Annotated in this window: 55 protein-coding genes and 1 pseudogene; 20 read left to right on the top strand and 36 right to left on the bottom strand. The window is 41.9% G+C overall.

The features are described 5' to 3' along the window. From CKY02_RS16180 to CKY02_RS16170, 3 genes are all read right to left on the bottom strand, one after another. The coding region (locus tag CKY02_RS16180; protein ID WP_112896092.1) for an IS630 family transposase at positions 1-586 on the bottom strand (586 nt) is incomplete at its 3' end. A 244-nt stretch (positions 587-830) separates the two neighbouring features. Further along, a complete protein-coding gene (locus CKY02_RS25815) occupies positions 831-1,004 on the bottom strand; it encodes a type II toxin-antitoxin system RelE/ParE family toxin (RefSeq protein ID WP_240002068.1) in 174 nt (57 codons plus the stop codon). Between the two features lie 125 nt (positions 1,005-1,129). After that, entirely contained in the window at positions 1,130-1,360 is a 231-nt protein-coding gene (locus tag CKY02_RS16170) for a type II toxin-antitoxin system RelB/DinJ family antitoxin (protein WP_240002067.1), read from the bottom strand. Between CKY02_RS16170 and trmL the strand changes: the two genes are divergently transcribed. From trmL to CKY02_RS16155, 3 genes are all read left to right on the top strand, one after another. After that, complete coding sequence (trmL, locus tag CKY02_RS16165; RefSeq protein ID WP_112896091.1) at positions 1,350-1,838, top strand: tRNA (uridine(34)/cytosine(34)/5-carboxymethylaminomethyluridine(34)-2'-O)-methyltransferase TrmL; 489 nt, start codon at positions 1,350-1,352, stop codon at positions 1,836-1,838. The genes CKY02_RS16170 and trmL overlap by 11 nt on opposite strands. 265 nt (positions 1,839-2,103) lie before the next feature. Continuing rightward, positions 2,104-2,292 (top strand): hypothetical protein, encoded by a 189-nt coding sequence (locus CKY02_RS16160; protein ID WP_146747462.1) that lies wholly within the window; start codon positions 2,104-2,106, stop codon positions 2,290-2,292. Between the two features lie 162 nt (positions 2,293-2,454). Beyond that, the gene (locus tag CKY02_RS16155) at positions 2,455-3,153 is read left to right on the top strand and encodes a class I SAM-dependent methyltransferase (protein ID WP_112896089.1); all 699 of its coding nucleotides are present in this window, start codon (positions 2,455-2,457) and stop codon (positions 3,151-3,153) included. A 99-nt stretch (positions 3,154-3,252) separates the two neighbouring features. Here CKY02_RS16155 and cysE read toward each other — a convergent pair whose 3' ends face one another. The 5 genes from cysE to CKY02_RS24775 all read right to left on the bottom strand — a co-directional run bounded on the left by cysE (position 3,253) and on the right by CKY02_RS24775 (position 6,502). Continuing rightward, entirely contained in the window at positions 3,253-4,074 is an 822-nt protein-coding gene (cysE, locus tag CKY02_RS16150) for a serine O-acetyltransferase (RefSeq protein WP_112896088.1), read from the bottom strand. A 44-nt stretch (positions 4,075-4,118) separates the two neighbouring features. Beyond that, on the bottom strand, positions 4,119-5,141 hold the full coding sequence (gene gpsA / locus CKY02_RS16145; RefSeq protein WP_112896087.1) for an NAD(P)H-dependent glycerol-3-phosphate dehydrogenase: 1,023 nt from the start codon (positions 5,139-5,141) through the stop codon (positions 4,119-4,121). Then, positions 5,141-5,617, bottom strand: coding sequence for a protein-export chaperone SecB (gene secB / locus CKY02_RS16140; protein ID WP_112896086.1), 477 nt, complete (start codon positions 5,615-5,617; stop codon positions 5,141-5,143). Before secB ends, gpsA begins: the two co-directional genes overlap by 1 nt. A gap of 69 nt (positions 5,618-5,686) precedes the next feature. After that, the gene (locus CKY02_RS16135) at positions 5,687-6,124 is read right to left on the bottom strand and encodes a rhodanese-like domain-containing protein (RefSeq protein WP_112896085.1); all 438 of its coding nucleotides are present in this window, start codon (positions 6,122-6,124) and stop codon (positions 5,687-5,689) included. A 231-nt stretch (positions 6,125-6,355) separates the two neighbouring features. After that, positions 6,356-6,502, bottom strand: coding sequence for a hypothetical protein (locus CKY02_RS24775; RefSeq protein WP_167405320.1), 147 nt, complete (start codon positions 6,500-6,502; stop codon positions 6,356-6,358). A gap of 42 nt (positions 6,503-6,544) precedes the next feature. Between CKY02_RS24775 and envC the strand changes: the two genes are divergently transcribed. Then, positions 6,545-7,852, top strand: a complete 1,308-nt coding sequence (envC, locus tag CKY02_RS16130; RefSeq protein ID WP_112896084.1) for a murein hydrolase activator EnvC — start codon at positions 6,545-6,547, stop codon at positions 7,850-7,852. Positions 7,853-7,856: 4 nt separating this feature from the next. After that, positions 7,857-8,768: a divergent polysaccharide deacetylase family protein gene (locus CKY02_RS16125; protein ID WP_240002066.1), complete on the top strand. Its 912-nt coding sequence runs from the start codon at positions 7,857-7,859 to the stop codon at positions 8,766-8,768. Between the two features lie 42 nt (positions 8,769-8,810). Here CKY02_RS16125 and CKY02_RS16120 read toward each other — a convergent pair whose 3' ends face one another. The 4 genes from CKY02_RS16120 to kbl all read right to left on the bottom strand — a co-directional run bounded on the left by CKY02_RS16120 (position 8,811) and on the right by kbl (position 11,787). Continuing rightward, complete coding sequence (locus CKY02_RS16120; RefSeq protein ID WP_112896082.1) at positions 8,811-9,164, bottom strand: type II toxin-antitoxin system ChpB family toxin; 354 nt, start codon at positions 9,162-9,164, stop codon at positions 8,811-8,813. Further along, positions 9,158-9,409 carry an AbrB/MazE/SpoVT family DNA-binding domain-containing protein gene (locus CKY02_RS16115; protein ID WP_112896081.1) on the bottom strand — a complete coding sequence of 84 codons (252 nt, stop codon included), beginning with the start codon at positions 9,407-9,409 and terminating at the stop codon, positions 9,158-9,160. The genes CKY02_RS16120 and CKY02_RS16115 overlap by 7 nt, the downstream gene beginning before the upstream one ends. Before the next feature lie 146 nt (positions 9,410-9,555). Next, positions 9,556-10,581, bottom strand: coding sequence for an L-threonine 3-dehydrogenase (tdh, locus tag CKY02_RS16110; RefSeq protein ID WP_112896080.1), 1,026 nt, complete (start codon positions 10,579-10,581; stop codon positions 9,556-9,558). Positions 10,582-10,590: 9 nt separating this feature from the next. Beyond that, positions 10,591-11,787 (bottom strand): glycine C-acetyltransferase, encoded by a 1,197-nt coding sequence (gene kbl, locus CKY02_RS16105; protein ID WP_112896079.1) that lies wholly within the window; start codon positions 11,785-11,787, stop codon positions 10,591-10,593. A 234-nt stretch (positions 11,788-12,021) separates the two neighbouring features. On the opposite strand from kbl, the gene rfaD reads away from it, so the two are divergent. The 3 genes from rfaD to rfaC are packed head-to-tail and all read left to right on the top strand — an operon-like array spanning position 12,022 to position 14,988. After that, positions 12,022-12,960 carry an ADP-glyceromanno-heptose 6-epimerase gene (gene rfaD, locus CKY02_RS16100; RefSeq protein WP_112896078.1) on the top strand — a complete coding sequence of 313 codons (939 nt, stop codon included), beginning with the start codon at positions 12,022-12,024 and terminating at the stop codon, positions 12,958-12,960. A gap of 10 nt (positions 12,961-12,970) precedes the next feature. Then, complete coding sequence (rfaF, locus tag CKY02_RS16095) at positions 12,971-14,020, top strand: ADP-heptose--LPS heptosyltransferase RfaF (protein WP_112896077.1); 1,050 nt, start codon at positions 12,971-12,973, stop codon at positions 14,018-14,020. Beyond that, entirely contained in the window at positions 14,020-14,988 is a 969-nt protein-coding gene (gene rfaC, locus CKY02_RS16090; RefSeq protein WP_112896076.1) for a lipopolysaccharide heptosyltransferase RfaC, read from the top strand. Before rfaF ends, rfaC begins: the two co-directional genes overlap by 1 nt. On the opposite strand, the gene CKY02_RS26365 is transcribed toward rfaC, so the two are convergent. The 5 genes from CKY02_RS26365 to rfaQ form a co-directional block, all read right to left on the bottom strand. Further along, positions 14,985-15,116 (bottom strand): hypothetical protein, encoded by a 132-nt coding sequence (locus tag CKY02_RS26365; protein WP_274382178.1) that lies wholly within the window; start codon positions 15,114-15,116, stop codon positions 14,985-14,987. The two genes, rfaC and CKY02_RS26365, sit on opposite strands and share 4 nt — an antisense overlap. A 90-nt stretch (positions 15,117-15,206) precedes the next feature. Then, positions 15,207-16,166, bottom strand: coding sequence for a polysaccharide deacetylase family protein (locus CKY02_RS16085; RefSeq protein ID WP_112896075.1), 960 nt, complete (start codon positions 16,164-16,166; stop codon positions 15,207-15,209). Between the two features lie 275 nt (positions 16,167-16,441). Further along, positions 16,442-17,542, bottom strand: coding sequence for a glycosyltransferase (locus tag CKY02_RS16080; RefSeq protein WP_112896074.1), 1,101 nt, complete (start codon positions 17,540-17,542; stop codon positions 16,442-16,444). Further along, the gene (locus CKY02_RS16075) at positions 17,539-18,672 is read right to left on the bottom strand and encodes a glycosyltransferase family 4 protein (protein ID WP_112877818.1); all 1,134 of its coding nucleotides are present in this window, start codon (positions 18,670-18,672) and stop codon (positions 17,539-17,541) included. The genes CKY02_RS16080 and CKY02_RS16075 overlap by 4 nt, the downstream gene beginning before the upstream one ends. Next, positions 18,669-19,733: a putative lipopolysaccharide heptosyltransferase III gene (rfaQ, locus tag CKY02_RS16070; protein WP_112896073.1), complete on the bottom strand. Its 1,065-nt coding sequence runs from the start codon at positions 19,731-19,733 to the stop codon at positions 18,669-18,671. The genes CKY02_RS16075 and rfaQ overlap by 4 nt, the downstream gene beginning before the upstream one ends. Before the next feature lie 229 nt (positions 19,734-19,962). Here rfaQ and waaA point away from each other — a divergent pair, with 229 nt between their 5' ends. The 3 genes from waaA to coaD are packed head-to-tail and all read left to right on the top strand — an operon-like array spanning position 19,963 to position 22,496. Beyond that, positions 19,963-21,240, top strand: a complete 1,278-nt coding sequence (gene waaA / locus CKY02_RS16065) for a lipid IV(A) 3-deoxy-D-manno-octulosonic acid transferase (protein ID WP_112896072.1) — start codon at positions 19,963-19,965, stop codon at positions 21,238-21,240. Further along, entirely contained in the window at positions 21,241-22,014 is a 774-nt protein-coding gene (locus CKY02_RS16060) for a glycosyltransferase family 2 protein (protein WP_112896071.1), read from the top strand. Then, positions 22,014-22,496, top strand: a complete 483-nt coding sequence (gene coaD, locus CKY02_RS16055; RefSeq protein ID WP_112877822.1) for a pantetheine-phosphate adenylyltransferase — start codon at positions 22,014-22,016, stop codon at positions 22,494-22,496. The genes CKY02_RS16060 and coaD overlap by 1 nt, the downstream gene beginning before the upstream one ends. A 75-nt stretch (positions 22,497-22,571) precedes the next feature. On the opposite strand, the gene mutM is transcribed toward coaD, so the two are convergent. Further along, positions 22,572-23,381: a bifunctional DNA-formamidopyrimidine glycosylase/DNA-(apurinic or apyrimidinic site) lyase gene (gene mutM / locus CKY02_RS16050; protein ID WP_112896070.1), complete on the bottom strand. Its 810-nt coding sequence runs from the start codon at positions 23,379-23,381 to the stop codon at positions 22,572-22,574. A gap of 119 nt (positions 23,382-23,500) precedes the next feature. On the opposite strand from mutM, the gene rfaL reads away from it, so the two are divergent. Further along, positions 23,501-24,718 carry an O-antigen ligase RfaL gene (rfaL, locus tag CKY02_RS16045; protein WP_112896093.1) on the top strand — a complete coding sequence of 406 codons (1,218 nt, stop codon included), beginning with the start codon at positions 23,501-23,503 and terminating at the stop codon, positions 24,716-24,718. Positions 24,719-24,751: 33 nt separating this feature from the next. Here rfaL and CKY02_RS16040 read toward each other — a convergent pair whose 3' ends face one another. From CKY02_RS16040 to radC, 7 genes are all read right to left on the bottom strand, one after another. Beyond that, positions 24,752-25,927 carry a glycosyltransferase family 4 protein gene (locus CKY02_RS16040; protein ID WP_112896069.1) on the bottom strand — a complete coding sequence of 392 codons (1,176 nt, stop codon included), beginning with the start codon at positions 25,925-25,927 and terminating at the stop codon, positions 24,752-24,754. Continuing rightward, positions 25,908-27,026: a glycosyltransferase family 4 protein gene (locus tag CKY02_RS16035; RefSeq protein ID WP_112896068.1), complete on the bottom strand. Its 1,119-nt coding sequence runs from the start codon at positions 27,024-27,026 to the stop codon at positions 25,908-25,910. Before CKY02_RS16035 ends, CKY02_RS16040 begins: the two co-directional genes overlap by 20 nt. Further along, positions 27,007-28,029 (bottom strand): glycosyltransferase family 9 protein, encoded by a 1,023-nt coding sequence (locus tag CKY02_RS16030; RefSeq protein WP_112896067.1) that lies wholly within the window; start codon positions 28,027-28,029, stop codon positions 27,007-27,009. Before CKY02_RS16030 ends, CKY02_RS16035 begins: the two co-directional genes overlap by 20 nt. 188 nt (positions 28,030-28,217) lie before the next feature. After that, positions 28,218-29,339 carry a glycosyltransferase family 4 protein gene (locus CKY02_RS16025; RefSeq protein ID WP_112896066.1) on the bottom strand — a complete coding sequence of 374 codons (1,122 nt, stop codon included), beginning with the start codon at positions 29,337-29,339 and terminating at the stop codon, positions 28,218-28,220. A 172-nt stretch (positions 29,340-29,511) separates the two neighbouring features. Further along, a complete protein-coding gene (gene rpmG / locus CKY02_RS16020) occupies positions 29,512-29,679 on the bottom strand; it encodes a 50S ribosomal protein L33 (protein WP_010847629.1) in 168 nt (55 codons plus the stop codon). Between the two features lie 11 nt (positions 29,680-29,690). Beyond that, positions 29,691-29,927: a 50S ribosomal protein L28 gene (rpmB, locus tag CKY02_RS16015; protein ID WP_011148921.1), complete on the bottom strand. Its 237-nt coding sequence runs from the start codon at positions 29,925-29,927 to the stop codon at positions 29,691-29,693. A gap of 239 nt (positions 29,928-30,166) precedes the next feature. Next, a complete protein-coding gene (gene radC, locus CKY02_RS16005; protein ID WP_112877829.1) occupies positions 30,167-30,859 on the bottom strand; it encodes a RadC family protein in 693 nt (230 codons plus the stop codon). Between the two features lie 196 nt (positions 30,860-31,055). Here radC and coaBC point away from each other — a divergent pair, with 196 nt between their 5' ends. The 3 genes from coaBC (at position 31,056) to slmA (ending at position 33,422) form a co-directional block, all read left to right on the top strand. After that, entirely contained in the window at positions 31,056-32,273 is a 1,218-nt protein-coding gene (gene coaBC / locus CKY02_RS16000; RefSeq protein ID WP_112896065.1) for a bifunctional phosphopantothenoylcysteine decarboxylase/phosphopantothenate--cysteine ligase CoaBC, read from the top strand. Further along, positions 32,251-32,709: a dUTP diphosphatase gene (dut, locus tag CKY02_RS15995; RefSeq protein WP_112877831.1), complete on the top strand. Its 459-nt coding sequence runs from the start codon at positions 32,251-32,253 to the stop codon at positions 32,707-32,709. Before coaBC ends, dut begins: the two co-directional genes overlap by 23 nt. Positions 32,710-32,822: 113 nt before the next feature. After that, positions 32,823-33,422 carry a nucleoid occlusion factor SlmA gene (gene slmA / locus CKY02_RS15990; RefSeq protein ID WP_112877832.1) on the top strand — a complete coding sequence of 200 codons (600 nt, stop codon included), beginning with the start codon at positions 32,823-32,825 and terminating at the stop codon, positions 33,420-33,422. Positions 33,423-33,481: 59 nt separating this feature from the next. Here slmA and pyrE read toward each other — a convergent pair whose 3' ends face one another. Together pyrE and rph are read right to left on the bottom strand one after the other, a co-directional pair. Beyond that, positions 33,482-34,123, bottom strand: a complete 642-nt coding sequence (gene pyrE / locus CKY02_RS15985) for an orotate phosphoribosyltransferase (RefSeq protein ID WP_112877833.1) — start codon at positions 34,121-34,123, stop codon at positions 33,482-33,484. 84 nt (positions 34,124-34,207) lie between these two features. Next, a complete protein-coding gene (rph, locus tag CKY02_RS15980; RefSeq protein WP_112877834.1) occupies positions 34,208-34,921 on the bottom strand; it encodes a ribonuclease PH in 714 nt (237 codons plus the stop codon). A gap of 126 nt (positions 34,922-35,047) precedes the next feature. On the opposite strand from rph, the gene CKY02_RS15975 reads away from it, so the two are divergent. Beyond that, positions 35,048-35,911 (top strand): YicC/YloC family endoribonuclease, encoded by an 864-nt coding sequence (locus CKY02_RS15975; protein WP_112896064.1) that lies wholly within the window; start codon positions 35,048-35,050, stop codon positions 35,909-35,911. Between the two features lie 424 nt (positions 35,912-36,335). Here the strand turns inward: CKY02_RS15975 and CKY02_RS15965 are convergent, their stop codons facing one another. The 6 genes and pseudogenes from CKY02_RS15965 to CKY02_RS26360 form a co-directional block, all read right to left on the bottom strand. After that, a complete protein-coding gene (locus CKY02_RS15965; protein ID WP_112896063.1) occupies positions 36,336-37,076 on the bottom strand; it encodes a hypothetical protein in 741 nt (246 codons plus the stop codon). Next, positions 37,073-40,054, bottom strand: a complete 2,982-nt coding sequence (locus tag CKY02_RS15960; protein ID WP_112896062.1) for an N-6 DNA methylase — start codon at positions 40,052-40,054, stop codon at positions 37,073-37,075. Before CKY02_RS15960 ends, CKY02_RS15965 begins: the two co-directional genes overlap by 4 nt. A gap of 379 nt (positions 40,055-40,433) precedes the next feature. Then, positions 40,434-41,171, bottom strand: a pseudogene (locus tag CKY02_RS15955) (Fic family protein); the annotation flags it as partial. A gap of 196 nt (positions 41,172-41,367) precedes the next feature. Then, positions 41,368-42,585, bottom strand: coding sequence for an MFS transporter (locus CKY02_RS15950; protein WP_112896061.1), 1,218 nt, complete (start codon positions 42,583-42,585; stop codon positions 41,368-41,370). A 47-nt stretch (positions 42,586-42,632) separates the two neighbouring features. Next, positions 42,633-43,553: a carbohydrate kinase family protein gene (locus tag CKY02_RS15945; RefSeq protein ID WP_112877840.1), complete on the bottom strand. Its 921-nt coding sequence runs from the start codon at positions 43,551-43,553 to the stop codon at positions 42,633-42,635. A gap of 204 nt (positions 43,554-43,757) precedes the next feature. Beyond that, positions 43,758-43,880: a hypothetical protein gene (locus CKY02_RS26360; RefSeq protein ID WP_274382179.1), complete on the bottom strand. Its 123-nt coding sequence runs from the start codon at positions 43,878-43,880 to the stop codon at positions 43,758-43,760. Between the two features lie 547 nt (positions 43,881-44,427). Between CKY02_RS26360 and CKY02_RS15940 the strand changes: the two genes are divergently transcribed. Continuing rightward, positions 44,428-45,195: a GNAT family N-acetyltransferase gene (locus tag CKY02_RS15940; protein ID WP_112896060.1), complete on the top strand. Its 768-nt coding sequence runs from the start codon at positions 44,428-44,430 to the stop codon at positions 45,193-45,195. Between the two features lie 107 nt (positions 45,196-45,302). Here the strand turns inward: CKY02_RS15940 and fdhD are convergent, their stop codons facing one another. Then, entirely contained in the window at positions 45,303-46,133 is an 831-nt protein-coding gene (fdhD, locus tag CKY02_RS15935; protein WP_112896059.1) for a formate dehydrogenase accessory sulfurtransferase FdhD, read from the bottom strand. Between the two features lie 181 nt (positions 46,134-46,314). Between fdhD and fdnG the strand changes: the two genes are divergently transcribed. The 3 genes from fdnG to fdoI are packed head-to-tail and all read left to right on the top strand — an operon-like array spanning position 46,315 to position 50,940. Beyond that, the gene (fdnG, locus tag CKY02_RS15930; RefSeq protein ID WP_112896058.1) at positions 46,315-49,362 is read left to right on the top strand and encodes a formate dehydrogenase-N subunit alpha; all 3,048 of its coding nucleotides are present in this window, start codon (positions 46,315-46,317) and stop codon (positions 49,360-49,362) included. A 10-nt stretch (positions 49,363-49,372) separates the two neighbouring features. Then, complete coding sequence (gene fdxH / locus CKY02_RS15925) at positions 49,373-50,302, top strand: formate dehydrogenase subunit beta (RefSeq protein ID WP_112896057.1); 930 nt, start codon at positions 49,373-49,375, stop codon at positions 50,300-50,302. Beyond that, complete coding sequence (gene fdoI / locus CKY02_RS15920) at positions 50,299-50,940, top strand: formate dehydrogenase cytochrome b556 subunit (RefSeq protein ID WP_112896056.1); 642 nt, start codon at positions 50,299-50,301, stop codon at positions 50,938-50,940. The genes fdxH and fdoI overlap by 4 nt, the downstream gene beginning before the upstream one ends. A 280-nt stretch (positions 50,941-51,220) precedes the next feature. Here the strand turns inward: fdoI and CKY02_RS15915 are convergent, their stop codons facing one another. Together CKY02_RS15915 and CKY02_RS24770 are read right to left on the bottom strand one after the other, a co-directional pair. Beyond that, complete coding sequence (locus tag CKY02_RS15915; RefSeq protein WP_338015683.1) at positions 51,221-52,216, bottom strand: methyltransferase; 996 nt, start codon at positions 52,214-52,216, stop codon at positions 51,221-51,223. Beyond that, positions 52,213-52,353 carry a hypothetical protein gene (locus tag CKY02_RS24770; protein ID WP_162120502.1) on the bottom strand — a complete coding sequence of 47 codons (141 nt, stop codon included), beginning with the start codon at positions 52,351-52,353 and terminating at the stop codon, positions 52,213-52,215. Before CKY02_RS24770 ends, CKY02_RS15915 begins: the two co-directional genes overlap by 4 nt. Positions 52,354-53,052 lie beyond the last annotated feature (699 nt).

Raw genomic sequence — 53,052 nt, 5'->3', positions numbered from 1 at the left:
TTCCTGTTGTTTTGACTGTTTTTTTCTCGCCTTTTCGCATCCAGCCATAACCGAGTTTAGTGCCTTGAGTCGGGTGAACCGCGTCAAGAAAGAGGATGGGTTCGTCTTTCGCTGTGACTTTAAGATTTTCATAATATTCAATAAATTGTCGCTGTTTTTCTGCCTCGAATTTATGAGGGACACCACAAGGTTTTTTATAAGAAAAACCCTGACGGTGTAGCCATTTATTCATGCCTGGAATGCTAAAGGTAATATCCCAGAGCTGAGCAACATAGGCCACGATTTCATGGGTGTGATGGAAAAGATGTTGAGATAAGTGGTTGATTAAAAAATCAGTTTGTTCTCGAGAAAGTAAACTATCAGACCCGCCATTATCAGATTTAAGTTTCCCCTGATTGAGGTAATCACCGATATGGCGGTCAACGGTGGTCTGATGGAGTCGCAATGCCTGGGCTATCATGACAGAACTCCACCCTTCAGAAGCCAGAAGGATAGCTTTTATTCTGTCTCGTACTTGACCATCACGAGTGGTGTCGTGAAGACGTTCAAGTTTGATTTTTTGTTCTGATGTAATAAATATTTTCATAGCGAGGATAATGATCTCCATTTCGGATAAAATCAAGCATCTTCAATGATTACGGGTATATACCCTATGGATTTCAAGATGGATCGCGACGGCAAGGGAGTGAATCCCCGGGAGCATAGGTAACTATGTGACCGGGGTGAGCGAGTGCAGCCAACAAAGAGGCAACTTGAAAGATGACGGGTATAGTTTAAATTCAGTATTTGTGCGCTGATAAATAAGCAAAATATCTGGCGCTCCGTGGCATTCAAGGTAACCAATAATATTGGCCTGCTAATGAATGTTCACGGTAACGCTCTGCTAAAGGCTCACCAGTCTGTAAAAGCTCAATGGTTTTCAAGATAACCGATTGGGCTTTTTTATTATTAGCATAACGTTTTGCATCTTTTTTTAAACGACTCTGGTAAACAATCTTTAGCATTATTTACCCGTCATTCCGCCGCCATATCCGTAATGCACTGATTTTAAATAGTCTGTATAAAATTCATGCATTTGTTGATTCTCAATTAAAACAATAAATTACGAATGCGGTGCGGAATGTCGGATTTACCATCCAAGATCACGCTTTAGCTCATCTATCGTATTCACTCGGTGAACACCTACGCCATTTTCCAGATTCCGAATAGCCTGTAATGTCTCCTGATTAAGTTGCAGCAACTCAACGGGTAATTCTGGCTCAATAGCCAGACGATTAATCAGAGATGAAATCCCCCTGCATCCCCTCCCGATTTCTGCTAATCTGTGCCCCTTGTTTCTGGGGGGCTTTATGCTAAACATCGTCTTATTTGAACCTGAAATCCCACCTAATACCGGTAATATTATTCGCCTTTGTGCCAATACCGGTTTCCAATTGCATTTGATTCAACCCCTAGGTTTTACCTGGGATGATAAAAGGCTACGTCGAGCCGGGCTGGATTATCATGAGTTTGCCAATGTTAAACAACATCATGATTATTTGGCTTTTTTAGAGAATGAAGGATTAACAGGAGAGTCTTCTGCTCGTTTGTTTGCTCTCACAACGAAAGGAATACCAGCACATAGTGCGGTAAGTTATCAAGCAGGAGATTATTTAATGTTCGGGCCGGAAACCAGAGGGCTACCGCCTTACGTACTGGATAATATGCCGCCACAACAAAAAATCCGTATCCCAATGCTGGCAAACAGCCGCAGTATGAATCTTTCCAATTCAGTCGCTGTTGTCGTTTTCGAAGCCTGGCGACAATTAGATTATCAGGGCGCTATCATAAAAAATTAGTGTGTCATTTAATAAGCGTGACTAATATCGCTACACTTTCTTACAATAGCCCAACGTGTTATTTATTTATCGTATCGCGGCAATTTTTTCTTCTTTATGTGGGTCTGGTAAAGAATAGTTTTCTACTCTACACCAGATTCACGATGAGCTAAGCACCCATTTTTGTCATGTTCTCGGATGAAGTGTGGTACGTAAAATAATTAACTACGAGGGTTATCAGCTCAGGAATGTAGCAATCTGTAATCACAGGAGCATATTAAATGAGATGAATAAGCGCTATTTAAACCCAGCAGGTAAACTTTCTAGTCGGCCAATACTATATCCGCCAAAAGCATGGGTAGAGGAAGGTAGGAAGATATTAGACGTAACTTTTATCCTGGGTTTTTCTGAACAAGTTTTTGCGCTAAATCATCGTTTATTATGGAGCGTAGGTGCTATGATTAGTATAGAATAACCCTATTGGGGGATTTTTTCTCTTTAAAAATTGATTCAGATAACTTAATCGGGGTTGATTCCCTCAAACGATCTACTATTTGATAAAACTATTTAGATCATAATAATTTAATAAAGTTAGCATTAAAACAACTCATTTTCATTGATATATATTGGTTACACTATGAAAACAAAAATTTCAAAAGAATTTCTCCATGATGTCATAGAATGGGACATATACAATTGGAGCCATGCATTAAAATATTGGCAAGATAATTCTAGCTTAGAATTAAAATCAGCTAATACTCTAGAAATAGGCAGTGAAAATGGTGGGTTATCGTTGTGGGCTGCATTAAATGGTGCAAATGTCCTATGTACCGATCTAAATGGCCCTACACCAAAGACACTGGAGAAACATAAGCGTTATAATATAGAAGATAACATTCAATATGAAAAATTGAGTGCATCGGATATTAAATATAAGAACCATTTTGATATTGTTATGTTTAAATCAGTATTAGGTGCTGTCGGTTATAATTTCAATAAAACAGCACAAAAAGAGGCTATTAATCAAATCTTCCATTCATTAAAAGAAGGGGGTGAACTTTGGTTTGCAGAAAATCTGGTTGCATCACCATTGCATAAATTTCTCAGGAAAAATTATGTTAATTGGGGAAATACCTGGGGCTATGTTACCGCCAAGGAAATGACAGATTATCTATCAGTATTTTCAAATGTTAATTATACAACATTAGGCTTCCTTGCTACGCTTGGTAGGAATGAATTTCAAAGAAAATTTTTAGGGGTGTTAGATAATAAAGTTCTAAATAAAGTCATTCCTAAGCATTGGCACTATATTATAATAGGTGTAGCAAAAAAATAATTTATAGAAGATTTCACAAGTTAAGAATGCCAGATCATATTTCCACATTCAGCATGTGAAAATATGATAGCGATCACTAATTATCCAGATTTCGATAAATTAAATCCCATCCCCATACTCAAAGCCATGATTGATACCATTAAAATGTTGGTTCATATCCAATGATGGCTTTTCGCTTTCAGGTTTACCAACAATACGGGCAGGCACCCCGGCGGCTGTTGTATGTGGTGGAACAGAGCGAAGGACAACTGAACCGGCGCCAATTTTCGCCCCACGGCCAATTTCGATATTACCCAATATTTTCGAACCTGCGCCAATCATCACTCCTTCCCTGACTTTCGGATGACGATCACCCCCTGTTTTACCCGTACCACCAAGAGTGACGGATTGCAGGATAGAAACGTCATTTTCCACTACTGCCGTTTCACCAATCACAATGCCTGTAGCGTGGTCAAGCATAATGCCACAACCAATCTTTGCCGCCGGATGAATATCAACGCCAAAAGACATCGAGATTTGGTTTTGCAGATAAATAGCCAATGCCTTACGCCCCTCTCCCCAGATCCAATGGGCAATACGATAGGCTTGTAAGGCATGAAACCCTTTAAGGTAAAGCAAGGGAGTTGAATATTTATCTACAGCGGGATCACGTAAACGTACCGCTATGATGTCGCGGGCAGCAGAGACAATCATCTTTTGATCTGAGTTATAAGCCTCTTCTACGATCTCTCTAACCGCAATAGCCGGCATAATCGGCGTAGCCAGCTTATTAGCCAGCATATAACTTAAAGCACTACCAAGATTTTCATGCTTGAGCAATGTTGCATGAAAAAAACTGGCCAACATCGGTTCACATTCAGCCAGTGCTCTCGCTTCTGTTTTTATGTTCTTCCAAACTTCGTCCAATTCTTCTAGCGACATATTTTTTACTCTCACATTTAGAACCTATCTCATTAGATTTTTATTTAAGAGCGTACATTATCGCTCTCATCCTTTCTGGCTCTTCCTAATAATGCCTGAGCAGCTTCTTTCACATTTTTATTGCAATAGAGTATCTGATAGATTTGTTCTGCAATCGGCATTTCTACATTGGCACGATTAGCCAATGCACGTACTTCTTTGGTATTGCGATAACCTTCAACAACCTGTCCAATCTGATCCTGGGCTTCTTCGACGCTAATTCCCTGCCCCAACATCATGCCAAAACGACGGTTACGTGATTGGTTATCAGTACAAGTTAAGACCAAATCGCCCAATCCCGCCATGCCCATAAAGGTCGAAGGATCAGCACCAAGCGCCGCCCCAAGACGACTCATTTCTGCCAATCCACGCGTAATCAATGCGGTACGAGCATTAGCACCAAAACCCATACCATCAGATATTCCCGCACCAATGGCAATCACGTTTTTTACAGCACCACCGAGTTGAACACCAATAAAATCAGGATTTTTATAAACCCGGAAGCTTTTGCCACAATGGAATAATTGCTGAAGCTCATCGCTAAAAGCAGATTCCGTCGCGGAAATAGCAATCGCAGTGGGCAAACCAGCCGCTAACTCTTTAGCAAATGTTGGCCCAGAGAGCACCGCTAGCGGTATTTCATTGCCTAATATCTCACGGGCCACATCCTGCAATAACCGACCGGTATCCGCTTCCAAGCCTTTAGTTGCCCATACGATACGTGAATCAGGCTGTAGATGTGGTTTTATCTGCTTTAACACTTCACCAAACACATGGCTAGGTACCACAACAAGAATATCGCGACTCGCTGTTAGTGCTTTTATTAGGTCCGTTTCAAGCAATAAACTATCAGGAAAGGAAACATCCGGCAGAAATTTCTGATTACAACGCACCTGTTGCAATGCCCCAACATGCTCTGGATTATGCCCCCAAAGTACAACATTATGACCATTACGAGCCAGCGTAATGGCTAATGAGGTGCCGTATGAGCCGGCACCAATCACTGTCATAGAAACAGTATTATTCATTAAGCTTCCTGTTCAGTTTGTTCACCACCCTGAGACTGTTCTGCCTGCTGTTGCAGGTAGTTCATGAATAGGGCGTCAAAGTTTACCGGAGCCAGATTCAGCTGTGGGAAGGTACCACGGCTAACCAGGCTAGTGATGCATTCACGAGCATATGGGAACAGGATATTCGGACAATATGCCCCCAAGCAGTGAGCTAGCTGAGTTCCTTCAATACCGTCAATAGAGAAAATACCCCCTTGCTGTACTTCACACAGGAATGCCGTCTCTTCTCCCAAAGTTGCTGTTACAGTCACACGCAGAACAACTTCATAAACCCCTTGAGCCAACTCACTGGAAGCGGTATCCAGATCCAGTTTTACTTCCGGCTGCCATTCCTGTTGAAACACTTGCGGTGCGTTCGGTGCTTCAAAAGAGATATCTTTGGTGTAGATACGTTGGATCTGAAAAGCCATTTCTGTATTGCTTTGTTCTGACATAATAATTGTTACCTTTAGATGTCCTTATTAAATTTTTCATGTGAATGTCACCATTCACGCCCAAAATGATTACTTTTTACCACGCGCCAATGGCAAGTTTTCGCCTGTCCAACCAACCAAACCTTCTTTCAAGGAACATACGCGTTCAAAACCAGCACGAATAAGATTTTCTGCCGGAGTACGAGATTCAGTGCCATTCGCAGAAACAACAATTACAGGCTGCTTTTTATGTTTTTCCAACTCAGCAAAATTGTTGTCTTTAATTTCAGAGGGAGTCAGGTTTACTGCACCAATAATATGCCCTTTGCGGAAATCTTCACGGGAACGTAAATCCACGACGATGGCTTCTTCTTTATTGATCAGATTAATAGCTTGAGCACGAGTTATCTCTTTGGTTTTAGAGAAGAAACCTCTCGTTGTCGTCACAATAACGGCAACCAGCAGCGCAATCCAGATGAGGCTTAAGGTCATATGCTGGTTAATAAATTGCATGATTTCTTGCAGCATGGGGGCAACAACTCCCGTTGGTTAATAACAAATATCTAAGGTTCCAGAGTATACCTTTGTGTTGCGTCAATTACAGCCAAATAGCATAAGCTCAATGCAAATTTTGCGGAGAGTTTCGAGAAAAAATAAAAATATCCTGAAAATGAAGCACCTTAAGTACATTACCAGCATATGTTCTGTCACACTAAATGTATGTATGCGGGAATTTCAACGATAAATAGGCTAATATGTTTATAGAACTATGTGACCGGGGTGAGTGAGTGCAGCCAACAAAGAGGCAACTTGAAAGATAACGGGTATATTCGATTTCGATGTTAAGACAGCATTATCTAAAGTGTAAAAAATCAGCGTAGCATCTGGTAACTCTTTGTTCATCATGAAATAATCTAGTGCATACAGTAGCAAGGTATATTTACAGAAATGGCTGACAACAAGGAAATGCATAGCCGTAATTATCGGCGCAATCAGAACTCACGGCGGAATGATATCTGTGCCTTATTGTTCTATGCTTTCCTGTTGGTTATTTTCAGCTTTAATACCTTTGCGAATCAAATTATCGCCAATAAAAATCAGCTGAAAGATCTCCAACAAAACATCGCGGAGAAAGAGAAAAGTGTGCAACAACAGCAGCAAAAACGGAGTTCTTTGCTAAATCAGTTGAAAGATCAGGAAAATACCATTTCCAAAATTGGTCAATCTCTACACAACACTCAAACTCAACTCAGTAAGCTGAATAAAGAGATTGCCGTTCTAGTCTCCAATATCAAAAAACTGGAAAAACAACAAAAAGCGCAACGAGATATGCTGGCACGCCAATTGGATGCTGCATTTCGTCAAGGGCAACATCAAGGGCTTGAACTCATGTTCAGAGGAGAAGAGGGAAAGAGAGGTGAGCGCATACTCGCTTACTATAGCTACCTTAATCAAGCCCGTCAGGACACCATTGTTAAACTTGAGCAAACAGCCGTTGATTTAACTGAACAGAAAAAGCTTGAGCAGCAGAAACAGGAAGAGCAGAAGCAAGTGCTGACTGAACAGCAGCAGCAGAAACAGCAGATGGAAGTGGCCCGCAACGCTCGGCAAAAAACTTTGTCTGAACTGGAATCTTCCTTAAAGAAAGACCAAAAAAATCTCGCTGAACTAAAACAAAATGAAACCCGTCTGCGAGATAAAATTGCCAAGGCAGAACAGGAAGCGAAAGCACGTGCTGAACGAGAAGCCAAAGAAGCCGCCCGTGTCCGTGCCCAGATTGCCGCAAAACAGAAGCAAGCACAGCAAAAAGGTTCAAGCTATAAACCGACTGAAGATGAACGCGCATTGATGGCGCGTACCGGTGGCCTTGGTCGTCCGGCTGGTCAGGCAATCTGGCCTGTCCACGGTAAGGTGATACATCAGTTTGGTGAAGCGCTGCAAGGCGAATTACGCTGGAAAGGCATGGTGATTTCAGCCACAGAAGGTACGGAAGTCAGAGCGATATCCGATGGTCGGGTTTTACTGGCTGATTGGCTACAAGGCTATGGGCTGGTTGTCGTTATAGAGCATGGTAAAGGTGATATGAGCCTCTATGGCTATAATCAGAGTGCCCTAGTCAGGGTCGGCCAGCAAGTTCGGGCTGGACAACCTATTGCATTGGTCGGTAGCAGTGGCGGTCAGCAGCAACCCGCACTCTATTTTGAAATTCGCCGTCAAGGAAGAGCGGTAAACCCACAACCATGGCTTGGGAGATAATCAGGTGAGACAACGCAAACTCGCAAAACTCATTGGTATTACCGCCCTGCTTCTCTTGAGCCTACAAGCCAGTGCAGCCCGTCTGGCAATTGTTATCGACGACTTCGGTTACCGTCCTCATAACGAAAACAAAATATTGCAAATGCCTGTTGCGGTTTCTATCGCCATTCTGCCGGATTCATCGCATGGCAGGGAGATGGCCGAAAAAGCCTATAAACAAGGGCGGGAGATCTTAATCCACCTACCAATGGCACCTTTAAGTAAGCAATTGCTAGAGCCGGATACTCTCCAACCAACCATGAGCAGTGAAGATATTGACCGCATCATCCAGCGTGCAATACAAAAAGTTCCTTATGCTGTAGGGATCAATAACCATATGGGTAGTGCTATGACTTCGAGCTTGCCGGGAATGCAGAAAGTGATGCATTCACTGTCTGGTTATAACCTCTATTTTCTCGACAGCGTGACGATTAGCAATACTCAAGCAACAAAGGCTGCACAAGGCACGCCTGTTCGTGTTATCCGCCGTAATGTTTTCCTAGATGATGTGCAATCAGAAGCGGAAACTCGCCATCAGTTAAACCGTGCGATTTCCATTGCCCGTAAGAATGGTTCCGCTATTGCTATCGGTCATCCTCATTCAACAACCATTCGTGCATTACAGCAGATGCTGCCAACGCTTCCCGCTGATATTGAGTTAGTCAGTCCAAGTAGGTTGTTAAGTGGCAAACCTGTTGGTGATAATCAGCATAAATGGGGCAAGCTGTGTGAAATAAAAGAGGCACCCATTACAGTTACCAGCCAAGATTATCTGGCAGTTATTGGCGATACTCTGGTTGATAATCCTATTGTGAACACGATGGGCCAATATATCCAGAAACTGACCGGAGATAAGTCTCAGGATAAAACAGAATAGAAATTCATTTTAAGAAATGGCTAATTATCTTATTATTTCTATTTATTCGATGATAGCTTGCAATATTGCTAATGCCTCATCAACTACAACCTGATCAACTTTCTCTATGAACTTTCCATCTCGCCCAACAATATCAACCATCCTTATTTGGTTCAATAATACAACACCCTGTGTCTTGGAACCTGTCCCTGATAGGGTAACTGTAAATCCTCGATGTCGTGAAAAATTGCCGCCCTGAGTGATTGGAGAAACTAAAACCATCCCTAACTCATTAAATTCTTTGGACGACAAAATCAAAGCTGGTCTGGCTTCTCCGCGGACCTCCCCACCAACAACTGGGTTTAACGTTAGACTGACTATATCGCCACGATGGAATACACTTTTCCGTTTTACCATACTTCATTACCCACCGCGTTATCTGTACCCCATATTGACTCCTCCGTCTCCATTGGAGAACTGGGATCACATTTCGCTATCAGTTCTGCCAATGTATAGTTTCGAGATACAGGCTTAAGCAACAAACTACCGCCTTTCACCTCAATATCCAGTTCATGGCCAACTTTAACGCCGATCTGTTTCAAATAAACAGCAGGAATAACAATTCCGCTACTGTTACCCCATTTCTTGATTGTAATCGTCATAGAATCACTCCAACAGATTGTTTATACATAATATAACTTTATTGCAATGTGTCAAACTTATTATACTTTGTATAACAACTAATAAAAAAACAGGCGCTCAAGAGCTAAAAGCGCCTATTAATTTTAGTGATAACTGATTCGATCGGTTAATCCCAGTTCAGAATAACTTTACCAGACTGCCCTGAACGCATGATGTCAAAGCCTTTCTGGAAATCATCAATAGAGAACCGGTGAGTGATAATGGGTGTCAGATCCAAACCAGACTGAATTAATGTAGCCATTTTATACCAGGTTTCAAACATCTCACGGCCATAAATTCCTTTAATAAACAAGCCCTTGAAAATCACCTGATTCCAATCAATTGCCATATCTGATGGCGGAATGCCCAACAGTGCAACACGACCGCCGTGATTCATGGTATTTAATAAGGTACGAAACGCCGCCGGAGCGCCGGACATTTCCAAGCCGACATCAAAACCTTCGGTCATGCCCAATTCCGCCATGACATCGGTCAGATTTTCCTGACTGACATTCACCGCACGGGTGACGCCCATTTTACGTGCCAACTCAAGGCGATATTCGTTAACGTCGGTGATAACAACATGACGCGCGCCAACATGTTTACACACTGCCGCCGCCATAATACCAATTGGGCCTGCACCAGAAACCAACACATCTTCGCCAACCAGATCAAACGAGAGCGCGGTGTGAACAGCATTGCCAAATGGGTCAAAAATAGAAGCTAGCTCATCAGAGATGTTATCTGGGATTTTGAACGCATTAAATGCAGGAATAACCAGATATTGAGCAAAACAACCAGCGCGGTTTACCCCTACGCCAATGGTATTACGGCATAAGTGAGTACGGCCACCACGACAGTTACGGCAGTAACCACAAGTAATATGCCCTTCGCCAGACACCCGGTCACCAATTTTAAAACCTTTTACTTCCTGACCAATAGCAACAACTTCGCCGACATACTCATGACCAACAACCATAGGTACAGGAATGGTTTTTTGTGACCAATCATCCCAGTTATAGATGTGCACATCCGTACCACAAATCGCTGTTTTACGGATTTTGATCATCACATCATTGTGCCCCAGCTCTGGCTCGGGCACATCGATCATCCAGATGCCTTCTTCTGCCTTTAACTTTGACAATGCTTTCATAGAGATGCCTTATGCAATTACATTTAATTGCTTACCAATGCGCGTGAACGCCGCAACTGCTCGTTCAATTTGCTCTTCCGTATGCGCTGCTGACATTTGCGTGCGGATACGGGCCTGATTTTTAGGGACTACCGGATAGAAGAAACCAGTAACATAAATGCCTTCTTTCAGTAATTCTGCGGCAAACTCCTGTGCCAATTTCGCATCACCTAACATGACCGGAATAATCGCATGGTCAGCCCCCGCCAAAGTGAAACCTGCGGCTGTCATTTTTTCACGGAACAGGTTAGCGTTCTTCCACAAACGATCACGCAATGCATCTCCCTCTTTCAGCATATCCAGCACCTTAATGGATGCCGCGACAATCGCCGGAGCCAGTGAGTTAGAGAACAGATATGGACGTGAGCGCTGGCGCAGCCACTCAACAACTTCTTTACGTGCCGCGGTATAGCCACCGGAAGCACCACCCAACGCTTTACCTAATGTGCCGGTAATGATGTCAATGCGATCCATTACGTCACAATATTCGTGAGTACCACGGCCATGAGCACCAACAAAACCAACAGCATGGGAGTCATCCACCATAACCATTGCATCAAATTCATCAGCCAGATCACAGATAGACTTCAAATCAGCAATCACACCATCCATTGAGAACACACCATCGGTTGCAATCACAATATGACGTGCATTATCTGCTTTCGCTTGCTCTAATTGTGCTCTCAGTTCCTGCATATCATTATTAGCATAGCGATAACGCTTCGCTTTGCATAAACGGACACCATCAATAATAGAAGCGTGGTTCAACGCATCAGAGATAATGGCATCTTCCGGCCCAAATAGCGTTTCAAATAAACCACCATTAGCATCAAAACAAGAAGAATAAAGAATAGCATCTTCCATACCCAAAAATTCTGCCAGTTTTCTCTCCAGCTCTTTATGAGTATCCTGAGTTCCACAAATAAAACGAACAGATGCCATACCAAAACCGTGGCTATCCATTCCCGCTTTAGCCGCGGCAATAAGCTCAGGGTGATTAGCCAAACCTAAGTAGTTATTTGCGCAGAAGTTAATAACGTGGCTGCCATCGGCTACAGCAATGTCAGCATTTTGTGCAGAAGTGATGATACGTTCATTTTTGAACAACCCATCCGAATGGGCTTGTTCTAATTGTTCATTAATTTGCTGATAAAATGATGCTGACATTTATTTTTCTCCTGATTTATAAATGAAGGGTTGTGAGATATTTTACTCATTGATCAGGCTACTGACGACACTATCAGGCAGATAATATTAACTTTGCTGTATCCGTCACGTCATGCAACCTGAATCACCATAATATTTCAGTATATTCCCCTGCTTAAGCTACTGTCGTCATGGATGTTAGATGTTATTATAGAAGCAATTTGCTTCATTAACCCGATTGTAGAGGTGAGTCGGATGATTATTGTCACTGGCGGTGCTGGATTTATTGGTAGCAATATTGTCAAAGCACTAAATGACGAAGGATATAAAGATATTCTGGTCGTAGATAATCTGAAAGATGGTACTAAGTTCATCAATCTGGCTGACTTGGATATTGCTGATTACATGGACAAGGAAGAGTTTATTGCCAGTATTCTGGCCGGTGATGACTTCGGTGATATTGACGCTATTTTCCATGAAGGCGCTTGCTCATCCACAACCGAGTGGGATGGCAAATATATGATGGATAATAACTATCAATATTCCAAAGAATTGCTGCATTATTGCCTTGAACGCGGCACTCCTTTCCTGTACGCCTCCTCAGCAGCAACCTATGGCGGCCGTACTGATAATTTTATCGAAGAGCGTCAATATGAGAAACCGCTCAATGTTTATGGTTACTCTAAATTTCTATTCGACCAATATGTCCGGGAGATCCTGCCTCAAGCTGATTCACAAATTTGTGGTTTCCGTTATTTCAATGTGTATGGACCACGTGAAGGGCACAAAGGGAGTATGGCTAGCGTTGCCTTTCATTTGAATAATCAAATCAATCAGGGACAAAACCCAAAACTATTCGCCGGCAGTGAAGGCTTTCAACGTGATTTTATTTATGTTGGTGATGCCGCGGCGGTTAATCTTTGGTTCTGGAAAAACGGCGTTTCCGGTATTTATAACTGTGGAACGGGTCGTGCTGAATCTTTCCAAGCGGTTGCGGATGCGGTTGTTGAATGCCATAAAGATAAATCTCTCACTGTTGAGCATATTGATTTCCCTGAACATCTGAAAGGTCGTTATCAGCGTTTCACGCAAGCAGATCTGACCAAACTTCGTGCGGCGGGTTATGATAAGCCATTCAAAACCGTTGCCGAAGGGGTAACGGAATATATGCATTGGCTCAATCAGGATAAGTAATCTACTCACTATGAAAATATTGGTAATCGGCCCCTCGTGGGTGGGTGACATGATGATGTCGCAAAGCCTTTACCGGACGTTAAAGGCTTTGCATCCTAATGCAGAAATTGATGTGATGGCTCCAGCCTGGTGCCGCCCACTGCTGGACAAAATGCCGGAGGTCAATCAAGCATTAGCTATGCCATTAGGACATGGCGCACTGGCATTGGGTGAACGCCGCCGTTTGGGGGTCGCCCTACGTGAACGTAAATATCATCGCGCTTATGTGCTACCAAATTCTTTCAAATCTGCCTTAGTGCCTTTCTTCGCCAATATTCCTCTGCGCACTGGCTGGCGCGGTGAAATGAGATATGGATTGCTCAATGATATTCGTACATTGAATAAAGAAGCCTTCCCATTAATGGTTCAACGCTATGCCGCATTGGCTTACGATGCAAAACCCAGTAGTGCGGCAGAGCTGCCTCAACCATTACTTTGGCCTCAACTGGATGTCAGTGACGAAGATATTGCTGAATCCACCGCGGCATTCAATATTTCTGATCATCGGCCTATCATCGGTTTTTGCTCCGGCGCAGAATTTGGCCCGGCGAAACGCTGGCCGCATTATCATTATGCCGCGTTAGCTCAACAGCTTATTACTAAAAAGGGGTATCAAATTCTGCTCTTTGGCTCTGCCAAAGATCACGAAAGTGGAGAGGATATCCGCAACTCACTGACTAAAGAAGCCTGTGAACACTGTATCAATCTTGCCGGACAAACTTCTCTTGAACAGGCCGTCAATATTATCGCGGCCTGTGATGCCATTGTGACCAACGATTCTGGTTTGATGCATGTTGCCGCAGCACTTAATCGCCCTCTGGTTGCGCTTTACGGCCCAAGTAGCCCAGATTTTACTCCACCATTATCCGATAAAGCGGAAGTTATCCGTCTTATTACTGGCTATCATAAAGTCAGAAAAGGTGACAGTGCACATGGCTATCACCAGAGCCTGATTGATATTCAGCCAGAGCAAGTTATCACTTCTCTAGAAAAATTATTACAAGCGGAGAACCAGAGTTAATGCGGGTTTTATTGGTCAAAACTTCTTCTATGGGCGATGTCCTCCACTCGCTCCCTGCACTGACTGATGCAGAAAGAAACTTACCTGACGTCCGTTTTGATTGGGTAGTAGAGGAAGGTTTTGCTCAAATCCCCGGCTGGCACAGTGCGGTTGATCAAATTATTCCTGTTGCTATTCGCCGCTGGCGTAAAAACTGGTTTAGCCCAGAAATTCGTGCAGAACGTCGTTTATTCAAAGAAAAATTAAAATTACATCAATATGATGCCATCATCGATGCTCAAGGGTTATTAAAAAGCGCATTTCTGGTAACCCGACTCGCTTATGGTCCTAAACATGGTTACAACCGCAAAAGTATCCGTGAGCCATTAGCGAGTTTTTTTTATGATTGCTGTCATGCGGTCAGCAAGCAACAGCACGCCGTAGAGCGCATTCGAGAACTGTTTGCTGTCAGCCTGGGTTATACCAAACCGGCGGCACAGGGCGATTATGGGATTGCCCGTCATTTTTTAAAGCAGAAACTAGAAAATCAGGGCGATTATCTGGTTTTTCTCCATGCCACCACTCGCGATGAAAAACATTGGCCGGAAAGCCATTGGAGACAACTTATTGCTGAAATTCAGCCAACGGGTATGAAAATTAAGCTCCCTTGGGGCGCAGAACATGAATACCAACGTGCGCTGAGACTGGCGGAAAACTTCTCTCAGGTGGAAGTATTACCAAAGCTGACTTTGGCACAAGTCGCCCAAGAGTTGGCCGGTGCAAAAGCGGTTGTTTCCGTTGATACTGGCCTGAGCCATCTCACTGCCGCATTGGATCGTCCTAATATCACGTTGTTTGGTCCGACAGATCCAGGACTCATTGGTGGCTATGGCAAAGAACAAATATCTTTAAAAGCGGAAGATGGGAATATCAAAAGTATTACACCATCGAAAGTATTAGCTCATCTTCAAAAAAATATGGCTGATTAATTATTAAATCTGAGGCGTTTCTGGCAGACGCCTATTTCACCCAATTTGGGCAGTATTATCTGCCCAAAATTATACCCGTCATCTTTCAAGTTGCCTCTTTGTTGGCTGCACTCACTCACCCCGGTCACATCGTTATCTATGCTCCCGGGGATTCGTTCCCTTGCCGTCGCGATGCATCTTGGAATCCATAGGGTATAAGTGAATCTCTATTTTATTAATCATGATGACTTCTTAAATTGATAATATTCAGCCAATGTCATTCCTCGAACCTGTGGCTGTAAGTAGTTAAAGAGTGCCTCCAGATCCTGATAAAGTAATTCAATCTGTTCTTCATTTTTAAATGTTGGGCTACCACCAGGCATAAATTCAGATGAATGCAACATAAATTCAATATAATCACTGCCTTCTGCTAATGCCTGTTGGACAACTTTTTTCATTTGTTCCAAATTGCCCCCTTTTGGTCTTAACCAGTTAACAGATGGAGAACGCTGTTTCCCACGTAAGCTATCATATTTCTGTTTAAGGAAATTCATCAGCGCAGAGTGCTTATATTGAATACTCATAGGAACTTCCAGCAAAGAAGAGTCACCTTCTTTAGCAATATTCTGCAAATCCACAAAATAGGCATAAGATGGAAAGTGACGATAATCAGTTCCACCGTTGCCATTAGGATCGCCTTTGGTGAAACGCCAATTAACCCGTGGTGTTACTGAACAATCGACTTGATAACCATATTCCACCAGCAATTCAGCATAATATTCATTAAATGCCCAACGACCTGCCCGATGGCTTAACATTTTAATCTGTAGTTTGTCTTCCAATAACTTAGTCATCAGATCAATTTTGGCTCTAATTTGTTCTTTTGGAAATTCAATCAGATAAGGTTTATAACGCATGTCATCGTCGGTAAGAGGAACAAGTGGTGGATTATTCCAGGCATGTAAATGCATACCAATTTCCCCCTGTCCTCTGGCAATAACATCTTTAGCAAATTCAATATATAAATCATCCATTGCCATTTCATAGTTCGTCAACCAAACTGGCTTAAAACCAAAACGTTCACATAAGCGCTGAAATCTTGGTAAATAATGAGTATTTTTTGTCGAGATCTGACCGTGATTTTGCCACAGGTCATCACCCTCAGTATCAATAGTGATAATAAATGCAGGTCGAGTCATCAGAATATGCCCACAATAGAATAAAATGATGGTTTTATAGTACGCAGATCTATGAAATAGTGCAATTATCTTATCATATATATAGCAGTTCTATATCTCATTAAATCCTATATTTCGTATCTAATCTTATCAATAAAAAACGCTATGAAATGTTAGAACTTTCGGAAAATTGTTTTTTCTTCTATTAAGTTCTCTTAATTTCTGGAACTCTTTTTTATCCATTAACTTATCCTAATAACCAAACTTGAAAAATACATATAACCATTCTTACTTCTTCATTTCATTAAGGATAAATATTTTGCCAAAATAATATCTAAATCAAACTTCTTATACATATCCTTGGTAATTACAGGCGGTTCATAATAGACAAACTTCATTTTTTCTGCAAGTGAATCAGTTGTTAGCTCTGATTTATATTTTTCCAGCTCACCAACCATAATTTCATTAACGCCACCAGGGCACATCGTGCTGACAATGGGGGTATCACAAATCAACGATTCAATTAACACATTCCCTAATCCTTCACTGTCAGAACTCAAAACAACCGCTTTAGCTCCACGGATAACAGGTAATGGATTTTCAAGGAATCCCGTTAAAATAACTTTAGATTGTAAGTTTAAATCCACAATCTTCTGCTTTATCTGTTGAGTAATAGCCTCATCTCCGTGGCCAACAATCAATAACTTACATGGAATATCTGCTTTCGCAAACGCTTCTAATAAACGATCGTGCCGCTTAACCCGGTGAAATCTACCAACATGTAATAAATAGGTTTCATCCGAATATAGGTTATTTTGCAGAGATTTTTCTTTAATATCTGGGATGTTGAAAGGGTTATAAATCGTCACCATTTCATTAGGCGTAAGTAACAAATTATTCTTTAAATCTTTCCCTACAGCATCAGATACACAAATTAAATTCCGGTTATTATATGTCCACTTGATTTTTTGTTTCTTGATCCAGCGAGATAATCCCGTCTTATTACCAAGATATGAGTTTGAAAATACGCCATGAATACAAAACCATACATTTAACCCCGCTAACACTTTTGATTGCACGACAATACGATCAGTTTTATGCAAGTTTGAGACAATCAGCGTAGGGATTCCCTTGCGAAGAAAAACTTTTTCCAAAACCTTATCCATAGATTTAGCCCTACGGCAAATCTCAGTCTGTCTTCTAAAAGGCCCTCTGTATCCATCAACATCAATGATCAGTTCAATACCACTCGGTACTGAATATTCACATTTCTCCGCCAAAGAGAGCAGCGTAACATCATATCCTCTCTGTTGCAGACCATCACAAAGCCGGATAGTGACATTTTCCGCACCGCCACCAGGTAATCCATCAATGATAAATAATATATGTCCTTTCATGATGATGAGAGCACCTTTTCGTATAATCCAATGAGCTGTTGTGATAAATGTTCCGGTGTATAACAGAGTATTCCTGTTCTCGCTAATTCTGACATTTTATTATTCAAATGATCCGAAGGCGTATTCTGAATAGCTTCCGTAATATCTGAAACAGCCAAAGCATCACATACAAACCCGTTATTCCCAGAGGTAATAAATTCAGCACCACCACATGTCGTACTGGTTATTACCGGAAGCCCACAAGCCATTGCCTCTAGTATCACATTTGGAAACGGATCATATAAGGTCGGTAGCAACAAACCATCTGCAAGCTGATAAAAAGGCAATGTCCTTTTCTGGACTCCCATAAACCTGATGCGCTCATTACATCCCAGTGAATTAGCTAACTGCTTATATTTCTTCTCTTCTTTATCCTGCCCCACAACTATTAAATAAGCATCAGTCGCACTCACTGCCTGAATCGCGGCTTTTAATCCCTTTCGCTCAAACCCCGAACCAACATAAATTAAACATTTAGCCTGCAAGGGAAGGTTATGCTCTTTCCTTAATTGTGTTCTCTGAGATTCCGTTGCCGGGAAAAATTGTTTATTGTCTATCGAATTATAAATAACCGATATTTTTTCCTCAGAAAGCCCAAAATCCGTCATGACCTCCCTTTTTACCATTTCCGAGTTACAAATAACCATTTTTAATTCCGGTGCAGAATACATCTTTTGCTCAGCATCCATCACATAACGATGGTAACGACTCGTAAAAAGTAATTTGCTCCGCCAAGGAGATAAAACACGCGCACGCTGCTGTAGCCAGCGCTGATGAACGCCGTCACCCGCACGATAAATATCACAACCGGCAATGCGTTCATGACTTTGAACAAGATCAAATTGCTCTTGTTCCCATATTGTTTTGGCAGCTTTGGCAAATCCTCTCTCACGGCTGATGCGCCCCCACTTATGAGGGTTTGCTAAATGAACATGCCAATCAGGATTAACGTCTCCCTGCCAGGAACGCGTAATAACGTTAAGCTCTAAATTTTCATTCCCTAAAGCCTCTAAGGCACGGGAGACAAAACGTTCTGCACCACCATCCGGACGATATTTCTGCCGAACAATCGCAAGACGTACTAATTTCATAATAAATTTCTCCGGGCGGCAGCAATAACCATCTCACTGGGAATGACATTCAGATAACGTATATCCGTTTTAGTATCAACATCATCAGGATCAGGTAAATCACCATAATCACCAGCCCAAATAACTTCACCTTTCGCTTCCCACGGACGCCAGAATACTAACTTTGATGGCCCAAATAAAGCGATACCCGGTGTTTTTAACGCAGCTGCCATATGCATGGCAACAGAATCCATCCCGATGAATAAATTGGCCCCATCAATCAGCGCTGCAAGTTGAGGCAAAGTTAATTGGCCGGCAAAAGAAATCACTCTCTCTTTTGGGCAATTTGATAAAATCTTCTCTACCATCTCTTCCTCCTTACGATCTGGCCCGGAGGTAACAACGATTGTCCAACCATCAGACTGCAATGCATTAATCGTTTCGCTCATCTTTTTTTCATCCCAACATTTAAAAAACCAGCGGGATGTTGGTTGCACAACAATATATTTTTGATCTACACCATGCTTATCAAGAAGCATCAAAACAGCCTCTTTATCCTGCTGGCGGTAACTCATCGTCACTGTAGTGTTGATTAACGGAAGATTTAACAGCGAAAGAGCTGACAAATTTTGCTCAACAATATGCAAAAACTGACTATGCTCTGTCGGCACAAGATTTGTGAAACATTTTTTCCAAAATAGGCTGCGTCGTTTTGCTAAATCAAACCCAATACGCACTTTTACGCCGGTAAATCGGGTCACAAATGCACTATACCATTGATCAGTAAGATTAATAACCAGGTCGTATTGACGATGCCTTAATCGTTTAAGTAATCTCCATTCATGACCCAAATGTGTTTTAATTCCCTGTTTCTTCCATTGTCTATCTATAGAAAATAGATTATCCACAGCAGAAAAATTAGCCAATATTGGTTCGGTTTCTTTGTAGAGTAAAACATCAATTTCCACCGCTGGATAATTATCCTTAAGGGTATTAATAACCGGTGTAATTAATAATACATCACCATGATGTCGTAACTTTATTATTAGAATACGGTCAAATTGAGTGTGTAATTTACTCATTACATTCCCAGTATAAAGATACAGATAAAAGAGAAAACTGCCGCAACCATGTGCAGAAGCTGCAAAAAATCCACTCTACCTTCACATATAATAGAAGCACGATCTTACGCAAAAATCCTAATTTACCTCTCCAATTCTGTTCAGATCCTAGAAGCCATACGCATTTTCATACTTTCTTTGAAGCAATGTGATACTATTGACACTAATTTATATAAGTGAATTTGATAGAATGTTACTGCGTTTATATCAGGTACTTCTCTACCTTATCCAACCTCTGATTTGGTTGCGTTTATTGCTCCGCAGCCGCCAAGCCCCTGCTTACCGTCAGCGCTGGGGTGAACGCTACGGTTTCTGTGCCGGTAAAGTTGCCGCTGGAGGCATCCTGCTCCATTCCGTTTCCGTTGGTGAAACGTTGGCCGCCATCCCTTTAGTCAGAGCCTTGCGCCATCACTATCCTTTTTTACCGATTACCGTGACAACGATGACGCCAACGGGTTCAGAAAGAGTGCTTTCTGCTCTGGGAAATGATGTTAATCACGTCTATTTGCCATACGATCTCCCCGGTTCTATGGAGCGCTTTCTCAATCAAGTTAATCCAAAGTTAGTCATTATTATGGAAACAGAACTTTGGCCTAATCTGATTTTCCAACTTCACCAACGTAACATTCCTCTGGTCATTGCTAATGCCCGTTTGTCTGCACGTTCCGCTGAGGGATATCAAAAAGTAGGGAATTTCATAAAAACAATTTTGCGCAGCATTACCTTAATTGCCGCTCAGAATCCGGAAGATGGTGAACGTTTTGTTGAACTGGGTCTAAAACGCTCTCAACTGACTATCACTGGCAGTTTGAAATTCGATATCTCAGTAACACCTGAATTGGCAGCCAAAGCAGTGACATTACGGCGCCAATGGGCTGCTCGCCGTCCTGTCTGGATAGCCACCAGCACCCATGATGGAGAAGAGAGTATTATTCTAGATGCTCATTGCAAATTACTGAAACAATGTCCAAGCCTGCTGCTGATCCTGGTACCACGCCACCCTGAACGTTTTATTAAAGCTGAAGAATTAACAAAGAAAGCCGGACTCAGCTATATTCTTCGCAGTTCTGATAAAATCCCTGACGCCAATATTCAGGTAGTTATCGGCAATACGATGGGGGAACTGATGCTGCTCTATGGTATTGCCGATCTGGCTTTTGTTGGTGGCAGCCTGGTTGAACGTGGCGGCCACAACCCGCTAGAAGCGGCGGCCCATGCTATTCCGGTGCTGATGGGTCCTCATACCTTTAACTTTAAGGATATCTGCACCAAGCTGAATCAGGCTAATGGTCTGATTACCGTTACTGACAGCCACTCTTTATTCACCGAGATCAATAGCTTGCTGACTGACGAAGATTATCGTCTGTATTATGGTCGCCACGCAGCAGAAGTACTGCATGAAAATCAGGGGGCTCTTCAACGTCTACTTAAACTGCTGGAACCCTATCTCCCACCTCGGAGCCACTGAATGAGTGACAAAAAACGTCTTTCCGTTGTCATGATCGCTAAGAATTCAGCGGATCTGATAGCAGATTGTCTGACCTCAGTCCGTTGGGCTGATGAAATCATCGTGCTCGATTCTGGTAGTTCAGACGATACCTGCCAGATAGCACAGGCAATGGGTGCAAAAGTATTCTCCAATACTCACTGGCCGGGATTTGGTCGTCAGCGTCAGCTAGCTCAGCAATACGCTTCTGGCGATTATATTTTTATGATCGATACTGATGAACGCGTAACATCAGAACTCAGAGCATCCATAGAACAGACTCTGGCACATATTGATAACAATAAAGTCTACAGTTGTGCCCGCCGTAACTTGTTCCTTGGCCGCTTTATGAAACACAGCAGCTGGTACCCAGATAGGGTCATTCGTCTCTACGCCCGTGATCGTTATCAATACAATGATAATCAAGTTCATGAATCCCTTGAAACTCATGGCGCTCCAATCGTTATTTTGCAAGGGGATTTACTTCATCTTACTTGCCGTGATTTGATGGAATTTCAGAGAAAACAGCTAAATTATGCTAAAGCCTGGGCGGAACAGCGCTATGAACAAGGTAAACAGTGCGGTTATTTCTCAATTTTCAGTCACACTTTTGGGGCTTTTTTTAAAACCTGGCTGTTGCGAGCTGGCTTTCTTGATGGTAAACAAGGGTTAGTATTGGCTATTGTCAATGCTCAATATACGTTTAATAAGTACGTCGCATTGTGGGAAAAGAGACAACAAAAGGGTAAAAATTGATGAAAACCAAAGCCATTTATCCCGGAACATTTGATCCTGTTACCTACGGTCATATCGATATTGTCACCCGCGCCGCGGATATGTTTGACCATGTTCTATTTGCTATCGCCAACAGTGCCAGAAAGAATCCTATGTTTACTCTGGATGAGCGCATTACCCTGGCAAAAGAGGTGACCTCACATTTGGATAATGTGGAGGTGGTAGGTTTTTGTGAATTGATGGCTAATTTCGCCAAAAAACAGCAAGCCAATATCCTTATCCGTGGCCTTCGTTCAGTATCCGATTTTGAGTATGAATGGCAGCTTGCCAATATGAACCGCCACTTTATGCCAGAATTAGAGAGCGTTTTTCTGCTGCCATCACAAAATCTCTCGTTTATCTCTTCATCCTTGATTAAAGATGTCGCTCTCCACGATGGCGATATCTCATCATTCCTGCCAGAACCTGTCGCCCAAGCCATGCTAAAAAAACTGGGCAAGTAATTTACTCCGTTCACTGGAGGCGGCACAAAGTAGAATATTCCCTATGCAACGCCTCCCCTAATTATCCGATATCAACTAATACTGACAGTGACGGCAAAAGAAAGTACCGCGCTGCCCAAGCTTAATACTCTCTATTTTTTCACCACAAATTCGGCATGGTTCTCCTGCTCTGCCATAAACAAACAATTCCTGAGCAAAATAGCCCGGTTTACCATCAGATTGCAGGAAATCTCTGAGTGTCGTACCACCCCGCTCAATAGATCGTTGTAGAACCTTCTTAATCGTTTCCACCAGTAAATTAGCTTCACGCTCAGTTAAAGTATGCGCGGGACGATCCGGCTGAATATGGGCAGTAAACAACGCTTCATTCGCATAGATATTACCAACGCCAACAACCAGTTTGTTATCCATTAGCCAGGGTTTAATCAAGGTTTTTTTATTACTTGATCGGGTGTAGAGATAAGAACCATTAAAATCATCAGAAAGTGGCTCAGGCCCTAAATGAGCCAATACCGAGCACCGCTCAAGATCATCACTCCATAACCACGCACCAAATCGTCTGGGATCGGTATAACGCAAAACCTTACCATCTGCCATCACTAAATCCACATGATCGTGTTTCTCCGCAGGGCGTTCCTCTGGCAAGATACGCAAGCTGCCCGACATCCCCAAATGGACAATAATCCAACCACTTGCCAGTTCAATCAGCAAATATTTGGCCCGGCGTTGAATGCTAAGCACAAGCTGGTCACTCAACTTCATAATTTCTTCCGCCACCGGCCAACGTAACCGACCATTCCTGACTACCGCATACTGGATCACATTCCCCACCAGATGTGGCTCTATTCCCCTCCGGCTGGTTTCTACTTCTGGTAGTTCTGGCATGGTGATAACTCCTAACTATGTATATTGCTTAAGCTCTATTGCATCTGAGCAGATTAAGATAATCTTTTCATGTATTATTTCCAACTAAACCCAACAGAAATGAAAGCAGATTAATGAATATGTTTAATATTAAAAGTCATGATAAAAGGTCATTATGGAATTTATCCATCATTGGGATTTATATAGCCCTTGTTTATCTACCTGATATAACGAGATATAAAAATCTGGTTATCGTGCTTATTGGCATTACAGCACTAACCTACCTAGTGACAGATTTTCGTCAAGTGATACGCTCCATGCGTAATTCACTGTTTCTATCCATTCTATTATTCATCGTAGCAATGTTCTATTCAGTAGCAATTTCCGTCAATCCTGCATTGAGTTTTCAAGAGATGAATAAACCTATCTTAAATGGGCTATTATTGTTCAGTTTTACTTTTCCTGTGGTACTGTACAAAGAAAATAAAGAAAGTATTGCCAAGATGATTCTGTACTCATTTGCCATTGGTATGCTGGCAATATGCCTCACTGATATTGGTAAATACATTATTAACTACAATAAGGGTGAAATGCCCTTTACTAACTTCAACCACCGAGAATTTTCTTACGGTTTTATTTTCTATTTTCCGGTCTTACTTTGTACTTGGGCATTGTGGAAGAAACATACCTTAGTGAGTTGGCTGATACTGGCTGTTGCTTCCGCTATCAGTCTGTTTTTGTTATTAGGTACCTTAGCTCGTGGCGCTTGGGTCGCCATTGCCGTCATCACTGCTTTTATCATCATCATTAATCGGGAATGGAAGCTGACCATAATAGCGAGTTTAATCCTTAGTTTTTCAGTTGTGCTTTCTCACACTACGATAATAACTAATGAAAATACTCAATTATTATTTTGGAAACTTACTCAAACTGATAGCAGCCATCGTTATAAAAATGGCACACAAGGGACTGCTTTTGAGTTGATTCTAGAGAACCCAATTAAAGGCTACGGTTATGGCAATAAAGTCTATCATAAGGTCTACAATGAACGAGTTGCTGACTATCCAGACTGGATATATCGCACATCCATCGGCCCCCACAATATCTTTCTGGCACTCTGGTTTGCCGGTGGAATCATTGGTTTGATTACCACTTTACTGATGACCTTCTCAGCGCTGTACACAAGTAGCCATATTATTAGCCGTAACAATGGTGTAATAAAGCAGGCCAGTATTATTCTACTGACGGGATTTATCGGATTGTTTATTGTCCGAGGAGCCTTTGAAAATACCTATATCAATGAAATAGGTATTCTATTCGGCCTGATGATTGCTCTATATCAGCAGAAAAACGATTAACCAGATATCTCGGCTATATTATCAAATCGATTATTATGCAGAAATATCCTTTGATATTGTCTGCATAATAAGCTTTGCTCTCTGCTCCCAATTAAAACGCTCTGTCACCAACATTTTTGCATAACTAATTTGTGACTTAACTTTTTCTGGATTATCCCTCAGTAACTGAATCTGTTGAGCAAAACTTTCTGCATTCTCACTGTCAGCAAAACTGACCGCATTTTCATCAGCCACATCACGAATAGAAAGAAAATCAGAGATAACCACAGGTTTATCCATCGCCATATATTCAAATAATTTTAGTGGCGAAGTATAGCGACTGCCAATGCTGGTTTTAGTTAATGGCAACAGACAAATATCATTATCTGCAATTATCTGAAAACGTAATTTAGGTTGAATAAACCCAAGAAAATTGATTTTATCGCCAACCCCCATTTGCTGAGCAATCTGCCGCAATTGCTGAATTTGCCCTGGTTCACCACCAGCAATATTCAATACTGCATTCTCAAGGTAAGCCATCGCTTTAATCGCCGTTGGAACACCTTTCCAACGATGCAAGCTGCCCAAATAAAGGATCTGAGTTGGTAATTCACCGTCGTCTGATACACGTTTATCTAATGACATCGACTCGACTGCCAACATATCCACACCATCTGGCGCAATAACTATTGGCGTGCTGACATTATATTCACTAATAATATCATCACTGAGTAACGACGTCAGAACGAAAATAATCCTGGACTGACGATAAACAAAGTGTTCAATTTCTCTCAGCTTCTGATATTTACGCTGATTTTTATTTTCACTTAAATCATGCGATTCTTTAAATGATTGGGCAAAAATCTCATGACTTTCAAAAAATAGCGGAATTTCTGGATGTTCACACAATAAATACTTTGCCATTTTCAGATTACGGGTAAAAACGGCATCTACCCCATTTCTCTTCAACCAATGGGAAACCTGGAAATAGAACATTTTTTGGGTATTGAATGGAAAATACCATTTACGCCGGATATTGCGTAAAGATATCAGTCTAACTGATGGTGATAATGGGCGCCCCAAGATCTCTTCTGCGGTATTTTTACCTTCAGGCGTAACCAGATATACGCGGGCTCCCTGGCGAGCAAACGCATCAACATTCTGCAAAATTTGCAATGATGCTACCCGATAATCAGGAACCGGATAGGGATCAATATAAGCAATCTTCATTATTTATCGCTTTCAGTAAACGATTTGCCGAATGCTCCCAGGTATACATTGTTTCAATCCGTTGACGAGCTGCTTTTCCCATTTTTTGCCCCCTGTCTGGTTGAGACAATAAAAAATTAACCGCATCGGCAATTGCTGAAGCATCGCCTGGCGTGACTAAAATACCCGAATTATTTTCGTTACCGACAACTTCAGGTATGCCTCCAATATAACTAGCAATCACCGGTCTGCCACACGCCATCGCTTCCGCAATTGTGATACCAAACGCTTCATCACCAATACTGGGGAAAATCCCGGCATCACCAGCAGCATAATATTCAGGCAACTGATCATGTCCTACCGGTGGATGGAAAATTATCTGTTTTTCCAGCCGTAATAGCGCAACCCGCTTTTCTAAGCGTTTCAGATCTTCACCTGACCCGATGATCAGCAATTTAACATCTTTATCCTGTAGCTGAGCCATTGCATCAATAGCAACATGCATGCCTTTCCAGCCAACCAACCGGCCGGCAAAGGTCAGCAAAAATGTTTTATCACTGATCCCAAGACGAGTTCTGACAGAAGAGTCTATCGGCCTGAATTTATTAATATCAACACCATTGTAAATCACCTTCGGGAATTGTTTAAAATGGTGCTGAATCTGCCAGGCATTAAAATGGCTGCATGCCACCCAAGCTGAAATTCGCTTACTCAGCTTTCTGTCACCCTTGAAAAAACTGGTGCCACCGCTCATATAGCAAAATTTAGTACGGCTCTCTTTTGGCATCATTCGAGGCCAGAAAAAATCAAATGGCTTAGTCAGAATAACCCAGTCAAAATCCTCAGTAACAACTGTATCGCGAGCATGGCGAGCAAATGAGTAACGTTCAATAATACGTTGAAAACGTCGACCAATGTTAATGACTTTCTCCCTGGGAATAAATGGAAACGTGTGAACCTGGATTGCTCTCCCATTGAGCTCTGGTTGAACATCACCCTTTCCACCAAAAATATGGATCTCATGACCGGCATCAGTCAACGCTTTCGCAAGTTCCCAGACTGCCGTCTGAATACCACCGTAAGACATAGTTACCGTGACATCAACCAAACCTATTTTCATCTTTTCTTCCTGACAACTTAGTTTCTAGTAACTTTTGCGTTGCCTGCCAGACTTGTTCAACAGATATTGCAGACATCGAGTCTTTGCGTGTGGCTTGCATATAGTGAACCGGATGTTCAATAACCACCAAATGCGAATGCTGTTGAGGTGCCAAAAAGCGGCCTGGGTGGAAACTATGATACATAGCAACCATCGGGATACCTAATGCGCCGGCTAAGTGTGTCGGCCCTGTATCAACACCAATGTACAAATCAAGTTGACTCATTATTGCTGCATTCTGTCGCATTGTCAGTCTACCAACCAATGAAGTACACTTTTCAGCCCCTAACCTTTTTGCCAGTGACTGTGCAGCAATTTTACCGTCAACACTGCCTAATAACATAATATGTGACTGGGGATAACGGCCACAAATGTGTCGCGCTAATTGGTAAAAATGTTCAATCGGCCAATCACGATAAGCTTTTGCCGGGAAACTTTGTAACTGAAAACCAATCAGGAGCTTGTTCTCTAAATGATATTGCCGTATAAAACCATCAGCAAAGTGTAACTCCTTTTCACTCACACAATAATTCAACCGCCAGTCATTGACCTCAACATCTACCGCGCTAGCAAGCATGGCCCGTTCCTGTTGAGCTGGCATCAACACCTTTGGCTTTTCCACAGCCAGCCAATCAGATCGCAACGCGGACTTATCTGAAAATGAAACCGTTAAGCGTGATTTACGTTTCGCATACTGCAATAAAGGTTTATCGTCACTATATACTAAAGCCAGATCATAATGTTTACGGGTAAACCAACCACACCATTTTGCCTTACCTTTCGAAAAAGCAGTCAATTTATTGATATCACTTGTATTTTCAAGGATCTGTTTAGTCCTTTTATGAGCCATAACATCAATATTCGCACCAGGCCATTTTTGCTTTAAAGCACGGATCACCGGCGTTACCAGTAAGGTATCACCGAAACGTGCTATAACAATGACCAGAATATTCTTGATCTGCATAAGACAATTATCTAATTAATCTGCCATAAGATTCAACAAAATATACAAAAAAACCATTTTGTATACGATTGACCACAACAAGGTGATTTAACTAATAATCAACTTTAAAGTGATTTAATATCAATAAGTTGAACATTACCTAAAACCATAAGCCAAAGAATAAGGACCAGAATAAATCCTAAATAATGTTAACGTTTTTTACCTTTAATGCTGTGAAAAAAGATATTTTCCATTTTATCCAACATATTATCCATGCCAAATAAAGCCATGGCACGCTCTAATGAAGAATGACTGAATTGCAAACGCAATTCATTATTATGAATCAACAACTCTAAACTTTTCGTCAATAACTCTGTATTTCTGGGTTCCACGATATAACCCGTTTCACCATCAACTACCGCTTCGGTAATTGCACCAACGGAGGTTGATACAACAGGTATCCCACACGCCATTGCTTGCATAATGCCTTGTGGCACGCCTTCATTACCAAAAGAAGGTAATGCAAATAAATCCATCGCATTCAAACAATCAGGAACATCCTGACGGTTACCTAAAAAAATGACACTGTTTGACAAACCTTCTCGCTTTACTAAAGGTTCCAATGATTTACGTTGTGGACCATCACCAACAAACAAAAGTTGCCAATCAGGATATTTCTGGTGCAGAACTTTCCAGCTTTCCAACAGATAGCGATGCCCTTTCCAGGTTCTCATGGTCGCAACAACACCTAATGTCGGTTTATCTTGAATCCCAATCCGTTGACGGCAAACTTTCTTATCTTCCGGTCGGAAACGATCTAAATCGATGCCGGTAGGCACTGATGTCATATGCTGTAATGGATAGCGATTATTGGCATGCAGATGTTGGCGTAGTTTCTCACCTGTAGTCGCAATATGCCGGCACGCTTTCAGATACAACCAACGAGTTGATATTGAATTAGAAACATGAGTAGAAACATGCCTGGTTCTAACCATTGGTGGCATATGCCTTAACGTTGTACAAGCCACAGCAACCAACCATGCATCCGTCGAGCTATGTGTATTAATAACGTCAAATTGACGGCCTTCTTTTTTCAACCAACGACGCATAGCAAGAAAGCAGGACAGCCGCTTTTTTTCAATCGGCAGGGCTACGGCCGGCACACCATAAGATTTTGCTTCACGGTAGATATTAGAACTAGGACAACAGACAATAACCACCTTGTGTCCACGTTTTATCATTCCTTGGGATTCCGTCAGGATTCGGATCTCCTGACCACCCCAACCACAAGATGATTCTGTATGTAAAATATTTAGTTTTTCTTTAGCCATTTCGGTTTCATATCTAGCCTACCGGAAGGCGTTAGTATAGCGAAACAGTATCTTACGTCTACGAATAACGGGATATATATGAAATGTAGAGAAGAATCAGTGAATATCTGTTAAAACTCTTCAGACAACAAAAAACCCAGCCTAGGCCGGGTTTTTATCAAATCAACCAAAATTATTTAATCTTGGCTTCTTTATACATAACATGCTGACGAACAACTGGATCAAATTTTTTCATTTCCAGTTTCTCAGGCATAGTACGCTTGTTCTTCGTAGTGGTATAGAAGTGACCAGTACCAGCCGAAGACACTAGCTTAATTTTATCGCGAATACCTTTAGCCATTTTTCAGCTCCTTAGTACTTCTCACCGCGGGTACGAAGCTCAGCCAAAACTGCATCGATACCCTTCTTATCAATCACACGCATACCTTTAACAGATACACGCAGAGTCACAAAACGCTTCTCGGACTCAACCCAGAAACGGTGGGAATGCAGGTTAGGCAGAAAACGACGCTTAGTCGCATTCAATGCATGAGAGCGGTTGTTACCACTCATCGGGCGTTTGCCAGTAACTTGGCAGACTCGGGACATGTCTATTCTCCAAAAATCAAATCAGCTCGAGCTTTGTATTGGGTATGGCCGCCTCGTCAGGCTTAGGAGCCCATCTCAGCAAATTCCACTGAAAAGACTCACATTTACTCAGAAAATGTGCTGAGATAGGCTCTTCTCGCCAAACCAAAGATCCTCAAAGGTGGCGTAGTATACGCCCTCAATCGCTGACGCTCAAGTCCCGCACAACCAAAGATCCATAAGGATCTTGAAAAAGTTAGCTAAATCCATCCTCGCTCAGCAAATGAAACACAACATTGCCGGCCAATAACCAGATGATCCAGCACTTTTACACCAACCAAATTACAGGCATCAATCACTTTATCTGTAACAATCTTATCTGCCAAACTTGGCTCCGCATGACCTGATGGATGATTATGGGCCAAAATAATGGATGAAGCATTCACCTTTATCGCCGATCGGACAATTTCACGAGGATGAACTTCAACTTTATTGATTGTGCCTTTAAACATCTCCTCATGACAGATGACTCTATTTTGATTATTGAGAAACAACACAACAAATATTTCCCTATCACGCCCTGATAATAGATTTTGCAAATACTCTTGAGTCACACTTGGACTACTCATAATATCTTCATGTACGAACTGGCTGGAAAAAAAACGCTTTGCCAATTCTGCAATAGCCTGTAGTTGTGCATATTTGGCCAATCCCATCCCTTTATGAGCACAAAAAGTGTCATAGTCAGCAGAGAGTAAATGGTACAGAGACCCAAATTCTTTTAGTAGAAATTCAGCCATTCGTAAAACAGGCAATCCTCTGGTTCCGGTACGTAAAAAAATAGCCAGTAACTCAGCATCTGTCAGAGAAACCGAGCCATAAGCCAACAATTTTTCTCTGGGAGCTAAATTTGAATATATTTCTCCTGTATTTTCAGCGATATCAACTTCCATATATTCATCTCCCTGCCCTATTTCACCTGATACAAACAGTATTCCATGCCTTAAACATCAGGGCGAATATCATATTCAGGAGCTGCGTAGCCGCTCGCAAATTTATCCTTTTTTACAATCAAAGTTCAGACTCTGCTCAACTCTGTAATCTCTTGTGATAAAATCTTGGCCCTTGCAACTTAATATTCGGACAATCATGATGGCAGGACTTTCCGGCAAACAGATTGTGCTCGGTATCAGCGGAGGAATAGCCGCTTACAAAACGCCCGAGCTAGTACGCCGCCTGCGTGATCGCGGCGCTCAAGTACGTGTAGTGATGACACCAGCAGCAGAAGCGTTTATTACACCAATGACGTTGCAGGCGGTTTCTGGTTATCCCGTTTCCGATGACTTGTTAGATCCGGCGGCAGAAGCTGCCATGGGGCATATTGAACTTGGTAAATGGGCCGATCTGATTATTCTCGCCCCAGCTACCGCTGATTTACTGGCGCGCCTGGTAGTCGGTATGGCAAATGATCTCATAACAACTGTCTGTTTGGCCTCCCCAGCCCCAATTGCCGCCGTACCCGCAATGAATCAACAAATGTTTCTAGCTCAGGTAACACAACATAATCTCAAGCGCCTTGAAGAACGAGGCGTTCTCCTGTGGGGACCGGATAACGGCAGCCAAGCTTGTGGTGACGTTGGTCCCGGCAGGATGCTAAATCCCATGGCGATTGTCGAACTCGCTGAACAACATTTTCAAGCAAGCCAAGATTTAGCTCACCTAAAACTTGCTATTACCGCCGGACCAACCCGTGAAGCGCTGGATCCCGTCCGCTTTATCAGTAATCACAGCTCCGGCAAAATGGGGTTTGCCATCGCCCAAGCTGCGGCAACACGTGGTGCAGAAGTCACCCTGATCACTGGCCCCGTTAATTTATCGACACCCCCGGGAGTCAAACGAATCGACGTCACCAGCGCTCTGGAAATGAACGAACAAGTACAGGCAATAGCGGGTTCACAGAATATCTTCATTGGTTGTGCTGCGGTTGCAGACTATCGCGCTAAACAGATTGCCTCAGAAAAAATTAAAAAACAGGGTGATGAGATCACTTTTACCCTGATCAAAAACCCGGATATTGTTGCCAATGTAGCAGCAATGCAAGAAAACCGCCCTTTTGTGGTTGGATTTGCGGCTGAAACCCAGAATGTGGAAGAATACGCACGAAAAAAACTGAACCAAAAACATTTGGATCTGATTTGTGCAAATGATGTATCCCTAACTGGCCACGGCTTTAACAGTGATACTAATGCATTACATTTGTTCTGGCATGAGGGAGAAATCCGCTTACCTCATAGTAATAAGTTATTACTTAGCCACCATTTATTAGACGAGATAGTCAGACGCTATGATGAAAAAAATCGACGTTAAAATTCTTGACCCACGTATCGGGAAGGAATTTCCTTTGCCAACTTACGCCACGCCAGGCTCCGCAGGTTTAGATTTACGCGCTTGCCTTGACAACGCGATAGAACTGGCTCCAGGCCAAACAGAACTGCTTCCAACCGGGCTTGCTATTCATATTGGTGATGAACAACTGGCAGCCGTTATTCTGCCCCGTTCAGGCCTTGGACATAAACATGGTGTCGTTCTGGGTAATCTGGTGGGTTTGATCGATTCTGATTACCAAGGTCAGCTAATGGTTTCCGTCTGGAATCGTGGTGATAAAGCTTTCACTATCCAACCAGGCGAACGTATCGCTCAGATGGTTTTTGTACCCGTCGTTCAGGCTCAATTTAATCTGGTGGAAGATTTTGAAGCCAGCGAAAGAGGCGGCGGTGGTTTTGGTCATTCCGGTCGCCAATAAATCTCTGTAAAACCTAATACCATTTAACCCATTATCATATTCTTTGCTCAAAATGCCATTGAGCAAAGAATTACTGATTTGTTTTGCTGTTCTTAACAAAGGTCTTGTCTGACATGGCAGAAAACGAAAATACAAAGAAAAGAAACAGACGCGAGGAGATCTTGCAGGCGCTGGCGCATATGTTGCAATCCAGTGATGGTAGCCATCGAATCACTACCGCTAAACTAGCCGCCAACGTAGGCGTTTCCGAAGCTGCCCTATACCGGCATTTTCCTAGTAAAACCCGGATGTTTGACAGCCTGATAGAGTTCATTGAAGATTCATTAATTTCACGGATTAACCTGATTCTGCAAGATGAAAAAGATACCATAACTCGTATTCGCCTGATATTGATCCTGATTTTGGGTTTTTCAGAAAAAAACCCAGGTCTGACCCGCATCATGACAGGTCATGCCCTGATGTTTGAACAAAACCGGCTGCAAGGGCGCATAAATCAATTATTTGAACGAATTGAAGTACAGATCCGTCAAGTTTTAAAAGAGAAAAAATTACGTGATGGACAAGGTTTCAGTTATGATGAGTCGTTATTAGCTTCTCAGTTACTCGCATTTTGTGAAGGGATGCTTTCACGTTTTGTACGCTCTGAGTTCCACTATCGTCCAACCCAGGAATTTGAAGCACGCTGGCCATTATTACTGGCTCAGCTACAATAAGTTATTCTACTACTCACCCCGCCCGTTATTGGGCGAGGGCTTTTTTTGAAGCTTATCTATCAGATACCGTACTGCACACGATAGGCTTTTACTGCATCCAGATGAGCTTTCATCTCTGGCTGACCACTCAAATAATTAATCAAATCATTCAAGGTAATAATAGAAGACACTTTGCAACCATAATCCCTTTCAACTTCCTGAATTGCCGAGATTTCACCGTTCCCACGTTCCTGACGATCAAGACAAATCATCACGCCGGCAAGCGTCGCACTATGTTGCTTGATAATCTCCATCGATTCACGGATAGCTGTACCTGCGGTAATAACATCATCAACCAGAACAACATTGCCTTTAAGTGGGCTACCAACCAAAGTACCACCTTCGCCATGATCTTTAGCTTCCTTACGGTTAAAACAATATGGCATATCAATATTATGATGATCTGCCAGTGCCACCGCCGTTGTCGTTGCAATTGGAATACCCTTGTAAGCAGGTCCGAATAACAAATCGCACTGAATACCGCTATCCAACAATGCTGCTGCATAAAAACGCCCGATTAACGCCAAATCACGCCCAGTATTAAACAGCCCGGCATTAAAAAAATACGGGCTTTTACGTCCTGATTTCAGGGTAAATTCCCCAAATTTCAGTACCTGTTTTTTTAGCGCAAGCTCGATAAATTCGCGCTGATAGGCTTTCATTGGTGTCTCTCCTCTTTTTGAGTCATAGTTATCGCCATACAACAGGCATAAAAAAGGCGACTATCACGTCGCCTGATCAATTTATTATTTTAATGCATTTCTCTGCGCGTCAAAAATATCCTCTAATCCTCCCTTGGCAAGGGCCAATAAGGATAACAACTCATCATGACTAAATGGTTCGCCTTCCGCAGTGCCTTGCACTTCAATCATCCGGCCATCTTCCATCATCACGACGTTCATATCAGTTTCAGCGGCGGAATCTTCCACATATTCCAGATCACAACGACCTTCACCATCCACAATGCCAACAGAGACCGCGGCAACCATTGATTTCAGAGGACTCTCTTTCAGCTTGCCTGCTTCAACCATTTTATTCAACGCATCAGCTAGCGCGACACAAGCACCAGTAATAGAAGCTGTTCGGGTACCGCCATCAGCCTGAATAACATCACAATCCAGTGTAATGGTGTATTCACCCAGTTTTTTCAGATCAACAGCGGCGCGTAGCGAACGGGCAATTAAACGCTGGATTTCCATCGTACGGCCACCCTGTTTGCCTTTAGCTGCTTCACGGGCATTTCGGGTATGAGTAGAACGCGGTAACATGCCATATTCAGCCGTCACCCAGCCCTGCCCCTGACCTTTCAAGAAACGAGGAACTCCTTCTTCAACGGAGGCATTACATAACACTTTAGTATCCCCAAACTCTACTAGAACCGAACCTTCCGCATGCTTAGTATAATGACGGGTTATAGTGATAGGACGCACTTGTTCTGCCGCTCTTCCTGTTGGGCGCATAGTGTTATCTCCGTTGTTAAATCATTATTGGGGGCGCATTATACGGCCTAACAGGGCTAATTCCTATCCTGCATCTACAACGAGCGTTATAATCTCTTAATCTTTTGTTTAAATTGGGAACGAATCATGATCCGTAGTATGACTGCTTTTGCACGGCGAGATATCAAAAGTGAATGGGGAAATGCGGCTTGGGAACTGCGCTCCGTTAATCAGCGTTATTTAGAAACTTATATCCGCCTACCAGAACAATTCAGAAGCTTGGAACCGGTGATCCGTGAACGAATTCGTTCCCGTCTGACTCGCGGAAAAGTTGAGTGTAACTTACGTTTTGAACTGGACTCACGCTCTCAAGGCGAACTTATCCTGAATGAAACCTTAGCAAAACAGCTAGTCAATGCGGCGAGCTGGGTCAAACAACAGAGCAACGAAGGTGAAATCGATCCTGTTGATATTCTGCGTTGGCCTGGCGTTATGGCAGCAGAAGAGCAAGACTTAGATGCTATCAGCACTCAATTGTTGCAAGAACTGGATACAGCACTGGATGCCTTTATTCAAAGCCGTGAAGCCGAAGGCAATGCACTCAAAATTATGATTGAACAACGTTTGGACGCGGTGACTGAAGAAGTCAGTAAAGTTCGCCAACAAATGCCTGAAATCATGCAATGGCAGCGGGAACGCCTGCAAACCAAACTGGAAGAAGCACAAGTACAGCTCGAAAATAACCGTCTTGAGCAAGAGTTAGTTTTACTGGCCCAACGTCTTGATGTGGCAGAAGAGTTGGATCGCCTCGATGCCCACGTCAAAGAAACCCGTAATATTCTAAAGAAAAAAGAAGCGGTCGGCCGCCGCCTGGATTTTATGATGCAGGAATTCAACCGCGAATCTAATACACTTGCCTCCAAATCTATCAACACCGATATCACTAACTCCGCCATTGAATTGAAGGTGCTAATCGAGCAGATGAGGGAGCAGATTCAGAATATTGAGTGATATTTCAGACGATCTCACATTGTCTCACCATTAGTAGAACCCTCTCAAACAGCCCGTAAAATCGGGCTGTTCTTTTATCATAATGTCTCATCACGTATCACTAAAGCGCATGTTTTCTAACATACGAACATGTCTACCCTGATGGGCGTGTAGTTCAAGCAAAACCATATCCAATACTTTAACGAGGTATGGCTATCTTCTCATGCAGCACGATACTTTGAGCAACGAGATCAACAAGCATTGCAGTTTGTAAAAACACTTCTTCTACCAACTCCGTAATAATAAAAATTGCAGTGACTCCTAAAAAGTAATTACTGCAATAACCGACGGGTTAATACTGGAATAATATAAAGGACTCTTTAACGAAACTATGGATAAATAACCGCAATAATGGCTTGAATGCTTTTTAAATTCAGCAAAATACTTATGGCATTTTTGGTACGATTAAGTCCCACATATGCCAAATACTGATTTCACCGGGATCACCGCCATTTAAATATTTCCATTGCCGTTTATGTGTGCTCACAGCTGTTATTGGCGTAAATATATTAGACGTCTTTAAATACTTTCCATTAGACTCATTACTTTGAAGTTCTTTTTCTTTAGCTAATTGTGTTTCAAGTGATGATATTTCGCGAAACTTCGGCTTTTGGTAAGCCAACATAATTCCGGCCTGCATAGTCCATCCGTAGTCACCACCAACAAAACGCGACATCCCCTCAGTTGTATACAGATACATTGGTTTTGCCATACATACAACCTTACTCTCGATATAAATTCCAACGAGCCTACGGGTTATCGAAAGAGGATTATTGGAAAGACGTATAATGAGATCTGGCTGCTTATTAAGAAGCTTTCCATTGTAATTAGGAACATTTTCTCCCCGACAAACGGTTTCGAAAGTATCACCAGAAAAACCAGGAACTACCGGTATTTCCATTTCTAACATCTGCAATAGCAGATTACAAATGGCATCAGTATAAACATCCTCTTCAGGAGCTCCCGGATTTATACTGACAAGATGCTTTGCAGGGTTTGCATTAATTTCCGCCCAAACATACTTTATAGCTTGTGCAACTACACGAATAATATTCGGTGGGACTTGCACGGGAAAACCATTTTGTGTAGTCACGTATGGTAAAGGATTTCCGACGAGCCCTGTCATTTGTATCCCCTATTCAACACTGGATGACCACGTTTAATCAAATCAAGAGCTAATGTTCTTGCTGATGTACTTGACCAATATCGCCGTTGATTGAGAATTCCTAAATATAACGATTCTTTAAACGGAATTTCAACTAATGAAGCATCCAAGAAATCTCCCATTCCTATTGTAGCCATTAGGTGTTCAGAACTTGGGATTTCACTCTTTTCTTGTTCGCCAAGTCGTATAAAAACCCATGGAGAAAAAGCACCAACGTCCAATATTTCAATACATAATGGTGTATCGCTCATATCAAATGGCAGCAGTGTCGTTTGTAAAATCTGCTTGAATCGCTCAATAATCTTTTTATCCACAGCTTTTACGGCATTAGTGCGAATAGCTTTATATGGCAGGCCTAAAGAAAGCCTATCGTTAATAAGGTTAACATCTCCAACTCTTAGGTGATATAGCTTTCGAATAAAAGTTTCTACTAAATTCTCAACATCATCACTGCTTGTAAGGAACGCTTCCTTAATTAAAACTAATTGATTTTTAAGTTCTTCACTCAATTCATTCAACGGGCAAAATGGAAACATTTCTGCCTCAACCTTTTGTAGAGTGCTTCTCTCACAACCCATTTTACTACTCGTCATTAATGTGAAATACAAAAACAATCGACTATTAAACAAAGTAGATAAATATACTGCTAGTAATTCTGGCTCAGGTGATTTCTTACAACTATATCCGATATAAGAACGATTATAAGCTACATTTTGAAATGCAAGGATTGCCATTGGGCAATTATCTTTAGAACTAGGCGACTCTCTCAATAATACTAAAGGAGCATCATAGTTTTCTTGCTCGCGCAATCTATGAACGCGTTGAAATTGAAAATCTGAAAAAGTATCAACTGGGGCGATATACCAATTGGCATCCTGCGGCTTCGGCATATTTTTCATACCATAAAGAAAAGCAGAATCAACTCCAGGGACGTCAACTTGTTTGGTTTGATAACCATGAGTAGCAGGTATATTTAGATCTTTTAGATAATCTGCAATACTTTTTGGATATAGATTTTCAATTCGTTCTATTAACTCAATATCTAAAGCATTTCCCTTAGCCAAGGTCTTAAATAAATGACTAGTCTTCTCAACCATCGCCACATCTGATGTCCATGCATCTTTGCTGTCAACACGAATACGGCCAACTCGATTCAGTGCAGGATCTTCAACAGGTGTGACAGCATGAAATTGGCTCTCTTTATGTGCGCGTTTATTACGAGCAACCAGCAAACAGAAATGTGCCGACATATTCGGCCATACAAAAGTATTACGCAGTTCCATTCCATTCAGGATATAGTTCACTTCTATCCCTTGAAAAAGGCTAACACGAGCCGCATGACCAATTGAAGAAATTTTCGTAAGGAGACGGCCATGAAGTGCGAATGCAAGAATTCCATTAGGTTTTGCTAACCGAGTAGATGCCCAAACAAATGGAAGATCAGGTACACCATCAGGGTTGGGCACCGCTTCCAATCCACGTTCAGTCATATGCGTAGCAACTATCGAATTAAGAACATCACGACGTATTGAATTTTTAGTTGCAGTCCAAGGTGGATTTCCTATAACTAAATCAAATTTTCCCTCATAAGATTCAAGTGATTCTGGTGAAAGGCTACCAAGATTTAATTCAGGATGATATTTGTCCCATTTTTCGGCGGCTATAAGAACCGTATCCTGTAAAGGAGTAAAAACTAAATCCTTTAATTTTTCGGCTTCAGGATCAAGTTCTAATGCAGTTAAATATATCGCTAATGCTGTTAGTTGTCTTGCAGCAGGGTTAATATCAAAACCAACTAATTGATTATTGAGAATATTGCGAATAACACGCGTATTAGGTTGTACCCCCGTAGCTTGCCAATTCTCCTTAACTAAGCGTCTAAACGCTGATAAAAGGAAAACTCCCCCCCCGGAAGCTGGATCAAGAATACGCGACTTATACGCATCAGTTCCAAGCGACTTAAAAGCATGATTTATTAAGTTTTCAGCAATGTAGTGTGGTGTATAATAGACACTATCTCTCTTTGCGGCACGTTTATCGAAACGGTGAGAAAATACCTCATATACTTGACTTAATAACCCCACAGGCAAATAAGAAAAATGTAAGTCCCCCCAAGAAAACTGAGTTTGATAAACTCCCTCACCAAGTGGCCGATCCCCATGCATAATGGCGGTCAGATCATTAAGAACCGCAGTACGAGAGTCTAAACACTGGAAATACTCGATAGAGCCTTTATCTGGGAGTTCTAAAAGATCACCATTGAAAGTTTTGTCTAACCAACGACAAGCCGCAAATGCAGATTTTGCTGTACTGAAACAGTCCTGAATCTTATCTACATCCGGTAATGGACTAACTTCAGGAATAATTCCTCGATCCCCTAGGAACCGCATAAATAGCGCCCGACCAACAAGAGCCAAAACCTCGCTTGGGTCTATGCCTTTGGCGTGAACAAGATGGTCTGTAACTGAGTTGAGCAATTCGAGCATGAGTTCATGCGCGCCGAAGTTAACTTCACTTTTAGGGTTAACTAGAACATCACCTGTCATCAATCGAGCAAGGATACCAGGTTCTAGCTGGTTAACCTCAAATAACGGCGGCTGATCATTGCGTATGTTAGACAAAGCATAGACTTGAACAATACCGGGTCTAACAACAGCTGCATAAGGAGCGTCAGCCCGAAGGCCCAGAAAACGTATAGAATCTTGCAATTCTCTTTCAGACACGCTGCTCGTCTTTTGATCATCAATGATATAAATGAATGGCTGCTCATCATGCAAAACGACTGCGTTAGGCACAAATTTATGTTGCTCACCAGCGCGCACTAAGCCAATAAAATCCAAATGCTCTGGAGATAATAAAGTTGGTCTAAGCTCTAATACCTTATCCTCAGGTACACTCAAGGCAGCAGCAACATTTATTGCAGTGATTGATGCTCCCATAAATGTCTGACGCTCCGATTCAAATTTAACCTTGACAATGTATAGCTTTATCCTAACCCATTGGATTCTAGAACGACAGGTTTATTTAGTGAAAATCATGCTTAGGGTCAAAAGAACGCTACAGGGTCTCTCTTAAGCTCGTGAATGTAAACACTTAGAAAAGGCTCTACCTTACTTTGCCGTGTACTTATACGCGTACATAACAGAATACAAAAAACAATAAAATCAATATATACCCTATGGATTTCAAGATGCATCGCGACGGCAAGGGAGCGAATCCCCGGGAGCATAGATAACTATGAGACCGGGGTGAGTGAGTGCAGCCAACAAAGAGGCAACTTGAAAGATGACGGGTATAATGCGTAAAACTATTGTTGTCTTGTGTCATCAAACGCATCAACTTTGGATGGATAAACAGTTTCTCTTTACCAACAACTTTCTCTTGTAATACCCCAATGTCGACCAACTGTTTTAAACAGTCCGAAGCAGTTTGACGCTTAGCAATATCACACTCAACCAAATTACTAATACGGCAATAAGGTTGTTCAAATATCACCTGTACCAGCTCATGGCTATAAATTTTAGGCAGGCTTTGCCTTATATACTCACTGGTATGTTCAATCAATTCTCTTACCGCAGCAATTTTATCCGTAGTCCATTTAGCCGTTTGCTCTACTGCGGTTAACATATAGATAATCCACTTTTCCCATTTCCCGGCGGCAGTGACTTGAGTCAGCAACCGATAATAATCACTCTTATGTTGTACAATGTAGCGACTTAAATAAAGAATCGGCAATGTCAAAAGCTGCTGTTCAATAAGATAGAGAATATTAATGATACGGCCGATACGTCCATTGCCGTCAGTAAATGGATGAATAGCCTCAAACTGGTAGTGAGCAATAGCCATCTTGATTAATGGGGCGATTCCATCTTCTGCATGAAGAAATTGCTCCCAATTGCTGAGTAAATCACGTATCTGAGATTCTCCCTCTGGCGGCGTATAAATAATCTCACCCGTTGTCTGATTACTCAGCGTTGTACCAGGAACTTGGCGAATATTCATATCAACAGCTTTTAGTCGGCTACAAACTTCAATAGCTGTATTCGTGCATAGTGGCCGCCGAGTTAACTGTAAAAGGCGCATCGGGCTGCCATGTCATGTTTATATTTCCTATTTTTATCGACACGTAAAGGCTTCATGTCGATAAAGTCGAAAAATTTCGACATGTACTAGCCATATGTCGATAGAATCGACATATGGAAACCCATTCACGGCGCTGCGCTTATCGCATAACTGGCAACATTAAGCCTGATTAAACTGCGCTGCTACTTTCTCGGCTGCTTTCTCCGTTAAACATAAAAAATAGTGCACCAGTCAGTAATATCAATCCACCAGATATCATTAAAAGAGATTGAATACTAATATAGTCAGCAATTGGGCCAAACAGCACCATACCTAATGGCAGAGAGCAAGACAAAGCGATCTGAACTAAACTGAATACCCTGCCCATCATCTCAGGTTCGACTCTTTCCTGAAAAACCGCTGTTATCGGTGCGTTAAAACAAGGTGTTACCACACCTAAAAAGACATTCAGTACTAAATAAAGTGGGAACCAATAGGCATTACCAAGAGCGATCATAAATATGCCAAAAAACGCGCAAGCTATCGCCGTTATACGCATTTTATTTTTATATTCACTCCAGAAAGAAATCAGCAATCCACCTAAAACCGCGCCAGCACTAAATGTCATTTCATTAATGGCTAAACGCCACGGCTCTTCCCCAAATGTCCTATTAACTAATAAAGGTGTCAAAAATGCAGCCGGACTAATCAAAAAGCAGACACAAATCAGAAAAATCAAAAGATTTCTGATTAATTTATTCTCTTGCAGATAACGGAAACCCGCTACGATTGCCTGAAATTTATTATCCGGTATGGAATCAGAAGCAATTTTAGGAATAGGAATAAACGCAACAATGCTGATGCCGATAATAGCAGTCGTTACGTCTACTAAAAAAATATTTTCCATTGAAGTTTGAGAATATAAAAAGCCACTGATAGCAGGAGATGCCAACATCATCAGTGAAGTCAAAGAAGTATGAATACCATTGACCCGCAGCAATTTCTCTTTCGGCACGAGTTGCGGAATAATAGCATTAACAGCCGGCATCTGGATGCCCGTCCCGAACGAGCGGACAATCAGTGCGACAAATAACAACTCAATGCTCTTAAATCCGAACATAAAAGAGATTGCCAAACCAAGCGTTACTAATGCAATTAACGCATCAGAGGCAATACTGAGCAGCTTACGGCTATAAGTATCCGCCCAAACACCGGCAAATAAAGAGATCAACACCTGAGGAAGAAATGCACAGAGTACCGAAATAGCCAGCATTTCTCCCGATGAAGTACTCAGGGTGATATACCAAACGATAGAGAACTGGACAATGGAAGAACCTAGCAAAGAAATTGTTTGAGCTGATAAAAATAAAGCCGTTTTGCGTTTCCAATCTGGAAGTAATGCACTCATTTTAACTACGCCCCTTAAAACCTAAGAGGCGCAGAGTCTGAAAATAATTATTCAAACACAAACTCCTCTAGTTCTTTTATTGTTGGTGCACCAGCAGCACCAGAACGGTTGACGACAATAGCAGCAACACGATTGCCAAGTTCAACAGCATCTCTCAGCGACATTCCCTGAGATAATCCCGCAAGCATGCCACTACTATGGGCATCACCAGCGCCAATGGTATCCACCACTTTCACTTTATAAGCAGCAACATATTCTGGCTCACGATAAGGCAGACATATCCACGTACCCTGTGAACCTAACCGGCAGATAATAGTGATTTTTCTTTCGCTGGAATAACGGCTAACTTGGGCGACAGGATCACCTTCTCCGCACAATATAGCAACTTCATCACGATTCAATGTCAGAATGGTCCGGTCAGCAGGTAATGCATTAAGAAAAGCGGAATCTATTTCTGGTAAACGTGGGCCAAAATCCAGTAATAACGTTTGCCCGGATGGTGACGCCAGTAACCAATTACACAAAATCGCCGTCGATTTACTCGCCATAACATAACCACTAGAGTAGATATACCCCCTTTCCGGCAAAACAATAGAAGAGAGCATTGCCGTACTCCAGTCCACTTCACAACCACTCACGGAGACAAAACTTCTTTCACCGTCCGGTTCAACCATTGCCAAACACCAACCATTATCAAGAGATGAATGGGTCAATGTGACCTCAAGCCCAAGGTCTTGCATCTCTTTGGTGATCTGCTCCCCCCAGCATCCGTTACCAACCGGTATACCATTAATCACAGGGATTTGTAGGCGAACCAAAGCCCGAGCAACATTAAAACCAGAACCACCAATCTGCCGATCAATTTCTTTAGCTTCCTGATCTGCTCCACTACGGGGAAGCCTCGGTAAACTAAGAATAATATCTCCCGCCGCCGCACCAATTACAGTAATCGGTAGTAAACCCGCCATCAGGCTCTCCTCTTACCGGCCTAAATATCAGCCATAGTCATATCAAAATTGGAAAAGAAACAGATAAATCGCTTAGGAATGAAAACTTGCAGCAATGATTGCCGAATTTACATACATAAGAAATACTTATACTTTAACATTAATCGGGTTCAATAAAAGTTAACCTGTATCAATTATGTGATACCAACGTGATTGATCTCCAATTTATCGGTCATGGAGCGATGACAATCCCTGTATGAAACAATGACACGTAACCATTGTTGTCAAACTATACCTGTCATCCTTCAAGTTGCCTCTTTGTTGGCTGCACTCACTCACCCCGGTCACATAGTTATCTATGCTCCCGGAGATTCGCTCCCTTGCCGCCGCGATGCATCTTGAAATCCATAAGGTATATATGAAAACTCATGGAAAAATTTATGTATTCATGAAATTAGCCTCATGAAGAGAACCAAAATGAATGAAAAAGCCAAGTGCTCCAATATTATGAAAAGTTATTTAATCGGTAAAAGTATTAGCACTTTTCCGTCCGACCATATTTAAATACGAAATGCGTTCAAAAGCTAACATTTTTATCTGATTACTGCCCAAGCACACTTTTATGATCAACAACGGCAAATAAAATAGCCCTACAGGGATAAACAATGTGTCAATTTTATTGTATTTTCAACGGCGTGTTATCAGTGTAAGATAAATAAAAATTTAAGTTAAGAAATTAATTAAAATATAAAATTTATTTAGTTATTAGTAACAATTACTTAAAACATATTATCTATTTATATCCATAAATATTACTGTTATTCTACATAATTAGAATTATCAAATAATGAAGTACTTATCAATCTTACAAATTATGTTTACTGGAAATCCTACTTTGAAAACACACATTATTATTCAATCCGCAAAACAACGACCTGATTTAAAAAATGCCACTGATGAGCTTATTTACAATAATTGGCCGTTGTTTATGCAGAATTCCCCAGTGACACATGAGCATGGGAACAAATTATTTGAGCCAGATTTCAGCCGTTTTCAGCAATTTGCTATTTTGCAACAAGGGGAAAAGCAGCGATTAATTGGTGTTGCTAATTCAGTGCCTTTCCCTTGGGAAGCCGATTCATTAGAACAACTGCCAGATAATGGTTGGGATGAAGTTTTCCGCAGAGGCCTGCTTGCTCGTGGAAAAAAAGCAACAAAAATGTTGTCAGCACTGTCAGTAACAGTATCTCCTGAATTTCGCGGTAAGAACTTACCGGCATTACTCATTAGTAGCTTAAAACAAGCAGCTATTGAGGAGGGGTTAAAAAGGTTAGTTGTTCCTGTTAGGCCGACGTTAAAGCAAAACTATCCACTACAGGATTTTGTACAATACTGTGGATGGAAAAATGACAATAATGAACCTTTTGATCCTTGGATTCGGACACATTGGCGTCTGGGAGCGAAAATTATTCAACCTGCTATGCACTCAATGCATATAAATGCCACGCTTGACAAATGGCAGGAGTGGACAGGAATGAAATTTCCGCAAAGTGGGCAGTATATTATTCCTGGTGGTTTAGTGCCGCTAGAGGTGGATATACAACAACAAATGGCTCATTACATTGAACCCAACTTATGGATGTTTCACAACTTGCATGCGTGATTTAGCATTATTGAGGCAATCGCTGTTGATTTAAGATGAAAATAAACTTTTCATCTTAATCACAGGGGGAATATGGGAACTCTTGATACTGCATATTTCTGGCTCATTTAACTTATTAATCTCTCAGCATGGGTATAAATCGTCGCTTTTCCGGGTTTACAAAAACCAACCAAGGTTAAATGACATCGGTCAGCGATTTCTACCGCCAATGAAGTTGCTGCTGAAACAGCCAATAAAATCTCAACACCACAGATGGCTGATTTTTGTACCATCTCATAACTGGCACGGCTGGATACCAAAACAGCGCCTTGCTGCCAGCCTGTTTTTGCCTTCATGCCTAGCATCTTGTCCAGTGCAACGTGCCGACCTATATCCTCACATCCGCCCAATAATTTGCCTTCCGGATTGATCCAACTTGCTGCATGAGTGCAACCTGTCAATGCACCGATATCTTGGACACTAGTCAGTTGAGAGAGAGCATGATCAAGCTGGCTTAATGAAAAGGTTTGAGTGAAAGGCAACGGGGTGATCGGGCGAAAAATATCAGAAAGTTGTTCTGTTCCGCAGATGCCGCAGCCTGTTCGTCCCGCCAGATTACGTCTGCGCTCTTTCAAACCCGCAAAACGGCGGCTAGAAAGTTCTATTTGCAACTCAATTCCACCGCTACAATGAGCGATAATATCAATACCACGAATCTCGTGTTGAGATTCAATGATGCCTTCGGAAAGTGAAAACCCAATAGCAAAATATTCGAGATCTTTGGGACTTGCCATCATAACAACATGCGAAATACCGTTATAAACTAAAGCAACAGGAACTTCTTCTGCAATCCAATCAGCTTTTAATATGTCAGGACAGTGTTTTTGTTGCACGTTCGTTCTTTTTGCGCCCTCAATCACACCAAATGGTAACAACTTCCCTGATTTTACGTTATACATTAGATGAGTTCCTAATAGTGTTACGGCACAATAATTGTGCGGAAAAAAGAGTCTATACTATTTATCAGGCAATAAATCTGATCCCACTACGGAAAGTGGTTTTAATAAAAAAGAACACATTCAAAATTTTTCCCATGATGGAATGGATACTGTTTAAGGCAATGTGAGTGAGGAGATTCCCATGCAAGTCAGCAGAAGGCAGTTCTTTAAGATCTGCGCTGGCGGTATGGCAGGTACGACGGTGGCAGCATTGGGCTTTGCACCAACCGTAGCCCTTGCACAAACACGTAATTATAAATTGTTGCGTGCACGTGAAACCCGAAATACCTGTACATACTGTTCTGTCGGCTGTGGGCTGTTGATGTACAGCCTTGGCGATGGCGCAAAAAATGCGAAAGCAACTATTTTCCATATTGAAGGTGATCCTGATCACCCGGTAAACCGTGGTGCACTCTGTCCTAAAGGGGCTGGCTTGGTTGATTTTATTCATAGCGAAAGCCGCCTGAAATACCCAGAATATCGTGCAACAGGTTCTGACAAATGGCAACGTATTACTTGGGATGAGGCATTTGATCGCATCGCTAAGTTAATGAAAGCAGACCGTGACGCCAATTTCATTAAAACCAATCAAGAGGGTGTGACAGTCAATCGTTGGCTGACGACCGGCATGCTGTGTGCATCTGCTTCCAGTAACGAAACAGGTTATCTGTCGCAAAAATTTAGTCGCGCTCTCGGCATGCTCGCCGTAGACAACCAAGCACGTGTCTGACACGGACCAACGGTAGCAAGTCTTGCTCCAACATTTGGTCGCGGTGCGATGACCAACCACTGGGTTGATATTAAGAACGCGAATCTGATCGTCGTTATGGGTGGTAACGCTGCCGAAGCGCATCCGGTGGGATTCCGTTGGGCAATGGAAGCCAAAATCCATAATAACGCTAAGTTAATTGTGATTGATCCGCGTTTTACCCGTACAGCATCTGTAGCGGATTTCTATACTCCAATCCGTTCTGGTACTGATATTGCCTTCTTGTCAGGTGTAATCTTATACCTGCTAACCAACAATAAGATTAACCACGAATATGTTGAAGCGTATACCAACGCCAGTCTGATCGTGCGTGAAGATTACTCGTTCGATGATGGTCTGTTCAGTGGTTACGATGCAGAAAAACGTCAATACGACAAAACCAGTTGGAACTATGCACTGGATGAAAACGGCTTTGCTCAACGTGATATCTCACTTAAACATCCACGTTGTGTATGGAATTTATTAAAAGAACATGTTAGTCGTTACACGCCCGATGTCGTCAGTAATATTTGCGGTACGCCAAAAGAGGATTTCCTGAAAGTCTGTGAATATATTGCAGAAACTTGTGTTAAGGATAAGACCGCTTCTTTCCTGTACGCACTGGGTTGGACTCAACACTCAGTGGGTGCACAGAACATCCGAACCATGGCAATAATCCAGCTACTGTTGGGCAATATGGGGATGGCAGGTGGCGGGGTTAATGCATTGCGTGGTCACTCGAATATTCAGGGATTAACTGATTTGGGGTTATTGTCGCAAAGCTTGCCGGGATATCTGACGCTCCCCTCAGAGAAACAAACTGATTTACAAACTTATCTCCAGGCAAATACGCCAAAACCAATGCGGCCGGGTCAAGTTAACTATTGGGGTAACTACCCAAAATTCTTTATCAGTCTGATGAAGAGTTTCTACGGAGATAATGCCCGTAAAGATAACGACTGGGGTTTTAACTGGCTGCCGAAGTGGGACAAAGGTTATGATGTTCTGCAATTTTTTGACATGATGTCGAAAGGTGAAGTGAATGGCTATATTTGTCAGGGCTTTAACCCGGTAGCTTCTTTCCCGAATAAAAATAAAGTCGTTGATGCACTGTCGAAACTGAAATTCCTGATCACTATCGATCCGCTTAATACTGAAACTTCAACTTTCTGGCAGAACCACGGTGAATTTAACGAAGTCGATTCATCCAAAATTCAGACCGAAGTTTTCCGCCTACCGTGTTGCTGTTTTGCAGAGGAAAACGGTTCAATTGTTAACTCTGGTCGCTGGTTGCAATGGCACTGGAAAGGGGCTGATGCGCCGGGAGAAGCCATCGGTGATGGCGAGATCCTTTCCGGAATCTTCAAACGTATGCGGGATATGTACCGCGCTGAAGGTGGTGCATCACCAGAGCCGGTGCTGAACATGACCTGGGATTATTTCAACCCGCACAGCCCCACATCAGAAGAGGTGGCTCAAGAGAGTAATGGCCGGGCACTAGTTGATCTGATTGATATTGATGGCAACGTCATCGTGAAACAAGGTCAGCAATTAACCTCTTTTGCGCAGCTACGTGATGATGGCACGACCGCCAGTGGTTGTTGGATCTTTGCTGGAAGCTGGACGCCGGAAGGTAACCAAATGGCCCGTCGTGATAACGCTGATCCATCAGGATTGGGTAATACGCTAGGTTGGGCATGGGCATGGCCGTTAAACCGTCGTATTTTGTACAATCGCGCATCGGCTGATCCGCAGGGTAAACCGTGGGACCCGAAACGTCAGTTACTGACGTGGGATGGTATTAAGTGGGGTGGTGTCGATACTGCTGACTACAGCGTGGCCGCGCCGGAAACGGATGTTGGTCCCTTTATCATGCAACCGGAAGGTATGGCGCGTCTGTTTGCTATTGATAAAATGGCTGAAGGGCCATTCCCTGAACACTATGAGCCTTTTGAAACACCATTGGGGACCAATCCGTTGCATCCGAATGTGGTATCCAACCCGGCGGCCCGAGTGTTCAAAAGCGACTTTGAAGCAATGGGCAAGGCAGATAAATTCCCTTATGTAGGAACGACTTACCGCTTGACAGAGCATTTCCACTATTGGACAAAACATGCATTGTTGAACTCGATTATCCAACCTGAACAGTTTGTGGAAATCGGTGAAAAACTGGCGGAAAAGAAAGGCATCAAACACGGTGATACCGTCAAGGTTAGCTCTAATCGTGGTTACATCAAAGCGAAAGCGGTTGTCACCAAACGTATTCGTACCCTGAATGTACACGGTCGTGAAGTAGATACTATCGGTATTCCGATTCATTGGGGCTTTGAAGGGGCTGCGAAGAAAGGCTTTATTGCCAATACGTTGACACCATTTGTTGGTGATGCGAACACACAAACGCCTGAGTTCAAAGCGTTCCTGGTTAATATAGAAAAGGTGTAAGGGAGAAATCATGTCATTGCAAACTCAAGACATCATTCGTCGCTCTGCCACAAATTCTTTTACTCCTGCACCACGGGTGCGGGATGACCAAGAGGGCGTTGCAAAACTGATTGATGTGACAACCTGTATCGGTTGTAAAGCTTGTCAGGTGGCCTGTTCTGAGTGGAACGATATCCGTGACGAGATCGGTTATAACGTTGGTGTTTATGATAACCCGGCGGATTTAACCGCTAAATCATGGACCGTGATGCGCTTCTCAGAAGTTGAAGAGAACGGCAAACTGGAATGGCTGATTCGTAAAGATGGTTGTATGCACTGTGCTGATCCGGGTTGCTTGAAAGCTTGTCCAGCCGAAGGGGCAATTATCCAGTATGCAAATGGGATTGTTGATTTTCAGTCAGAACACTGTATCGGCTGTGGCTACTGTATCGCGGGTTGTCCGTTCAATGTGCCACGGATCAACAAAGAAGATAACCGGGTATATAAGTGCACTCTGTGTGTTGACCGCGTTAACGTTGGTCAAGAGCCTGCCTGCGTGAAAACCTGTCCGACCGGCGCAATCCATTTTGGCAGTAAAAAAGCCATGAAGGATTTGGCGGCTGAACGGGTGAGTGAGTTAAAAGGCCGCGGTTATGAGAATGCGGGTCTGTACGATCCTGATGGTGTTGGGGGTACCCATGTGATGTATGTACTGCACCATGCTAACAAGCCACAGCTATATCATGGCCTACCGGACAATCCCGCTATTAGCCCGACCGTCACCTTCTGGAAAGGTATCTGGAAACCGCTGGCCGCGGTGGGATTTGCTGCCACATTCGCTGCCAGCCTCTTCCATTATGTGGGAATTGGTCCGAACCGGGTAACGGAAGAAGACGAGGAAAATGCGCGTCGTGATACCGAGCCTTCACAGAAATCAGCCAATGGGGAGGAGCAGCGATGAAAGGCAGGAAAGATATTATTATCCGCCACTCACCGGTTGAGCGAGTAAACCACTGGGCGGTGGTGCTCTGTTTTCTATTTACCGCCATTAGTGGATTAGGATTCTTTTTCCCCTCTTTTAACTGGCTGATGAATATCTTCGGTACGCCGCAATTGTCACGGATTTTGCATCCATTTGTCGGTTCAGCGATGTTTATTTTATTTATCTTTATGTTTTTCAGATATTTTAAACATAACTTTATCGACAAAGATGACATTGTATGGCTAAAAAACATCCATAAGATTGTAAAAAATGAGGAAGCAGGTGATATTGGTCAGTATAACTTAGGTCAAAAAGGGATTTATTGGTCTATCAGTATTTTCCTGATATTACTCGCTGTCAGTGGTGTTATTATTTGGCGCCCCTATTTTGCTGATCTCTTCTCTATTCCGATAATTCGAATTGCGCTTCTAATTCATTCAATGTCAGCTATTGGTTTAATCTTGACGATTATGATTCACGCTTATGCGGCATTCTGGGTGAAAGGAACTCTTCGGGCAATGGTTGAAGGTTGGGTAACCCGTGGATGGGCGAAGAAACATCACCCACGTTGGTATCGTGAAGTAATGAAACAGGAACAACAAGAAGAGAAACGTTAATGCGTTTCGAATATAATCATCAAAGCAGGATAATCATATCCTGCTTATTGTTGATTAAGTACGAATAATGCAAGAAATGATTAAATATTAGGTTTAATATTTTTATTTAATTTATTCTTTTATCATCAATCTTTAAATTAAATTCACTTTCTATTTTAATCTATATATCTCTTTAATATAATAAAGCATCAAAAATTTTGATGCTTTATTTTATATATCCACTCCTCAAAAACACAATATCATATAATCATCTTTGGGAATAATCTGTAGTTCCTACAATTTATTTTATCCGTAGTTTGATAAATGAATATGGTGAATATGATTGATCTATAACTTTAGTCTCTTGGACGACAAGTCCAGCTTGGTTAGCCAGATATTCGAATTCAGCAAAACTACGTTCTTTCCCTAAAAATAACATATCCATTAATATATCGAAAGATCTAGAAAATTCTGGCTCTTTCACCATATTTATCAATAATAGAGATGAATTTTTATCCATTGCTTTGCGGAAATTCTCCAAAATGAGTATTGAGTCACTATCGGACCAATTATGGAGAATATTTTTTAAAATATACAAATCATAACCCGATGGAATTGAATCTAGAAAATTTCCATTGATAAAATCTATATTATCAGAAACTGGAAGTTCATTATATCTATCCAATACAGCGTAATGTTTTCCTTTTACCTTTTCACTGATTCTTGCTAAAAGCTTCCCTTCTCCCCCTCCAACATCTAATATTCTATTGTGCTGATTAAAATCATAAATACCAAGTAACTTCTCAACGATTAAATTTGAGAGTCTTGTCATTAAAGCATCAAAATTTGATTTGAGAAACTTGTTACCATCCAAATATTCAAAGAATGGCTTGCCATGTGCCATTTCAAATGCCGATTTGCCATCATCTTCAAATAGGGATTTTCCATACATTAACCAAGCGTTACTGTAATATGAGCAAATTTCAAGCTTTATCATGAATGACTCAAAACTTTCAGGATCGGCAAAAACATGACACTCATTAGAAAGCCTGAATTTATTATCGTTACTAACCAATACTCCCATTTCAACTAAGAAATCACATAATCGACTAAACCGAGCATAATTAACACCAGATTTACGGGAAAGCTCGCTTATATCGACATAAACTCCATCTTTAAAGTGAGTAGATAATCCGGTATCAACAAAAGCATGAATTGCAGCTGATCTTCTATTTGATGCAATCAGTTCAGTTAGCATTAAGCCATCCTTTATATCTGTATACCCGTCATCTTTCAAATTGCCTCTTTGTTGGCTGACTCACTCACCCCGGTCACATCGTTATCTATGCTCCCGGGGATTCGTTCCTTTGCCGTCGCGATGCATCTTGAAATCCATAGGGTATATATTATGAAAAAATTAAGTATTTTATCCAAAATCCAAGAAATAGCATGATGATAGATTGGATATCGCAACAACCTATTTAAAACAAAATGTAATTATTAACTTTGTTACCTTTTCATGTAAAGATACAATTCACTTTGCTTCCGTATTGTTAAAAGCAAGATACCAGATTATATTAAATTGGATAAAAAGAAATGACAAAGATCACAATTATCTCTTCTCAGAATTATTGATAATTAAATATAAAAAAATCACGTAGTATATATATTACTATTTACATTCATTTATAGAAGAAGTAATTATAAAACCTGAAAAACTATAAGGTATTTTTTAAACGTACTATTTCAGCAACAAGAAAAAAACGTCAATGAGTTCCTCTTCAAAGATCATCAATGAAAGGTAGTCATATCCTACCCATTGTTAATTAACAGCCTATCCCAATAGGACTATTGGGATAGGCACTAAGTTTAATTCAATAATATAAGATAGAAATATGGCATCAGATATTTTGATGCCATACTTGTTATACCTGTTTTCAGAGACACAATATCCATATAACTATTTTTTGTGAAGTTCCATAATTATCTGTAATTTATTTTACACCTAAATAACTTTTCAAAATAATAGATCACTTGGAGGGAACTCAGTCCGATTTTTGCGATCTGATCAATTGCGAAAAATCCCAAACCCCAACACGGACTGAGTGATGCCTATCATAGCACCTATACCTC

Source organism: Photorhabdus bodei (genome assembly GCF_003287735.1).
In the GTDB taxonomy this organism is placed as follows: Bacteria; Pseudomonadota; Gammaproteobacteria; order Enterobacterales; family Enterobacteriaceae; genus Photorhabdus; species Photorhabdus kayaii.
The sequence above is the reverse complement of the archived record's forward strand: the minus strand, read 5'-3'. Positions and strand labels throughout refer to the sequence as shown.

Coding starts and splice junctions, on each gene's coding strand:
- CKY02_RS25815 (WP_240002068.1), bottom strand. CDS start 1,004: ATGCTAAAGATTGTTTACCAGAGTCGTTTAAAAAAAGATGCAAAACGT.
- trmL (WP_112896091.1), top strand. CDS start 1,350: ATGCTAAACATCGTCTTATTTGAACCTGAAATCCCACCTAATACCGGT.
- CKY02_RS16170 (WP_240002067.1), bottom strand. CDS start 1,360: ATGTTTAGCATAAAGCCCCCCAGAAACAAGGGGCACAGATTAGCAGAA.
- CKY02_RS16160 (WP_146747462.1), top strand. CDS start 2,104: ATGAATAAGCGCTATTTAAACCCAGCAGGTAAACTTTCTAGTCGGCCA.
- CKY02_RS16155 (WP_112896089.1), top strand. CDS start 2,455: ATGAAAACAAAAATTTCAAAAGAATTTCTCCATGATGTCATAGAATGG.
- cysE (WP_112896088.1), bottom strand. CDS start 4,074: ATGTCGCTAGAAGAATTGGACGAAGTTTGGAAGAACATAAAAACAGAA.
- gpsA (WP_112896087.1), bottom strand. CDS start 5,141: ATGAATAATACTGTTTCTATGACAGTGATTGGTGCCGGCTCATACGGC.
- secB (WP_112896086.1), bottom strand. CDS start 5,617: ATGTCAGAACAAAGCAATACAGAAATGGCTTTTCAGATCCAACGTATC.
- CKY02_RS16135 (WP_112896085.1), bottom strand. CDS start 6,124: ATGCTGCAAGAAATCATGCAATTTATTAACCAGCATATGACCTTAAGC.
- CKY02_RS24775 (WP_167405320.1), bottom strand. CDS start 6,502: ATGATGAACAAAGAGTTACCAGATGCTACGCTGATTTTTTACACTTTA.
- envC (WP_112896084.1), top strand. CDS start 6,545: ATGGCTGACAACAAGGAAATGCATAGCCGTAATTATCGGCGCAATCAG.
- CKY02_RS16120 (WP_112896082.1), bottom strand. CDS start 9,164: ATGGTAAAACGGAAAAGTGTATTCCATCGTGGCGATATAGTCAGTCTA.
- CKY02_RS16115 (WP_112896081.1), bottom strand. CDS start 9,409: ATGACGATTACAATCAAGAAATGGGGTAACAGTAGCGGAATTGTTATT.
- tdh (WP_112896080.1), bottom strand. CDS start 10,581: ATGAAAGCATTGTCAAAGTTAAAGGCAGAAGAAGGCATCTGGATGATC.
- kbl (WP_112896079.1), bottom strand. CDS start 11,787: ATGTCAGCATCATTTTATCAGCAAATTAATGAACAATTAGAACAAGCC.
- rfaD (WP_112896078.1), top strand. CDS start 12,022: ATGATTATTGTCACTGGCGGTGCTGGATTTATTGGTAGCAATATTGTC.
- rfaF (WP_112896077.1), top strand. CDS start 12,971: ATGAAAATATTGGTAATCGGCCCCTCGTGGGTGGGTGACATGATGATG.
- rfaC (WP_112896076.1), top strand. CDS start 14,020: ATGCGGGTTTTATTGGTCAAAACTTCTTCTATGGGCGATGTCCTCCAC.
- CKY02_RS16085 (WP_112896075.1), bottom strand. CDS start 16,166: ATGACTCGACCTGCATTTATTATCACTATTGATACTGAGGGTGATGAC.
- CKY02_RS16080 (WP_112896074.1), bottom strand. CDS start 17,542: ATGAAAGGACATATATTATTTATCATTGATGGATTACCTGGTGGCGGT.
- CKY02_RS16075 (WP_112877818.1), bottom strand. CDS start 18,672: ATGAAATTAGTACGTCTTGCGATTGTTCGGCAGAAATATCGTCCGGAT.
- rfaQ (WP_112896073.1), bottom strand. CDS start 19,733: ATGAGTAAATTACACACTCAATTTGACCGTATTCTAATAATAAAGTTA.
- waaA (WP_112896072.1), top strand. CDS start 19,963: ATGTTACTGCGTTTATATCAGGTACTTCTCTACCTTATCCAACCTCTG.
- CKY02_RS16060 (WP_112896071.1), top strand. CDS start 21,241: ATGAGTGACAAAAAACGTCTTTCCGTTGTCATGATCGCTAAGAATTCA.
- coaD (WP_112877822.1), top strand. CDS start 22,014: ATGAAAACCAAAGCCATTTATCCCGGAACATTTGATCCTGTTACCTAC.
- mutM (WP_112896070.1), bottom strand. CDS start 23,381: ATGCCAGAACTACCAGAAGTAGAAACCAGCCGGAGGGGAATAGAGCCA.
- rfaL (WP_112896093.1), top strand. CDS start 23,501: ATGTTTAATATTAAAAGTCATGATAAAAGGTCATTATGGAATTTATCC.
- CKY02_RS16040 (WP_112896069.1), bottom strand. CDS start 25,927: ATGAAGATTGCTTATATTGATCCCTATCCGGTTCCTGATTATCGGGTA.
- CKY02_RS16035 (WP_112896068.1), bottom strand. CDS start 27,026: ATGAAAATAGGTTTGGTTGATGTCACGGTAACTATGTCTTACGGTGGT.
- CKY02_RS16030 (WP_112896067.1), bottom strand. CDS start 28,029: ATGCAGATCAAGAATATTCTGGTCATTGTTATAGCACGTTTCGGTGAT.
- CKY02_RS16025 (WP_112896066.1), bottom strand. CDS start 29,339: ATGGCTAAAGAAAAACTAAATATTTTACATACAGAATCATCTTGTGGT.
- rpmG (WP_010847629.1), bottom strand. CDS start 29,679: ATGGCTAAAGGTATTCGCGATAAAATTAAGCTAGTGTCTTCGGCTGGT.
- rpmB (WP_011148921.1), bottom strand. CDS start 29,927: ATGTCCCGAGTCTGCCAAGTTACTGGCAAACGCCCGATGAGTGGTAAC.
- radC (WP_112877829.1), bottom strand. CDS start 30,859: ATGGAAGTTGATATCGCTGAAAATACAGGAGAAATATATTCAAATTTA.
- coaBC (WP_112896065.1), top strand. CDS start 31,056: ATGATGGCAGGACTTTCCGGCAAACAGATTGTGCTCGGTATCAGCGGA.
- dut (WP_112877831.1), top strand. CDS start 32,251: ATGATGAAAAAAATCGACGTTAAAATTCTTGACCCACGTATCGGGAAG.
- slmA (WP_112877832.1), top strand. CDS start 32,823: ATGGCAGAAAACGAAAATACAAAGAAAAGAAACAGACGCGAGGAGATC.
- pyrE (WP_112877833.1), bottom strand. CDS start 34,123: ATGAAAGCCTATCAGCGCGAATTTATCGAGCTTGCGCTAAAAAAACAG.
- rph (WP_112877834.1), bottom strand. CDS start 34,921: ATGCGCCCAACAGGAAGAGCGGCAGAACAAGTGCGTCCTATCACTATA.
- CKY02_RS15975 (WP_112896064.1), top strand. CDS start 35,048: ATGATCCGTAGTATGACTGCTTTTGCACGGCGAGATATCAAAAGTGAA.
- CKY02_RS15965 (WP_112896063.1), bottom strand. CDS start 37,076: ATGACAGGGCTCGTCGGAAATCCTTTACCATACGTGACTACACAAAAT.
- CKY02_RS15960 (WP_112896062.1), bottom strand. CDS start 40,054: ATGGGAGCATCAATCACTGCAATAAATGTTGCTGCTGCCTTGAGTGTA.
- CKY02_RS15950 (WP_112896061.1), bottom strand. CDS start 42,585: ATGAGTGCATTACTTCCAGATTGGAAACGCAAAACGGCTTTATTTTTA.
- CKY02_RS15945 (WP_112877840.1), bottom strand. CDS start 43,553: ATGGCGGGTTTACTACCGATTACTGTAATTGGTGCGGCGGCGGGAGAT.
- fdhD (WP_112896059.1), bottom strand. CDS start 46,133: ATGTATAACGTAAAATCAGGGAAGTTGTTACCATTTGGTGTGATTGAG.
- fdxH (WP_112896057.1), top strand. CDS start 49,373: ATGTCATTGCAAACTCAAGACATCATTCGTCGCTCTGCCACAAATTCT.
- fdoI (WP_112896056.1), top strand. CDS start 50,299: ATGAAAGGCAGGAAAGATATTATTATCCGCCACTCACCGGTTGAGCGA.